Raw genomic sequence first — 57,671 nt, forward strand, 5'->3', positions numbered from 1 at the left:
CTGAAAAAAGACCTCAAAGACGTGTGGAAAAATGACCAGTGGGTGCGCATCCTGCTGCTCACGCTGTGCAACGTCTGCCCGGGCTTTATTCGCATGGCCGCCACCATGTATTACGTCACCTGGGTGATGGGACAAAGCACCCATTTTGCCACCCTGTTTATCAGCCTCGGCGTGGTCGGGATGATGATTGGCAGCATGCTGGCGAAAGTCCTCACCGACCGCTGGTGCAAACTGCAGGTTTTCTTCTGGACCAACATCGTGCTGGCGATTTTCTCCTGCGCCTTCTATTTCTTTAATCCGCACGCCACCACGCTGATTATGGTGCTCTACTTCCTGCTCAACATCCTGCATCAGATCCCCTCTCCGCTGCACTGGTCGCTGATGTCCGACGTTGACGACTATGGCGAGTGGAAAACCGGTAAGCGCATCACCGGCATTAGCTTCTCCGGCAATCTGTTCTTCCTCAAGGTCGGCCTGGCGGTCGCCGGAGCAATGGTAGGTTTCCTGCTGTCATGGTACGGCTACGACGCCGGCGCGAAAGCGCAAAGCGCCTCCGCCCTCAACGGCATCGTGCTCCTATTCTCGGTCATCCCCGGCGTCGGCTATCTGATCACCGCCGGCGTGGTGCGCCTGCTGAAGGTTGACCGCACCCTGATGCGCCAGATTCAAAGCGATTTAGAGAAGCGCCGCAGCAACTACAGCGAGCTGAACGAATACCAGGAACTGAAAACCAGTGAACACGTAAGGAAAGCCTGATGAACAACTGGCCAAACCCCTTTATTGAACAGCGCGCAGACCCCTTTATTCTGCGCCACCTTAATCACTACTACTTTATTGCCTCGGTACCGGAATATGACCGGCTGGAGATCCGGCGCGCGGCCACCCTTGAAGGATTGCGCGATGCTGAGCCGGTAGTGGTCTGGCGCGCGCCGCAAAGCGGGCCGATGAGCCAGCTGATTTGGGCGCCGGAGCTGCATGAAATAGACGGTAAGTGGTATATCTATTTTGCCGCCACCCATACTCACGATCTGGATGCGCTGGGGATGTTCCAGCATCGCATGTTCGTTCTCGAGTGCGCCGACAACGATCCGCTGACCGGTCGCTGGCAGGAAAAAGGCCAGGTGGTCACGCCTTTCGATACCTTCGCCCTCGATGCCACTACTTTTATCCATCAGGGCAAACGCTGGTATCTGTGGGCGCAAAAATCCCCGCATATCGAAGGCAACTCAAACTTATATCTTGCTGAAATGGCCAACCCGTGGACGCTTAAAGGCGAGCCGGTCATGCTGAGCAAGCCGGAGTTCGACTGGGAGTGCCGGGGATTTAAGGTCAACGAAGGTCCTGCGGTGCTGGTGCATGGCGATAAGCTGTTCATCAGCTATTCCGCCAGCGCCACCGATGAAAACTACTGCATGGGGTTACTCTGGATCGATCTGCAGGCCGATCCGCTGCAGCCGACGAACTGGCATAAAGCCCCGCAGCCGGTCTTTCGTACCAGCTATGAAAACCGCCAGTATGGCCCGGGCCATAATAGTTTTACCCAAACGCCGGAAGGGGAAGATGTGCTGGTGTATCACGCGCGGAATTACACCGAGATAGAAGGCGATCCACTGTATGACCCCAATCGCCATACGCGGTTAAAACTCGTCAGCTGGAGGGAGGACGGGATGCCCGACTTCGGCATCCCGCCGGCGGATACGCTGTAGCGGTTCGGAATGAAGCCCGCTGACGCGGTTCTGCAGGCCGGGTCAGGCGAAGCCGCCACCCGGCAACAAGAGTCCCGCAGGTGCATGCATCGTGGCAGGCTGAGCGCGGGCTCAGGCCGTTAAACCAGGGTGCCGTAAATCGTCAGCAGCGCCATGATCACCACCACCACCAGCGAGGTTTTCTTGGCCATCGACACCGCGGCCTTCGGGGTCGCCACTTTATCCACGTGCGGTTCACGAGCCAGGGAATACTGCGCCAGGCGGGTCAATACCTGATACTGCGATGAATGGCGGTCGCCTAACGATGCAAACCACGCCGGGAGCGCTTTCTCTCCATGCCCCACCAGAGCATAGACAACCCCCACCAGACGCACCGGCAGCCAGTCCACGATATGCAAAAGACCATCGATCCCAGACTGCAAACGGTGATGCGGCGTCTGGTAGCGCGCCAGCCACGTCTGCCAGGCGCGCAGTACGCTGTAAGCGATAAGCGTCAGCGGCCCCCACGCGCCCCCCACCACAAACCAGAAAAGCGGCGCCAGGTAATATCGATAGTTAATCCACAGCAGCGCATTTTGCAGCTCACTCAGATATTCACGCTCATCGCAGCCCGGCGGTACGCCGTGGATCAGCGTCAGCTCGCTGGCCATGGCATCGCAGGCGCGACTGTCATTGCGCGACGCCGCTTTCAGATAGGCATGATAATGCAGCCGAACCTTGCCTGCCCCGATGCACAACAGGCCCAGCAAGATCCAGAACACCAGCAGAGGTACGTTAAATAGCTGCCCCTGCAGCAGGCGCTGAATGAGATACACCACCGCGACAGCCACCACCGTCATCAGCAGCGTGCCCAGCAGCGAAAAATGTTTTATCCGGCGGAACACCACCTCCAGCCGATGATCAAGCTGCCAGTGTTCACCCAGCTTAAACAGCCGTTCGGCGATAAGCACCAGCAGCGTCGTAAACAGCGTCATGATGTCTCCTTATCTGACGGCGCACTGAGTAGCGCCCGGAATTTTATCCAGTCAAAGGCCGGTCCTGGATCGGTTTTCCGCACGGGCGCGATATCGCTGTGGCCCGCGATGTTTTCGGCGATAGCCGGGTAAATCGTGATCAGTAGTTCCGTCACCGCCGCCAGCTGCTGGTACTGCGCATCGGTATACGCCAGGGTATCCGTGCCTTCCAGCTCAATGCCAATGGAAAAGTCATTGCAGCGTTCTCGCCCCTGATAGCAGGAGACCCCCGCATGCCACGCACGCTTATCGAAAGGCACATACTGCACGATTTCGCCATCACGGCGAATCAGACAATGTGCCGAAACGCGCAGATGAGCAATCTCGGCAAAGAAAGGATGCGCATGCGGATCCAGGGTGCCAGTGAACAGCGCATCAATCCACGGACCACCAAATTCACCCGGTGGCAGGCTAATGTTATGCACCACCAGTAAGGAAGGGGCTTCTTCATCCGGACGGCAGTCATGGTGCGGCGAGGGAACCCGACGCGCGCCGACCAGCCATCCCTCGTTCAACTGCATGCGGGATCTCCTTTCGCGAACTCATGCTTCCGGGCCACACGCCGGCCCAAAGGATGAAGTGTGTATGGTACTGAAACGTCGTTCAGGTTAGCATGTTTCCCACTTCTGAATCTTATCTATCTGGAGCTTTATCATGTCGCCTCGTCGTTACAACCCCGACCGCCGCCGTGACGTGCTGCTGGAACGTATTAACCTCGATATTACCGATGCTGTCGCACACTCCCTGCGGGAAGATTTGGGCGGCGAAGTCGACGCCAACAACGATATTAGCGCGCAATTATTGCCGCAGGATGCACGCTCCCATGCGGTGGTCATTACCCGCGAAGATGGCGTCTTCTGTGGCAAACGCTGGGTGGAAGAGGTCTTTATTCAGCTCGCCGGTGACGACGTGAATATCACCTGGCACGTGGCCGACGGCGATGCGGTCAAAGCCGACCAGCCGCTGTTCGAGCTGGAAGGCCCGTCGCGTATTCTGCTCACCGGCGAACGCACGGCGCTGAACTTTGTGCAAACTCTCTCCGGCGTCGCCAGCGTCGTCCGTCGCTACGTCGACCTGCTGGCCGGCACCAAAACCCAACTTCTGGATACCCGTAAAACGCTGCCAGGGCTGCGTACCGCGCTGAAATACGCGGTACTCTGCGGCGGCGGCGCCAACCACCGCCTGGGCCTGTTCGACGCTTTCCTGATTAAAGAAAACCATATCATCGCCTCCGGTTCGATCCGTCAGGCGGTGGAAAAGGCGTTCTGGCTACATCCTGATGTGCCGGTGGAAGTGGAAGTGGAAACCCTGGATGAGCTGGAGCAGGCGTTAAAAGCCGGGGCGGACATCATTATGCTCGATAACTTCACCACCGACCTGATGCGCGAGGCGGTGAAAATCACCGCAGGCCAGGCGGCGCTGGAGGTCTCCGGTAACGTCACCTTCGACACCATCCGCGAATTTGCCGACACCGGCGTCGACTATATCTCCGTCGGCGCCCTGACCAAACATGTGCAGGCGCTCGACCTGTCGATGCGTTTTCGCTAAGTAATTGGCCTTCACGCTGCCGGGCGTGAGGGCCTGATTTTGCGAGCCGACTCGCAGCCGTTCATGCCCACCATGTAAGCAAAGTAAAAACCCTGGAATCTGGTTTCCCGGATTGTTTTCGCCTCCTCGCCTGGTATCCCAAATCCCGTCACAGTGCTCCTGTCACAACAAGGAGCGACTTATGGATAAACAACGTGGTTTCACCCTGATTGAACTGATGGTGGTCATTGGGATCATCGCTATTCTCAGTGCCATTGGCATCCCGGCCTACCAGAACTACCTGCGTAAAGCCGCCCTCACCGACCTGCTGCAGACCTTTGTCCCTTACCGGACGGCCATCGAACTTTGCGCGCTCGATCATGGCGGCCTGACGGTATGTGACGGCGGCAGCAACGGCATTCCCTCGCCGACAACCACTCGCTACCTCTCCGCCATGAGCGTGGCCAAAGGGGTCGTCACCCTCACCGGCCAGGAAAGCCTGAACGGACTGGGCGTCACCCTGACGCCGACCTGGGATAACGCCGAGGGCGTCACTGGCTGGCAGCGCGTCTGCACTATCACCGGCAACAGCGCCCTTCAGCAGGCCTGCGAAGACGTCTTCCGGGTGAAGTAAGGGCAAACACATGAAAACAGAACAGCTGATCCCTCTCTGTCGCCGCTATCACGCCATGTTACTGCATAGCGACGAGCAGACAATAGCCATTGCGGTGGTCGATACCCCACCGGCGGAGCTGATGGAGGCGCTGCGCTTCGCGACGCAAAAGCGAATCGATATTGAATGCTGGAGCCAGGAACAGATGGACAAGCGTCTGCAGGCCCAGGAAAAGCAGGCGCAACTGGCGCAAAACGCGGGGCCAGAGAATATCGCCGAACGGGTCAACCAGATCCTCGAACAGGCTCTGCGTCAGCGGGCGTCCGATATTCATATCGAACCCACGGAAACGCATTTACGCATCCGCCTGCGGGTCGATGGCGTCCTCCATGCCCTGCCGTTGCTGGCCCCCGAGCTGGCGGCACCGGTTATCGCGCGACTCAAGGTCATGGCCAGTCTCGATATCGCCGAGCATCGTTTACCACAGGATGGTCAGTTCGCGCTGAACCTCGGCGGACGACCGCTCTCCTTTCGCATCGCCACTCTACCCTGCCGCTATGGCGAAAAAATTGTCCTGCGTCTTCTGCATCAGGTTGACCAGGCCCTGGATCTGGAGGCCCTCGGACTCTCCTCGTCCCAGCTGGCGGCTTTTCGCCAGGCGCTTAATCAGCCGCAGGGTCTACTGCTGGTCACCGGCCCGACCGGAAGCGGTAAAACGGTGACCCTCTACAGCGCCCTGCAGGCCAGAAACCGGGAGCAAGTGAACATCTGTAGCGTCGAGGATCCGCTGGAGATCCCCATCGCCGGGATGAATCAGACGCAAATTAATCCGCGTTCCGGGCTCACCTTTCACAGCGTACTCCGCGCCCTGTTACGCCAGGATCCGGATATTGTCATGGTAGGCGAGATTCGTGACGCCGAGACCGCTGAAATAGCCCTGAAAGCCGCCCAGACCGGCCATCTGGTGCTTTCCACCCTGCACACCAACTCCACCAGCGAAACCCTCACCCGCCTGCAGCAGATGGGCATCGCCCGCTGGATGATATCTTCAGCGCTCTCGCTGGTTATCGCCCAGCGCCTGGTCCGCAAGCTGTGCCCCCACTGTCGGCGCAATGTCGGTAGCGCCGCCGACCTGCCGCACAGCCTGTGGCCACGCCCGCTGCCGCGCTGGCAGGCGGCTGGCTGCGATCACTGTTATCACGGTTATCACGGCAGGCTGGCGCTGTTTGAGGTCATGCCTGTCACCCCCGGGTTACGCCAGGGAATAGTCCAGGAGCTGAATGCCATTGAAATTGAATCTCTGGCGCGAGCCGCGGGGATGATGACGCTTTTTGAAAGCGGTTGTCAGGCTATCGAACAGGGGCTGACCAGCCTTGAAGAGGTGGTGCGGGTGCTGGGGATCCCCCATGGCGACTAAGCGTCTCTGGCGCTGGCGCGGTATCGATGCGCACGGCGCCCCTTGCCAGGGGATGCTATGGCAAGCCAGTCGTCTGGAGGTGCTGCACGACCTTCAGCAGCAGCGCGTCATGCCGCTGGCCGTGCGCCGCTGTGCAGTGAAGCTGAATCTCTGGCACCCACGCTACAGTAGCGAAACGATCCGTCAGCTCGCCACCCTGCTGCAGGCCGGCCTGCCGCTGGCGGACGGTTTAACTCTGCTGGCGCAGCAGCAACCACACCCGCAATGGCAAGCGCTGCTTGAGTCCCTGGGCCGCGAGCTGGCTCAGGGCGTAGCTTTCTCTACCGCGCTGGCGCAGTGGCCGCAAGCCTTTCCGCCACTTTATCTGGCGATGATTAGTACCGGCGAACTGACAGGCAAGCTTGATATCTGCTGCCTGCAGCTGGCCAACCAACAGCAGGAGCAGCAGCGGCTCGCAGGCAAGGTCAAAAAAGCGCTGCGTTACCCGCTGATTGTGCTCGCCCTGGCGCTGCTGGTGGTGCTGGGGATGCTCTATTTTGTCCTGCCCGAGTTCACCGCCATCTACCAGACGTTCAGTACGCCGCTGCCGCTGTTGACGCGGATGGTCGTTGCGGCAGGCGACATGCTAAGTCGCGGCTGGCCTCTACTGCTGGCCCTTTTCCTGAGCCCGCTGCTGCTCAACCAGCTGGTCCGGCGGCGTAGCGACTGGTTGCTGCGTCGCCAGCGATTGCTGAACGCGCTCCCTCTCATCGGCCCCCTGATCGGCGGCCAACAGCTGAGCCTGATCTTTACCATCCTGGCGTTAACCCAAAGCGCCGGTATTAGCTTTCTGCAGGGTTTGCAAAGTGTTGAAGCAACTCTGTCGTGCCCACTCTGGCGCCAGCGCCTGGCGCAAGCCCGTACGCTGATAGCCCAGGGGGAACCGATTTGGCAGGCGTTAAGCCGGTGCGGCGGTTTTACTCCGCTGTGCCTGCAGCTCATCCGTACGGGTGAAAGCGCGGGGGCGCTGGATCAAATGCTGGAAAATCTGGCGCACCATCATCGAGAGCAAACGCATCAGCGAGCCGACAGTCTGGCTGCGCATCTCGAACCCATCATGCTGGTGATAACCGGTTCACTGGTCGGCATTCTGGTGGTGGCGATGTATTTGCCCGTTTTTCATCTGGGCGATGCCATTGGCGGGGCGGGAGGGTGAGAAACGCTGGCGCAGCACAGGCGCCAGCGAAGCCACTTACAGGCTATTGAATATCCGGTTCTCTTGTTCCTGAACGCGGATAAAGGTCGTCCGTTTGGTCAGCTCTTTCAGACGCGACGCGCCAACATAGGTGCAGGCTGAACGCAGGCCGCCAAGGATATCGCGAGCAGTATTATCCACCGGGCCACGCAGCGGTAGCTTAACGGTTTTACCTTCCGCCGCGCGGTATTTCGCGACACCGCCAACATGGCGCGTCATCGCCGACTCGGAGCTCATGCCATAGAACAGCATGAATTTTTCCCCGTTCTCTTCAACGATGGTTCCGCCGCTCTCTTCATGGCCCGCCAGCATGCCGCCGAGCATCACGAAATCGGCGCCGCCGCCGAAAGCTTTCGCCACATCACCCGGCATGGTGCATCCGCCGTCGCTGATGATCTGGCCGCCCAGGCCGTGCGCCGCATCAGCGCACTCGATCACGGCGGAGAGCTGCGGATAGCCGACGCCAGTTTTGACGCGGGTAGTGCAGACGGAACCCGGGCCAATCCCGACTTTCACAATATCGGCGCCGGAGAGGATCAGCTCTTCGCACATTTCACCAGTGACCACGTTTCCGGCGATAATGGTTTTCTGCGGCCAGGCTTCACGAGCTTTCGCCACAAACTGCACGAAGTGCTCAGAGTAGCCGTTAGCCACGTCGATGCACACAAATTTCAGTTGCGGATTCTGAGAGAGGATCTGTTGCGTCTTTTCGAAATCCGCATCGGAAGTGCCGGTGGAAACCATCACATGCTTGAGGACATCTGCGGATGCGCCCTGTACAAACGCCTGCCATTCCTCAACGGTGTAGTGCTTGTGTACCGCGGTCAGAATACCAAAAGTGGCCAGTGCTTGCGCCATACTGAAGGTGCCGACGGTATCCATGTTGGCCGCAATAATTGGCACACCGGACCAGGTCTGGCCTGAATGTTTGAAAGTGAATTCACGTTCCAGCTCAACATCAGAACGGCTTTTGAGAGTAGAGCGTTTCGGGCGGATAAGAACGTCTTTGAAACCAAGCTTCAGATCTTCTTCAATACGCATGTGCGAATTCCTGGGGTTAATTGCATTATTGTGAGAGCACAACTCCAGTGACGTTATCATACGCACGAATCAGGCCTGCGCAAGACTGCGATTTTCACTTTTTTTACGCTACAATCGTATAAATTTACCTGGTGAATGGAGAAAAAAGCGCTTATGCCTTTCCTCGCCAGCGTATTATTTTTAACCATTTGATTTGCTTGATTAAAAGAAACAGAATAGCGGGCGGCGATCCCGGTTGGCACGTGACTATCACGACATGATCACTATCACCTCTCCGACGTGCGGCCAGTCATCGCTGTCTGAATGCAAAAAATACGAGCAATCCGTTTCAGGGTCAGAAGATATGGGGTACACAGTCGCGTTAACAGGTGGGATCGGCAGCGGTAAAAGCACGGTCGCAGACGCCTTCGCGCAGCTCGGGGTTAACGTTGTTGATGCCGATGTTATCGCCCGCCAGGTGGTCGAACCTGGCACCCCAGCGCTCCAGGCCATCGCCGGCCACTTTGGGTCGCAGATGATTGCCCCCGACGGCACGCTGAACCGCCGCCTGCTGCGGGAAAAAATTTTTGCTCACGTGGAGGATAAAGCCTGGCTTAACGCGCTGTTGCATCCGCTGATCCAGCAGGAAACGCGCCGCCAGATGCAGGCTGCTACCTCCCCTTATCTCCTCTGGGTCGTACCTTTGCTGGTCGAAAACCGCCTGTCCGGTCAGGCCGATCGCGTACTGGTCGTCGATGTGCCAAAAGAAACGCAGATCGAACGCACCATGCTGCGTGACAAGGTCAGCCGCGAACATGCTGAACATATTCTTGCCGCTCAGGCCACGCGCGAGCAGCGCCTGGCCGTCGCGGACGATGTTATTGAAAACACTGGCACGCCGGATGCAGTGGCATCGGATGTTGCCCGCCTGCACGAAAAGTATTTAATGCTGGCATCGCAGGCCGCCTCACAGGAAAACTCGTAATGCATACCCCCGTTCTGTTTGAACATCCTCTTAATGAGAAAATGCGTACCTGGCTGCGCATCGAATTTCTGATCCAGCAAATGGCTTTCCATCCGATGATTGCCACTCATGCCGATGCGCTCCATTTTTTCCGTAACGCCGGCGATCTGTTGGATGTGCTGGAGCGTGGCGAGGTGCGTACCGACCTGGTTAAAGAACTGGAGCGCCAGCAGCGCAAGCTCCAGTCCTGGGCAGAAGTACCGGGCGTCGATCAGGAGCGCATTAACGAACTGCGCCAGCAGCTGAAGCAATCCTCCAGCACCCTGATGGCCGCGCCGCGTATTGGCCAGTTTCTGCGTGAAGATCGCCTGATTGCGCTGGTGCGTCAGCGCCTGAGTATTCCAGGCGGCTGCTGCAGCTTCGATTTACCGACCCTGCATATCTGGCTCCATATGCCACAGGCGCATCGGGACGAGCAGGTGGCCAGCTGGCTCGCCAGCCTCGATCCGCTGATCCAGTCCCTGAACCTGATCCTCGACCTGATCCGTAACTCTGCGCTGTTTCGCAAACAGACCAGCCTCAACGGCTTTTACCAGGATAATGGCGAAGATGCCGATCTGCTACGTCTGCGTCTCGATCTGGCTCACCAGCTGTATCCGCAGATCTCCGGCCATAAGAGCCGTTTCGCTATCCGTTTCCTGCCGCTGGACAGTGAGTATGGGATCGTGCCGGAGCGCTTTGATTTTGAACTGGCCTGCTGCTAAGGAGATAACATGTCTGAAGAGACCATCGTCAACTGCCCGACCTGCGGAAAAAACGTGGTGTGGGGCGAGCAGAGTCCCTTTCGTCCATTCTGCAGCAAGCGCTGTCAGCTGATCGATCTGGGAGAATGGGCCGCAGAAGAGAAACGCATCCCCAGTGCGGGCGATCTCTCCGACAGCGATGACTGGAGCGAGCAGCAGCCCTGATTTACCGGCACGCTAACCCGATAATTATCGGGTTAGCGTTGTAGCCTGACGCTCAGCCCAGGCCGATAAGTTTGTTGATAACCGGTTCATTCGCCGGGGGGAACGCCTCTGGATCCAGTGTCTGACCCGCCATCCACCGTCCCGGTTGCCCTTCTTTACCCCATGGCTCGCCTTGCCATCTTTCCACAAGGAAAAACCACAGCGTTATATGGCGGTCAGGGAACTGATACTCCAGCTTATCAAATAGCGTTGCAGACCTTACCGTAATTCCAACCTCTTCCTGCAGCTCGCGAATTAGCGCCTGCTCCGGCGTCTCATCAGATTCAATCTTCCCGCCCGGGAACTCCAGCTTATTCGCCATATGGGCATCAGCGGCGCGCTGGGTAATAAAGATTTCGCCTTGCGGATTGCGAATTATCCCGACGGCGATTTGCAGTTTTTTCATTGAATCAGCTCCATAAAAAAGGCGCAGAACTCTGCGCCTTTGTTTTTTTATCAGGCCTTAGCTCAGACGGCCGTGGCACTGTTTATATTTTTTACCGGAACCGCACGGACAGGGATCGTTACGCCCCACTTTACGCTCGCCGGTTTGTGCCGCCAGATCCTCGGCAGCGGCCTCATCATCGCTCTGATGGCTGAGCTGCTGCATCTGCGCCAGGCGCTCGGCTTCTTCACGACGCTGTTGCTCCATCGCTTCGACTTCTTCCGGCATACGCACCTGGACTTTGCTCAGGGTGCTAATCACTTCATACTTCAGTGACTCCAGCATCGCAGCAAACATAGAGAACGATTCGCGCTTGTACTCCTGCTTCGGATCTTTCTGCGCATAGCCACGCAGATGGATACCCTGACGCAGATAGTCCATCGCTGCCAGGTGCTCTTTCCACAGGGAGTCCAGGGTCTGCAGCATCACACCTTTCTCAAAGTGACGCATCATCTCGGCACCGACCACTTCTTCTTTACGCTGGTAGGTTTCTACCGCGCTCTGCAGAATACGTTCACGCAGGGTCTCTTCATGCAGCTCCGGCTCTTTATCCAGCCACTCTTTGATCGGCAGCTCGAGGTCGAAGTCGTTTTTCAGACGCTCCTGCAGGCCTTCAATATCCCACATCTCTTCCAGCGACTGCGGCGGAATATGCGCATCGATAGTCGCTTTAAAGACGTCTTCGCGGATGCTGTTGATGGTTTCGCTGACATCAGACACGTCCAGCAGTTCGTTACGCTGAGTGTAGATCGCGCGGCGCTGGTCGTTAGCCACATCATCATATTCCAGCAGCTGCTTACGAATATCAAAGTTACGGCTTTCCACTTTACGCTGGGCGTTGGCGATAGCCTTAGTCACCCATGGGTGCTCGATGGCTTCACCCGGTTTCATCCCCAGTTTGCGCATCATGCCGGACACACGATCGGAGGCGAAGATACGCATCAGGGCATCTTCCATCGACAGGTAGAAGCGGGAAGAACCGGCATCACCCTGACGACCCGCACGGCCACGCAGCTGGTTATCGATACGGCGTGATTCATGACGCTCAGTACCGATAATGTGTAGACCGCCTGCGGCCAGAACCGCATCATGGCGCACCTGCCAGTCCGCTTTGATTTTTTCAATCTGTTCCGCCGTCGGATTTTCCAGCGCGGCGACTTCCGCCTGCCAGCTACCGCCGAGCATAATATCGGTACCACGACCCGCCATGTTGGTGGCAATGGTCACCGCTGCCGGATAACCCGCCTGGGCGACGATATCCGCTTCGCTGGCGTGGAACTTGGCGTTCAGTACGTTGTGCTTGATGCCGGCTTTGGTCAGCTCGCGCGAAACTACTTCGGATTTTTCGATCGAGATAGTCCCCACCAGCACCGGCTGGCCGGCAGCGGTGCGGGTTTTAATATCTTCGATAATCGCCTGAATTTTTTCCGCTTCGGTCATATAGACCAGATCCGCCATGTCCTTACGGATCATCGGACGGTTGGTCGGCACGACAACGGTATCCAGCTTATAGATAGAGCTGAATTCGAAGGCTTCGGTATCCGCTGTACCGGTCATCCCCGCCAGTTTCTCGTACAGGCGGAAGTAGTTCTGGAAGGTGATAGAGGCCAGAGTCTGGTTTTCGTTCTGGATCTCCACGCCTTCTTTGGCTTCCACCGCCTGGTGCAGACCATCGGACCAACGGCGGCCTTGCATCGTACGGCCAGTGTGCTCATCGACGATGATAACTTCGCCATCTTTAACGATGTAGTCAACGTCGCGGGTGAACAACGCATGGGCGCGCAGCGCGGCGGTCACATGGTGCATCAGCATGATGTTGGTCGGGGAGTACAGCGACTCACCTTCTTCCATAATGCCTTCCTGCACCAGCAGCTCTTCGATGAGCACCAGACCGCGTTCGGTCAGGTTAACCTGGCGGGCTTTCTCATCAACAGAGAAGTGGCCTTCACCGGTAAAGGTATCCGAATCCTCTTTTTCCTGACGGATCAGGTGCGGGATGATTTTGTTTACCTTACGGTACATTTCAGAGCTGTCTTCCGCCGGACCGGAAATGATCAGCGGGGTACGCGCTTCGTCGATCAGGATGGAGTCCACCTCATCCACCAGCGCATAGTGCAGTTTACGTTGAACGCGCTCTTCCGGGCTGAAGGCCATGTTGTCGCGCAGATAGTCGAAGCCGTATTCGTTGTTGGTGCCGTAGGTAATATCGGCAGCGTAGGCTTCACGCTTCGCCGGCGCCGGCAGACCGGACATATTGATGCCCACGCTCATACCAAGGAATTCGAACAGCGGACGGTTGTTTTCGGCGTCACGCTGCGCCAGATAGTCGTTGACGGTCACCACGTGGACGCCTTTACCGGTCAGCGCGTTGAGGTACGCCGGCAGGGTCGCGGTCAGCGTTTTACCTTCACCAGTACGCATCTCGGCGATGCAGCGATCGTTAAGCACCATACCGCCCAGCAGCTGGACGTCGAAGTGGCGCATGCCGAACACACGCTTACTGGCTTCGCGAACGACGGCAAAGGCTTCCGGGATCAGGTTTTCCAGCACTTCGCCTTTTTCCAGGCGCGCGCGGAATTCAGCAGTTTTCGCTTTCAGCTCGTCATCAGAGAGTTTTTCCATCGCCGGTTCCATACCGTTGATGATATTGACAACTTTGCGCATACGACGCAGCGTACGGTCGTTACGGCTGCCGAAAACCTTAGTTAACATTTTAATAAGCATAATAAAATCTCAAACGCCCCGCGGTGCGGAGTCACAAAAAATAGGATGGTCCGTGGTTATTTTCAGCTGAGACGTTGAGGTCCTGCGCGGATCCCCGCCACCTGGCTAATCCAGGCGCTCACGCGGAAGGCAGAATATGAGGAAGAGATGTAAGCCACCTGGCGGATCACCACCGGCGGCGTGCTGTCCTGGGTCAGCAGCGCGCTGAGCGTATCAAGCAGCGCCAGATGTTGGGCCTGCAGCGGGGAAGTTTCTTCCGCCACCGGCAATGCCTGTGGCGCCATCGCGAAGGAGAGATGACGAATAACGGTGCGAATGGCGTGCTGATGCCAGTAGTCGACGGTAAAGTTCGGCCGACGATTACTCTCCAGCAGCGCCAGCTGAGAGAAGTTAACTTTGCTCGGATTATGGTTGCTGGACGTTGCCTTCGCCGGCGTCGCAGTTTCGTGGCTGTTGCTAAGCGCGGGCAGGCCGAAGCTGGCCGCGACCATCCCCAACAGGAGATGCGGCCAAAAATACCGTCTGCCAAACTGTCGCCAGCGCGTCAGCAATCCACTCACTTTCATTACCTTTCGTTGGTATACCCGTCGTCGTTCAGGCCGCCTCTTAATTAGCGTTTTTTGCAGGACACCCTGACATCCACGGGGTAAAGCAACCCGGAGAAATAATTTTGCGCTCAAATACTAACATTATTACCGCGCTGAGGCAGCATGAATGAAGGCGATTGCCCGGGGAAAACGCTTAATAAAACAGCGAACGCGCGCTAATTATTGCCCGACAATCACTGCGAAAAATAACTGGAAGGGGTTATAAAAGAAAAACGACTGGTTCCCTGGTCGGAGAGAGTACCAGGTTACCAGTCGAATTTACTGAATGGTCAGGCTTACGCCAGAACCATCGACGGTGCGCGGAACGCCATAGGCAGTTTTGCGTCGTCTTCGAAGGTCACATACTCCCAGGCTTCCTGTTTTGCCAGGACCGCCTGCAGCAGTTTGTTATTCAACGCGTGACCCGATTTGTACGCCGTGAATGCGCCGATAATGTTGTGACCACACATAAACAGGTCACCGATCGCATCCAGCATTTTGTGGCGAACAAATTCGTCTTCAAAGCGCAGACCGTCTTCGTTCAGTACGCGATAATCGTCAACAACGATGGCACAATCGAAGCTGCCGCCCAGGCACAGGCCGCGGGACTGCAGATATTCGATATCGCGCATAAAACCGAAGGTACGCGCACGGCTAATCTGACGCATGAACGCATCGGCCGAGAAGTTCAGCGTATAGCGCTGGGTGCTGGCATCAATCGCCGGATGGTTAAAATCGATGGTGAAATCCAGCGAAAAACCATTGTACGGTTTGAATTCAGCCCATTTGTCGCCATCTTCGACGCGAACCGTCTCTTTGATACGAACAAATTTCTTGGCGCAGTTCAGTTCATCGATGCCGGCGTCCAGCAACAGATAAACGAACGGAGCCGCACTGCCGTCCATAATCGGGATTTCCGGCGCATCGACTTCAACAATAATGTTGTCGATACCCAGGCCAGCCAATGCGGCGTTCAGGTGTTCAACCGTAGAAATCCGCACGTCATGCTCATTAACCAGGCAAGTACAGAGCATGGTATCACGCACAGATTTGGCATCAGCCGGAAAATCTACCGGTGGATTCAAGTCGGTGCGACGATAGATGACCCCGGTATTTGCCGGCGCAGGGCGTAACGTCAGTGTGACTTTCTTGCCGGTATGCAAACCGACACCAGTCGCCTGAACGATACGTTTAAGAGTCCTTTGTTTGATCATCGTATAATCTCGCCAATTTACCTATCCAACCGAAGTGTACACCACTATCGGGAGGCCAGTTTAGCACAAAGAGCGCAGATGCCCAACTTCCAGTCGATTCTTAATCGGCTTGCTTACGCAGGAAGGCTGGGATATCCAGATAATCCGGCTCTTTCGCGGTTTGCGGCGTATTGTCGTTCACCACTTTTGCTGCCGGCTTCTGCTCTTGCGTCAGCGGCGACATACCGTGCTGCTGGTAGCGATCCATCACCGGCTGCTGAACCTGTTTGTTGGTCACCAGGGTAATTTCCGGACGCTTGTCCATGCCGATACCAGTCGCCACCACGGTCACGCGCAGCTCGTCGTTCATATCCGGGTCCAGAGAAGTACCGATAACCACGGTCGCGTTATCCGACGCAAAGGCACGGATGGTGTTACCCACGGTTTCGAACTCATCCAGACGCAGGTCGAAGCCCGCAGTGATGTTAACCAGTACGCCGCGCGCGCCGGACAGGTCGATATCTTCCAGCAGCGGAGAAGAGATAGCCATTTCAGCCGCTTCTTCCGCACGGTCTTCACCACTCGCCACGCCGGAGCCCATCATCGCGTAGCCCATTTCTGACATCACGGTACGGACGTCCGCGAAGTCGACGTTCATCAGGCCCGGACGCGTAATCAGTTCGGCGATACCCTGCACCGCGCCTTTCAGTACATCGTTTGCCGCGCCGAACGCGTCGAGCAGAGAAATACCACGGCCGAGTACTTTCAGCAGCTTGTCGTTCGGGATGGTGATCAGTGAGTCAACGTGCTTGGACAGTTCGGTGATCCCCTGCTCAGCAAACGCCATGCGCTTCTTGCCTTCGAAATTAAACGGCTTCGTGACCACCGCAACGGTGAGGATACCCAGATCCTTCGCCACTTCCGCAACCACTGGCGCCGCACCGGTACCGGTACCGCCGCCCATACCTGCCGCGATGAACACCATGTCTGCGCCATCAAGGGCCGCACGCAGCGCTTCGCGGTCTTCGTCCGCCGCATTGCGGCCGACTTCCGGGTTCGCGCCCGCACCCAGACCTTTGGTAATACCGCTACCGATCTGGATAGTCTGGCCAACAGCCGTTTTACGCAGCGCCTGCGCATCGGTGTTCACCGCGAAGAATTCAACACCCTCAATGCGCTCGCGCACCATGTGTTCAACGGCGTTACCGCCGCCGCCACCGACGCCGATGACTTTAATCACCGCGTCGTTGGTCAGTTCCATAGGTTCAAACATAGTTTCTCTCCGTCTTGTGCCTGTCGCCTGAGAACGCTAATTGTCTGCGTTCTCTTAAAAAATTAAAACTCTTTTCGCAGCCAGCTGTTGAGTCGTTTAATCCACGAGCCCACTGACGCCGTCACGCGTTTTTCGACTTCCGCTTCACCACTCAAATGTGACTCTTTGCCGTAGTGCAGCAGCCCAACCGCCGTCGAATAATACGGCTCCTGGGCGTAATCCGTTAAACCAGTAATGTTCAGCGGCGCGCCAATACGCACCTGGGTATGGAATACCCGCTGCGCGCAGGCCGCCAGGCCTTCAATTTGCGCCGCGCCGCCGGTTAACACAATCCCTGCCGCCAGATGATGTTTGACACCCTGCTGGCGGAGCTGTTCCTGCAGCTGCAGGATCTCTTCGTTGACCAGATTAAGCAGCTCGGTATAGCGCGGTTCAATCACCTCTGCCAGCGTCTGACGCTGCAGGCTGCGCGGCGGACGTCCGCCTACGCTCGGGACTTCGACGTTTTCGTCTTTACCGACGATGGAACCTAATGCGCAACCGTGACGAACCTTAATCGCTTCGGCATCGCTCGGCGGCGTACCAAAGGCATAGGCGATATCGCTGGTCACCACGTTCCCGGCGTACGGGATCACTTTGGTGTGACGCAATGCGCCGCCGGTGTAGACGGCGATATCCATTGTACCACCGCCGATGTCCACGACGCAGACGCCCAGCTCACGTTCATCTTCTGTTAATACCGAATAACTGGCCGCTAACCCGGCGAAAATAAGTTGGTCAACTTTCAGACCGCAACGTTCCACCGCTTTAACAATGTTTTTCGCCATATCGTTATGGCAGGTAATCAGATGCACCTTCGCCTGCATACGCACGCCGGACAGCCCTACCGGGTTTTTAATCCCTTCCTGGTAGTCGATGGCATATTCCTGCGGAATCACGTGCAGGACGCGATGTTCATCGCGGACGCGAACCGACTTCGCGGTGTGGACCACGTTCTCAACGTCATCCAGCGTCACTTCTTCTTCCGAAATCGGTACCATCCCGATTTCATTCTGACAGCTTATATGTTTACCCGAAAGTGCCAAATAAACTGATGAAATCTGGCAATCCGCCATCAGTTCGGCCTGGTCGATGGCGCGCTGTACGCATTTCACCACCGACTCGAGGTCGTTCACACCGCCTTTATCCATACCACGTGATGGGCAACTGCCCACGCCGATGATATTAATCATGCCGTCGGGCAGAACTTCCCCTACTAAAGCGGCCACCTTAGCGGTGCCAATCTCCAGTCCAACTACCAGTTTTCTGTCCGTCGCCTTGATCATTGTTGTTCTGCCTGTGCCTGATTCTGTTGTTGATTAGTTTCCTCTACGGGAGCAGGTACCCAGCCCACTGCCGCACCCGAGTCATAACGCAAATCAACGTAGCTAATCCGTTTGCCGTCGGTCTGCGCCTGCTGCTGGAGAACCGGGTAGAGTTCCATAAAGCGCTGAAGCCGTTTCATGGTATCGCCACGGCCAAGGTTGAGCTTAATGTCATTATTAAGCGTCAACTGCCAGGAGCGACGGGCGGTCATCGCCGCCACTTTCAACGTGAATTTATCCTTTGCCAGCACCTGCCCCATGTCACGATACCCTTGCAGCACTTCGTTCTCACTGCCTTCCGGGCCGTATAACATCGGTAAATTCTGTTTGCTGGTGCGATCCGCCGGTACGCTGAAGGCATTTCCTTCTGCATCCACCATATGTTGATCATTCCAGCGCGCAATCGGCACATATTCAACCAGATGAATCTTCAATTCATCGGGCCACTGCTTACGGACGCTCGCCTGCTTAATCCACGGCAAGCGTTCAATTTGACTCTGAATAATGTTCACATCCTGAGTCATGAAAGTACCCGGTGAACCCAACGCCAGAATCGCCTGGCGGATGTCATCATTGCGCGTATAGTGACGCTCGCCGGTCACCACCATCTTCGACAGCGGCAAGCGCTGCGCATCTTCCATCCAGCCAAGAACCATCCACCCGCTGACCAGCACGGTAAACAGCACCGCCAGCAGGAAAACGATCCCTGCCAGCCGCGTTCCATTACTCCGACGCGAAGAAGAAACGTCCTCTTCATGGTTCCGCGTATTCAGCGCAGCCTGCGACATATCACCCCGCCAGGTCCAGAATTCGTACAACAAGCTGGGAGAAGCTCATTCCTGCCTGACGCGCCGCCATCGGTACAAGGCTATGGCTGGTCATGCCCGGGGAAGTATTTGCTTCCAGCAGATAAAACTGGCCATCGCTGTCCAGCATCACGTCAATACGGCCCCAGCCTTTACAACCCAGAACATTCCAGGCTTTAAGCACCAGGCTCTGGATGTCTGACTCACGCGCGGGATCTTCAAATCCAGGGCAGAAATATTGCGTCTCATCAGACAGATACTTCGCCTCATAATCATAGAAGGTTCCCGCGGCCTGGATACGTATTGACGGTAAAATTTCTTCACCGACGATGGCGACGGTAAATTCCGGCCCACTAAGCCATTTTTCGACCAAAACTTCATCATCATGCTGAAAAGCCAGCGCCAATGCACTCGGTAAATCACAGCTTTCGCTGACTTTCGACATCCCGACGCTGGAGCCTTCACGGCTCGGCTTGATGATGACCGGCAGGCCCAGCGCCGCAATCTGTTGTTCAACGGCAGCAGAAAGTCCTGCAGTAAACTGGGCGCGGGTCAGCGCGACCCACGGCGCGACCGGCAATCCCGCCCCCTGCCACAGCCATTTGCTGCGCAGTTTATCCATCGACAGCGCAGAGGCCATCACCCCGCTGCCGGTATAAGGCAACTGGATCAGATCCAGCAGCCCCTGCAATGTGCCATCTTCCCCGCCGCGGCCATGGAGGGCAATAAACGCTTTCTTAAAGCCCAGATTTTTTAACTGGGTAATATCGATGTCGCGCGGGTCGACCGGATGGGCATCCACCCCGCCTTCACGCAGCCCGGCCAGCACCGCGGCGCCTGAATTCAGCGACACTTCACGTTCAGCGGAGGTTCCACCGAAAAGCACCGCGATTTTATCAGCCATGGCGCTCTTCCTCCGTTTTTTGCGGAGCCAGTTTGATTTCAGCCAGGTGACGGGCAATTTTTCCGATATTGCCCGCGCCCTGCACCAGCACTAAATCGTTACCGGTCAGCACCGACGCCAGCATCTCCGCGGCCTGGGCCGGGTCAGAGACCAGGATTGGGTCAACTTTACCGCGACCGCGGATCGTACGGCACAGTGAGCGGCTATCGGCGCCCGGGATCGGCGCTTCGCCCGCCGGATAGACATCCAGCATCAGCAGCGCATCGACCTGGGTCAGCACGTTGGCGAAATCGTCATACAGATCGCGGGTACGGGTATAACGGTGCGGTTGGAACAGCATCACCAGATTTTTATCCGGCCAGCCAGCGCGCGCGGCTTTGATGGTGGCGTCCACTTCCGTCGGGTGGTGGCCGTAGTCATCGATCAGCATCGCGCTGCCCGGCTTGCCGTTGACTTCCGCCAGCGGAAACTCGCCAAGAAAATCAAAGCGGCGTCCGGTTCCCTGGAAACTTTCCAGCGCGCGCAGGATCGCCTGGTCGTCAATTCCCTCTTCCGTCGCCACGGCCACCGCCGCCGCCGCGTTCAGCGCGTTATGGCGACCCGGGGCATTGAGCGTGACCTGCAGGATCTCTTTATCCTGACGCACCAGGCGAAAATGGCCTTGAGCCCCAAGCTGACGGTAGTCCTCGACGCGAACGTCGGCGTCGTCGCTAAAACCGTAGGTGGTGATCTGCCGGCCTACGCGCGGCAGCAGTTCACGAATAACCGGATCATCCACGCACATCACCGCGCGTCCGTAGAACGGCAGGTTGTGCAGGAAGTTAATAAAGGTCTGCTTCAGATTTTCGAAGTCGCCATGGTAGGTATCCATATGGTCGGCTTCGATGTTGGTCACAATCGCGACCATCGGCTGCAGATGCAGGAACGACGCATCGCTCTCATCCGCTTCCGCAATCAAATAACGGCTATGGCCGAGACGGGCATGCACGCCCGCCGCTTTCACCAGCCCGCCGTTGACGAAGGTCGGGTCGAGCCCGGCTTCGGCGTAAATACTGGACACCATCGCGGTGGTAGTGGTTTTGCCGTGAGTTCCGGCAATCGCAATCCCGTGGCGGAAGCGCATCAGCTCCGCCAGCATTTCCGCACGGCGGATCACCGGAATGCGCGCTTCGTGTGCGGCAACGATTTCCGGGTTATCCGCGGAAATCGCGCTGGAAACGACCACAACGCTGGCATCGCGCACGTTTTCCGGGCGATGGTTGAAATAAATAGTGGCGCCAAGCTGCGACAGCTGTTGGGTCACCGGATTCGGCGCCAGGTCGGAGCCGCTGATCTGGTAACCTTCATTAGCCAACACTTCGGCAATACCGCCCATACCGGCACCGCCGATGCCGACAAAGTGAATGTGCCGGACGCGACGCATCTCGGGCACTATGGAACGCAGTTTTGCCAAATCTTGTGTATTCATTCTTTACGCCATCAACTTCTGTCATTCGGGCGGTGAAAATCACCGCAATTAGCGCGCCAAAGCTACGGCGCTGACCTCTTCTGCTACTCGCTCGGTAGCGTCCGGAATCGAAGCGCCACGCGCTCGTTCCGCCATATCCAGCAACGTTTCCCGATCCCAGCTCGCCAGGGTAGAGGCAACCGCCTCTACCGTGAACTCAGGCTGTTCAAGAATTTTCGCCGCGCCGGCTTTCTCCAGCGGCAGCGCATTCCAGTACTGCTGACGATCTTTGTGCTGGAAGGGTACAAACAGCGCCGGTAAACCTGCAGCCGCGATTTCGCTGACCGTCAGCGCGCCGGAACGGCAAACCACGACATCAGCCCAGGCATAGGCAGCGGCCATGTCATCAATAAATTCCGTCACTTTATGCTGCGGCTGCCCCGCAGCGGCATAGGCCTGTTGCACGGTTTGCTGGCCACCTTTGCCGCTCTGATGCCAGATGGTCACCGCATCACCGAGCTTCGCCGCCACCTGCGGCATAGTCTGGTTCAGGACGCGCGCGCCCTGAGAGCCACCGACCACCAGCACGCGAATCGGTCCATGACGCCCCACCAGACGCTGACCCGGCAGCGGCAGCGCCAGTACATCGGTACGCACCGGGTTTCCGACCACGTCCGCATGCGGGAACGCGCCGGGAAACGCCTGCATCACTTTCTTCGCAATCTTCGCCAGCCATTTGTTGGTCAGACCGGCAATACCGTTTTGTTCGTGGAGGACCACCGGGATCCCCAACGACCACGCCGCCAGACCGCCAGGCCCGGAGACATAGCCGCCCATGCCCAGCACCACATCCGGCTGGAAACGCTTCATGATCGCTCGCGCCTGACGCCAGGCGTTGAAGATACGCACCGGCGCCAACAGTTGCGCTTTTATCCCTTTACCACGCAGGCCAGAGATACGGATAAAATCAATCTCGATGCCGTTTTTCGGCACTAAATCCGCTTCCATACGATCGGCGGTACCCAGCCAGCGAACCTGCCAGCCCTGGTCCATTAAATGGTGCGCGACCGCCAGCCCCGGGAACACATGCCCGCCGGTACCGCCCGCCATCACCATCAACCGCTTTTCCTGACCGCTCATCGAACACCCCGTGTAAACGCCTGGGCTTTTTCCAGACGCGTTTCATAATCTATTCGCAACAACAACATGATGGCCGTCGACATAATCAGCAGACTGGAACCACCATAACTGATCAGCGGCAGCGTCAGACCTTTCGTCGGCAGCATCCCCGCCGCCGCCCCGACGTTAACTAACGCCTGGAAGCTAAACCAGATACCAATCGCACAGGCGAGGAAGCCGGAGAAGCGATGATCGATCTCCAGCGCTTTACGGCCAATCGACATGGCGCGGAAAGCGACGAAGAATACCATTAAAAGCGCCAGTACCACACCGATATAACCGAGTTCTTCGCCGATAATGGCGAAGATAAAGTCAGTGTGCGCTTCCGGCAAATACTCCAGTTTTTGCACTGAGTTGCCGAGGCCCTGCCCCCACATCTCGCCGCGGCCAAAGGCCATCAGCGACTGGGTCAGCTGGTAACCACTGCCGAACGGGTCTTCCCATGGGTTCCAGAAGGAGGTCACGCGGCGAATACGGTACGGTTCGGCGAGGATCAGCAGGACCACCGCCGAGATACCCATGCCGATAATGGCGATGAACTGCCACAGCTTCGCGCCGGCAAGGAAGAGCATCGCCAGCGTGGTGACGAACAGCACCACCACGGTACCGAGGTCAGGCTGCGCCAGCAGCAGGATCGCCAGCACGAAAATCACGCCCATCGGTTTTAAGAACCCGCGCAGGTTGTTACGCACTTCATCCGCTTTACGCACCAGATAGTTGGCGATATAGCAGAACAGCGACAGCTTGGTGAACTCCGCCGGCTGGATGCGCAGCGGGCCGAGGGCGATCCAGCGCGATGCGCCGTTTACCGAGCTACCCACCACCAGCACGATCAGCAGCATAACGATCGAAGCGATCAGCATCGCGGTACTGTGGCGCTGCCAGAAATCCATCGGCAGGCGCAGCGTCACCAGCGCGAGGACAAAGGCCAGCACAATGTACAGGCCGTCACGCTTGGCAAAGAGGAAAGGATCGTTCGCCAGGCGCTGCCCCACCGGCATCGACGCCGAGGTCACCATGATAAAGCCGATCGCCGCCAGGCCGAAGGTCAGCCATAGCAGCATCCGGTCATACATCACCAGACTGTCGTTATCTTTCGGGCGCGAGCCCATCACCCAGCCTTTCAGCGCGGCGAACAGCCAGGCGAAGATAAACATCCCCGGCAGTCGCGGCAGTCTCAACCGAGGCAAGCTCAGCTGCGGCATTCTCAGGCGTGGGAGAGAGAAACGCATCAACCTAACTCCTTCGCCAGACGGGCAAACATATCGCCCCGTTGTTCAAAGTTCTTAAACTGATCCAGGCTGGCGCACGCCGGCGACAGGAGCACCATGTCGCCCGCTTTCACCAGGGGCGCTATCTGACGCATCGCCTGTTCCATGGTTTCAGTTTGTACCGCCACGTCAGGACGCAGCTCGGCGAGCTCGGCGCCGTCGCGACCAAAGCAGTACAGACGGATACGATCGCCGCCGAGGTAGCGCTTCAGCGGGGTGAAATCAGCGGACTTGCCGTCGCCGCCCAGCAGAAGATACAGCGTGCCATCCAGCTGCAGGCCGTTCAGCGCCGCCTCGGTGCTGCCGACGTTGGTTGCCTTCGAGTCGTTAATCCAGCGTACGCCGTTGTGATCCAGCACCAGCTGAAAGCGATGGGCCAGACCAGTGAAGGTGGTTAATGCCTTGAGGCTACTGGCCCGCGGCAGGCCCGCGGCATCGGCCAGCGCCAGTGCCGCCAGGGCGTTGCTGTAGTTATGCTGACCGGTGAGAGGCATCTCTTTCACATTGAGGACTTTCTCACCTTTAACGCGCAGCCAGGTTTCGCCCTGCTGACGGTTAAGGTGGTAGTCACCGACATCGACACCAAAGCTGATGCAGCGATCGTCCGCCCCGCGTACCGGCATCGTGAGCGCATCGTCCGCGTTCACCACGCAGGTTTTTGCATTCTCGTAAATCCGCAGCTTCGCCGCGCGATACTGCTGCAGCCCAAGCGGGTAGCGGTCCATATGGTCCTCAGTCACGTTGAGGATGGTTGCCGCCACCGCCTGCAGGCTGGAGGTCGTTTCCAGCTGGAAGCTGGAGAGCTCCAGCACATATAGCTCACGATCGGTGTCCAGCAGCATCAGCGCCGGCAGGCCGATATTACCGCCCACGCCGACGTTAACCCCGGCCGCTTTCGCCATCTCGCCCACCAGGGTGGTGACGGTGCTTTTGCCGTTCGAGCCGGTAATGGCGATGATCGGGGCCTGCGCCTCGCGGCAGAACAGTTCGATATCACCAACGATTTCTACGCCAGCATCGGCCGCCGCGCTCAGCGAAGGATGGGCCAGCGCGATGCCGGGACTGGCGACAATCAGATCCGCCGCCAGCAGCCAGGTATCATTGAGTCCGCCGACATGGCATTCGACCGATTCGGGTAATTTATCCAGCCCCGGAGGCGCGACGCGGGTGTCCATTACACGCGGCGTCACGCCGCGCGCCATGAAAAAGTCCACGCATGACAGGCCGGTCATACCCAGCCCAATAATGACGACTTTTTTACCCTGATAATCTGCCATGATTAACGTACCTTCAGCGTCGCCAGGCCAATCAGCACCAGCATCAGCGAAATAATCCAGAAGCGCACGATAACGCGCGGCTCCGGCCAGCCCTTCAGTTCATAGTGATGGTGAATCGGCGCCATACGGAAGATGCGCTGACCGCGCAGCTTAAAGGAGCCAACCTGCAGGATCACCGACAGAGTCTCCACGACGAAAACGCCGCCCATAATCACCAGCAGGAATTCCTGACGCAGCAGCACGGCGATAATGCCCAGCGCGCCGCCAAGCGCCAGCGAACCGACGTCGCCCATAAAGACCTGCGCCGGATAGGTGTTAAACCACAGGAAGCCCAGACCCGCGCCGACAATCGCCGTACAGACGATCACCAGCTCGCCAGCATGGCGCAGATAGGGAATGTGCAGGTAGTTGGCGAAGTTCATGTTGCCGGTAGCCCATGCCACCAGCGCAAAGCCGGCAGCGACGAAGACGGTCGGCATAATCGCCAGGCCGTCGAGGCCATCGGTCAGGTTGACGGCGTTGCCGGTACCGACGATAACGAAGTAAGCCAGCAGGATATAGAGCAGGCCCAGCTGCGGCATCACGTCTTTAAAGAATGGCACCACCAGCTCGGTCGCCGGGGTGTCTTTCCCGGCCAGATACAGGGCAAAGGCTACCCCAAGGGCAATCACCGACATCCAGAAGTATTTCCAGCGGGCGATCAGGCCTTTGGTGTCTTTGCGCACCACTTTACGGTAGTCATCAACGAAGCCGATGATGCCGTAGCCGATTAATACCGTCAGTACGCACCAGACGTACGGGTTGGAGGGGTAAGCCCACAGCAGCACCGACACGGTGATCGCGGTGAGGATCATGATCCCCCCCATGGTCGGCGTGCCGCGTTTGCTGAAGTGGGACTCCGGACCGTCGTTACGTACGACCTGGCCGAAGGAGAGTTTTTGCAGACGGGCGATCATGCGCGGGCCCATCCACAACGAGATGAACAGCGCGGTCAGCAGGCTGACGATGGCGCGAAACGTCAGATAAGAAAAGACGTTAAAGCCGGAATAATATTTGACCAAATGTTCGGCCAGCCATACTAACATGTCCCAGTCTCCTGTAATGCGCGTACTACCTCTTCCATGGCGGCACTACGTGAACCCTTCACTAAAATGGTCATTATCTTGTGCTCCGCCAGCAGCTCGCGCAGGCGAGCCACTACTGCGGCTTTATCATTAAAATGTTCGCCCACGCCGCTGGCGCGGCTGATATCCGCGCTCAAGGTGCCGACGCTGAGGACGCAATCCAGCCCCGCCGCTTTCGCTGCCTCGCCGACTTCGCGATGGCAGGCCGCGCTTTCCGCGCCAAGCTCCGCCATATCGCCGACCACCATCGCCCGGAAGCCGGGCATCTCTGACAGTACCTGCACTGCCGCGGTCATCGAACCAACGTTGGCGTTGTAGGAGTCATCCAGCAGCAGCTGGCTCTCCGTCAGCCGGATCGGGAACAGACGCCCCGGAACGGCCTTCAGCTGCGCCAGACCGGCTTTTACCGCCGCCAGATCGGCGCCTACCGCCATCGCCAGCGAGGTCGCCGCCAGCGCGTTAGCGATGTTATGGCGTCCCGGCAGCGGCAGCAGGACGTCAACGTTGCCGGTTGGGGTCTGCAGCGTAAATTCGGTACCGTGGCTGGTGATCTGCACGTTGGTCGCCGTGAAGTCGCTGTTGGCCGCATTCGGTGAGAAGCGCCACACTTTGCGATCGCCAATCACCGCCTGCCAGTTCAGCCAGTCGTTGTTATCAGCATTGAGAATGGCGATGCCGTTTTCCGGCAGACCGGTATAGATTTCGCCCTTCGCCTTCGCCACGCCCGCCAGCGAGCCGAAACCTTCGAGGTGCGCCGCAGCAAGGTTGTTGACCAGCGCGGCTTCCGGACGCGTCAGGCTGACGGTCCAGGCGATTTCGCCCTGGTGGTTGGCGCCGAGTTCGATCACCGCGTACTGATGCTCTTTAGTCAGTCGCAGCAGCGTCATCGGTACACCGATATCGTTGTTCAGGTTGCCAGCGGTATACAGTGTGTTGCCGCACTGGCTAAGGATCGCCGCGGTCATCTCTTTGACCGAGGTTTTACCGGACGAGCCGGTCAGGGCGACGACGCGGGTCGATACCTGCTGACGCACCCAGGCGGCTAACTCGCCGAAAGCCTGGCGGGTATCTTTCACGATCACCTGCGGGAGATCGCAGGCCAGCGGACGGCTCACCAGCAGCGCGCCGGCGCCAGCTGCTTTCGCCTGTTCGGCAAAATCATGAGCATCGAAACGCTCGCCTTTCAGCGCCACAAACAGGCAGCCCGCCGTCACTTTACGGGTATCGGAGGTCACCTCGTCGATAGCGATGTCGCTACCCTGCCGTTCGCCATGGGCGATCGCGGCGAGCTGGCTTAACGTAAAGCGAATCATGCTACCGCTCCCAGCAGACGCGCGACGGTGACGCGGTCGGAATAATCCAGACGGCGATTGCCGACGATCTGGTAATCTTCATGGCCTTTACCCGCCACCAGCACCACGTCGTTCTCTTTCGCCTGCATCACGGCGTTGGTGACCGCTTCCGCGCGGCCTTCCATCACCTTCGCATGACCCGCATCGAGCATGCCGGCCAGAATATCGTTGATAATCGCCCGCGGCTCTTCGGTGCGCGGGTTGTCATCAGTGACCACCACGATGTCGGCAAATTCTTCAGCGATAGCGCCCATCAGCGGACGCTTGCCTTTGTCACGGTCGCCGCCGCAGCCGAAAACGCACCACAGCTTGCCGCTGCAGTGCAGGCGCGCGGCCTGCAGCGCTTTTTCCAGCGCGTCAGGCGTATGGGCGTAATCCACCACCACGGCCGGTTTACCGGGCGCGCTGAACACTTCCATACGGCCGCATACCGGCTGTAAACGCGCTGCGGTTTTCAGCAGATCGGCCAGCGGATAGCCCAGCGCCAGCAGCGTCGCCAGCGCCAGCAGCAGGTTGCTGACGTTAAAGGCGCCCATCAGGCGGCTTTCGATTTCACCGTTGCCCCAGCTGGAGTCAAACTGAATGGTCGCGCCGCTGTCGTGATAGTTGACCGCGGTGGCCTTCAGCCAGCGGCCGTGGCAGTTCGGATTGATATGATCTTCCATCGACACCGCCACCGCATCCGGCAGCTTCGCCAGCCAGCGACGCCCCACTTCATCGTCAGCGTTGACGATGGCCTGGCCGCAATGGTGGGTCGAGTACAGCAGCCATTTCGCCGCTTCGTAGTGCTCCATGTCGCCATGGTAGTCGAGGTGGTCGCGGCTCAGATTGGTAAACACCGAGGCGGCAAACTGCAGCGCCGCCACGCGGTGTTGCACCAGACCGTGGGAAGAGACTTCCATCGCGCCGAAGGTTGCCCCCTGCCCGACCAGACTGGAGAGCACATGCTGAACGTCTACCGCAGAACCGGTGGTATTTTCGGTCGGCACGACTTTATCCAGCAGGCCGTTGCCAACGGTCCCCATCACTGCGCTGGTTTCGCCGAGCAGCTTCGCCCACTGCGCCAGCAGTTGAGTGGTGGTCGTTTTACCGTTAGTACCGGTGACGCCCACCAGACGCAGCTGCTGCGACGGCTGATGATAAAAACGCCCGGCCAGCGCCGATAAGCGTTCGTTAAGCTGGCTCAGGTAAATAACCGGCACGCCGTGCATTTCACGGATCTCACCGTCTTCAGCCTCGCCCTGCGCTTCAGCAATAATGGCAGCCACACCTTGCGCTATCGCCTGCGGGATATAACGACGCCCGTCCGCCTGATGACCCTGTACCGCGATAAAGAGATCGCCGGAAGCAGCCACCCGGCTGTCCAGCGTCATCTCTCGCAGAATGCGCTCCGGTGCGTTTGGCACCCACGGAGCGAGTAGGTCGCGCAAATTACGATCTGCCACCTGTTCCCTCGCCTTGATTAATTACAAATTCACTTTTTTCGCCCGTTGCCAGCGCATCCGGCTCGATGTTCATGGTGCGCAATACGCCGCCCATGATGGCACCGAAGACCGGCGCGGAAACGGCGCCACCGTAGTATTTACCTGCCTGCGGGTCGTTGATCACCACCACCAGCGCGAAGCGCGGATGGCTGGCGGGCGCAACGCCTGCGGTGTAAGCAATATATTTGTTGATATAGCGGCCATCCGGCCCCACTTTTTTCGCCGTACCGGTTTTAATCGCGATGCGATAGCCTTTGATCGCCGCTTTCACGCCGCCGCCGCCGGGCAGCGCCACGCTTTCCATCATATGAACGACGGTACGAACGAGTGATTCCGGGAAGACGCGCTCGCCCGGAACCGGTGGATCAACCTTGGTAATTGACAGCGGGCGATAGATGCCATAGCTGCCAATCGTTGCGTAGACTCGCGCTAACTGTAACGGGGTTACCATTAGCCCGTAGCCGAAAGAAAAGGTGGCCCTCTCTATGTCAGACCACCGTTGTTTTTGAGGATATAAGCCACTGCGTTCTCCGACCAACCCCAAATTGGTCGCCTTTCCAAGCCCAAAACGTGAGTAAGTATCTACTAACGCTGAGGACGGCATCGCTAACGCCAGCTTAGAAACACCGACGTTACTCGACTTCTGTAGCACCCCGGTCAGGGTCAATTCGCTATAACGCGCCACGTCTTTGATTTCGTGGCCGTTAATTCGATAGGGAATGGTATTCAGCACGGTATTTTCGTTGACGATGCCGCGCTGCAGCGCCGTCATCACCACCATCGGTTTCACCGTCGAACCCGGTTCGAATACGTCGGTGATGGCGCGGTTACGCATGGTGTCTTTCGCCGTACCGGCGAAGTTGTTCGGGTTATAGGAGGGGCTGTTGGCCATCGCCAGCACTTCCCCGGTGTTAACGTCCACTAACACGGCGCTGCCCGACTCGGCTTTGTTAAAGGCCACGGCGTTGTTCAGCTCGCGATAGACCAGCGCCTGCAGACGTTCGTCGATGCTCAGCGCCAGGTTGTGCGCCGCCTGGCTGTCGGTAGAAGAGATATCTTCAATGACCCGGCCATAGCGGTCTTTACGCACGATACGCTCGCCAGGCTGGCCGGTAAGCCATTTATCAAAGCTTTTTTCGACCCCTTCAATCCCCTGGCTGTCGACGTTGGTAAAGCCAATGAGGTGAGCAGTCACTTCTCCGGAAGGGTAATAACGACGGGACTCTTCACGCAGATGAATGCCCGGCAGCTTTAGCTTTTTGATGTAGTCGGCCATGTCAGGGTTTACCTGACGCGCCAGATAGATAAAACGCATCCGCGGATTGGTATTGATGCGCGTTGCCAGCTGATCCAGCGGCATATTGAGGGCGTCCGCCAGCGCCTTCCAGCGCGTATCCAGGGTGACCCCGCCAGCATCATGCAGCTCCTTCGGATCGGCCCAGATAGCCTTCACCGGTACGCTGACCGCCAGCGGCCGCCCGGAGCGGTCGGTAATCATCCCGCGCGCGGTAGACACTTCCTGGACGCGCAGCGAGCGCATATCGCCCTGACGCACCAGCATGTCGGGGCTGACCACCTGGAGCCAGGCGACACGACCCAGCAGGAAAGTCAGCGCCAGCAGAATACAGCCGCACAGCAACGCAAAACGCCAACTGATAAAGTTGGCCTGTTCTTCCTGACGCTTTGCTTTTGGCGTTTTTGGCGCTGCTTTCATCCGTCGCAATAATCCTTATTTCTGTACAACGATATTTTCTTGTGATGGATCGACGTGTTGCATCTGCAACTTCTCGGTCGCGATCCGCTCAACCCGACTGTGATCGCCGAGCGCGTTCTCTTCGAGGATCAGGTTGCGCCACTCGATATCCAGGGCGTCGCGTTCCAGAACCAGTTGTTCACGCTGCGCGGTCAGCAGGCGCGTATGGTGCGCGGTGGTGACCACGGTAATCGCCGTAATAATGATGCAAATGAACAGGCAGAGTGGCAGTTTCCCAAACCGCAGAAGGTCGTCCCCGATCACGCCAGGCAAAGCATGGCGCTCGTTGCTTCCAATCGACCCTTTAACCTTGCTTAAGGCCTCTGTCACTCTGCCGATCATGCGTTCGTCCTCTCTGCAATACGCAGCACTGAACTACGGGCACGTGGATTCTCTGCCACCTCTTCTTCGCCCGGCATCAACTTGCCTAGTGCTCGTAACTCACGGCCGCCCAGTTTTTTGAGCTGCGCTTCGGTCATCGGTATTCCCGCCGGAACCTGCGGACCGCGGCTTTGTTCACGCATAAAGCGCTTCACAATGCGATCTTCCAGCGAATGAAAACTAATGATCGATAGCCGCCCACCTGGGGCCAGCACGCTGAGCGAGCTTTTTAGCGCCTGCTCTATCTCCTCCAGTTCACTGTTTACCCATATGCGCACCGCCTGGAAGGTACGGGTCGCGGGATGTTTATGCTTATCTTTTACCGGCATCGCCGCAGCAATGACCTCCGCCAGCTCTTTGGTGCGGGTCATCGGTTCAATACGGTTACGTTCGACGATCGCGCGGGCGATACGTTTACCGAAACGCTCTTCGCCGAAGGTTTTAATCACCCAGGCGATATCGGCTTCTTCTGCCGTCTGCAGCCACTCGGCCGCGGACTGACCGCGCGTCGGATCCATGCGCATGTCCAGCGGCCCGTCGCGCATAAAGGAAAAGCCGCGTTCCGCATCGTCAAGCTGCGGGGAAGAGACGCCGAGATCGAGCAGAATACCGTCGATCTTACCGGTAAGATTACGCTCGTCGACGTAGTCAGCGAGCTGTGAAAAAGGACCATGTACGATGGAAAAGCGGGGATCATCGATGGTTTTCGCGACGGCAATCGCCTGTGGATCGCGATCGATTGCCAGCAAGCGTCCTTCCGCTCCCAGCCGGGAGAGGATCAGGCGCGAGTGACCACCGCGGCCAAAAGTACCATCAATATAGATACCGTCTGGACGAATATTGAGGCCGTTGACGGCTTCATCCAGAAGTACCGTAGTATGTTTATAATTTTCCATCATTTTTATAAGGACAAATCCTGCAGGCGCTCCGACAGTTCACCGGTCGCGGACTGCTCAGCGTCGATATCTTCCTTGACCCGTTGATACCAGGTCGTTTCATCCCACAGTTCAAACTTATTAAACTGCCCGACCAGCATCACTTCTTTTGTCAGCCCGGCATGCTGCCGTAACACCGGCGCGATGAGCAATCGTCCGGCATTATCCATCTGACATTCGCTGGCATGACCCAGAAGCAAACGCTGTACGCGCCGCTCAACGGGATTCATGCTCGATAAACGCGACAATTTCTGCTCGATGATTTCCCATTCAGGCAATGGATAAAGCAGCAGGCACGGGTGATGAATGTCAATGGTGCATACCAATTGACCGGCAGCGTCCTCGATCAGCCCATCGCGATAGCGCGTTGGCACGGCCAGGCGGCCTTTGCTGTCGAGATTGACCAACGTTGCTCCACGGAACATGCCAGCCTCACCCCTTTTCGCCACTTTATCCCACAAATTCCCACCAGAAGGAGTTTACGGAGCGGAGGAAAAGCTTGTCAAGCCAGCACGGATGCCAACAGAGCTCAAAAACCCATTATTTACAGCCGACATTAGCCCTGATGAAAAAATCATCAACAGGCGAGGCAAATTAACGTTATGAATACGTGTAAGAAAATAACCAACAAACTCGTAACAGTTATAAACAACAAAATATCTTCGGCGGGAAAATATAAAGTGTCAGTTTGCGACGCGAGCGGCATTTTAGGCCATTATGCCGGTCGTTAACAGTACCTGTTGCTGGCTGAGGGGCGGACCAGACGCGGGATAGGGCAGAAGAGAAAGGCTGGGGCGTACAAAATGAGTGTTAATTCAGCAATTAACCTGGTGAATGTAACAAAATAATACAATTAAAGCCTGCGCAATCATTTTTTGTGTCCCGTTTTGAGTAACAAAACGATTGCCAGCGAATTAAACAAAATAACACGTAAAGAAGTTTAGGGATTTGTCTGAAATATATTCAGTTTTGCATTTTGGACGTCAATTGCCTGATTAATCGCCAAAGGCCTGCTTTCCGGCAGGCCCGCCAGGAATATTCCTGGGCTCTGGCGATATTGCGCGCTTAGCGGCGATTCAGGCTACCGCGACGATAGAGATTACGGCGAATACGGCTCAGGCCCGGCTTTGGCTTGCGCGGTTCATCGAGGCTGGCGAGGACGATCTCCAGCACCCGCTCAGCGACATCGCGATGGCGCTGAGCCACCGCCAGCACCGGGCACTGCAGAAAATCGAGCAGCTCATTATCGCCGAAGGTGGCGATCGCCAGCTCGGAGGGCAGTTTGCCCTCACGGCGCAGCGTCACATCCATCACGCCCTGCAGCAACGGGAAAGAGGTAGTAAACAGCGCCTGAGGCATCGGATGGGTTTCAAGCCATTTCTCAAACAGCTGAGCCGCCGCTTCGCGCTCATAGCTGTTGGCATAGAGATAATGCACCTCGCGCGGATCGTCCTGCCAGGCTTTGCGGAAGCCCTGCTCGCGCAGGAAGCTCACCGACAGTTCCGGCAGCGCGCCGAGATAAAGTACCGTTTCGCCAGGGAAGGTCCGCAGCTCGGCAGCGAGCATTTCAGCGTCATCCTGATCAGCGCCGACCACACTGGTGAAATGCTCGCGGTCAAGGGCGCGGTCAAGCGCGACAATCGGAAACGGATCGTTAGCCCAGCGTTGATAGAAAGGGTGCTCCGGCGGCAGCGAGGTAGAGACAATGATAGCGTCCACCTGGCGCTGCAGCAGATGCTCAATGCAGCGCATCTCGTTATCGGGTTGATCCTCAGAACAGGCAATCAGCAGCTGATAGCCACGCTGACGCGCCTGACGTTCGAGATAATTTGCAATGCGGGTATAGCTGGTATTTTCGAGATCCGGGATCACCAGACCGATAGATCGTGTGCGTCCTGCACGCAGGCCAGCGGCGACCGCATTCGGATGATAGTTATGCTCCCGCACCACAGCCATCACCTTTTCGACCGTTTTATCGCTTACGCGGTACTGCTTCGCTTTGCCATTAATCACATAGCTCGCGGTGGTTCTTGAAACACCGGCCAGCCGGGCGATTTCATCCAGTTTCACAATTGCCCCTTGGGTAAGAAGTGCCAAACATAACCATTATTCAGGTATGGAACCCTTTTTATAACATCTAAGCGCAGAATAGTTAGCGCAGCAACCGCTTTCGCTTACAGTTCCTACTGATTTCGCAAAAAAAAAGCCCGACAGTCGCTGCCGGGCTATTTTTGCATCAGTTCCCGATCCTCAGCGCATGATTTTATCACCGCGAGACAGGCCGACCACACCGGAGCGAGCCACTTCTACGATCCGAGCGACATCGCGCAGCGAAGCCAGGAAAGCATCAAGCTTATCACTGGTTCCGGCGAGCTGAACGGTATAGATAGAAGGCGTCACATCGATAATCTGTCCGCGAAAGATTTCGGTGTTGCGTTTCACTTCTTCACGGCCATAGCCGCTGGCCTGAACCTTCACCAGCATGATTTCGCGTTCGACATGGGCCCCCTGCCCCAATTCGCTGACTCGCAGCACATCCACCAGCTTGTGCAGCTGCTTTTCAATCTGCTCGATCGCTTTTTCATCGCCCACGGTCTGGATGGTCATTCTGGAGAGCGTAGGGTCGTCCGTCGGCGCCACAGTCAGGCTTTCTATATTATAGCCGCGCTGGGAAAAGAGGCCGATAACGCGGGACAATGCGCCCGATTCGTTTTCCAGTAATACCGATAATATCCGGCGCATAATCAGGTCCTCTCCGTTTTGCTCAACCACATCTCATCCATGCCGCCGCCGCGGATCTGCATGGGGTACACATGCTCACTGCCGTCGACGGTGACATCGACAAACACCAGCCGGCGCTGACGCACCTGCTCCAGCGCTTCAGCAAGCTTTGACTCCAGCTCCTGCGGCTCGCTGATGCGGATCCCGACGTGACCATAGGCTTCCGCCAGACGCACAAAGTCCGGCAGCGATTCCATATAGGACTGGGAGTGGCGCCCGGAATAGAGCATATCCTGCCACTGCTTCACCATCCCGAGATAGCGGTTGTTGAGGTTAAGCACCAGGACCGGTAACTCATACTGCAGCGCAGTAGAGAGTTCCTGAATGTTCATCTGGATACTGCCGTCACCGGTCACGCAGACCACCATTTCGTCCGGCAGAGCCATTTTGACCCCCAGCGCAGCCGGTAGGCCAAAGCCCATGGTGCCGAGACCACCGGAGTTAATCCAGCGCCGTGGTTTGTCGAAGGGGTAATAAAGGGCGGCGAACATCTGGTGCTGGCCCACATCGGAAGTGACGTAGGCATCGCCCTGGGTCAACCGCCAGATAGTTTCAATCACCGCCTGCGGTTTGATTTTATCGCTCTGGTCGTCGTAGCGCAGACAATGGCGGGCACGCCACTGCTCGATCTGTTGCCACCAGTCGCGAATGTCGTCCAGCGGCTGCTGCGTCTCTTCCTGGTCCAGTAGCTCCAGCATCTGCTCCAGTACCAGCCGGGCATCGCCGACGATCGGCACATCTGCCGGCACGGTTTTCGAGATCGAGGTCGGATCGATATCAATATGCAGCACCGTCGCGTTCGGACAGTACTTGGCCAGATTGTTGGTGGTCCGATCGTCAAAGCGGACGCCGACGGCGAAAATGACGTCCGAATGGTGCATGGTCATGTTGGCTTCATAGGTGCCGTGCATACCTAGCATCCCCAGCGCCTGCGGGTGCGTCGCCGGGAAAGCGCCAAGCCCCATCAGAGAGGAAGCAACCGGCAGCTTCAGCTTTTCCACCAGTTCACGCAGCTGGGGTTCGCAATGCGCATTGATCGCCCCGCCGCCGACGTAAACGACCGGCTTACTCGCCGCCACCAGGGTCTGCAGGGCGCGTTTAATCTGTCCCTTATGACCGCTGGTGGTCGGGTTATACGAACGCATACTCACCGCCTCCGGCCAGGCGTACGGCAGCTTTTTCGCCGGATTGAGAATATCTTTCGGTAGATCGACCACCACCGGTCCGGGGCGACCGCTGGCCGCCAGCCAGAAGGCTTTCTTCAGGACACCGGGAATATCTTCGGTCTGCTTCACCAGGAAACTGTGCTTCACCACCGGACGGGAAATCCCCACCATGTCGCACTCCTGGAAGGCATCGTAGCCGATCAGCGATGTCGCCACCTGCCCGGAGAGGATCACCAGCGGAATGGAATCCATATAGGCCGTCGCGATACCGGTGATGGCGTTCGTCGCCCCTGGTCCAGAGGTGACCAGCACGACGCCAACCTCGCCGGTCGCCCGCGCCAGGCCATCCGCCATATGCACTGCCGCCTGCTCGTGGCGAACCAGCACATGATCGATACCGCCAAGGGTATGTAACGCATCATAGATATCGAGGACTGCGCCTCCGGGATAGCCGAATACTTGCTTGACGCCCTGATCGACAAGCGATTGGACGACCATCTCGGCTCCTGACAACATCTCCATGGTTTGCCTCCAGGCTTATTGTTTTACGACAGCGGAACTCAATTTCCGCGCGCTCGCACGATGCGGAGGAGAGACCCTCCGCACTGAGGTGAATGGACTGCATGCCACTACCATAACTGCTCGCCAGCAGGCAGGCAATTCGCCGCAGGGGATGTGTTATCCCCGTAATAAGAAGAAAAGAAAGCGGAGAAGTGAAAATATGGTGGATTGCTTCAGAGATAAGAAAAGGGAATGGTAAATACTCGGAGAAAAGGCGTGATAGCAGGAATTGATCCATTTTTCACGAACCAAACGAATGCCTCGAACAGGTCAAACAGAACAAAATTCTGCATTATCGAATTTACATCATATAAAAAAAGGAGCCGAAGCTCCTTTTACCCTCGTTGCCATCGGCTCAGCGCTTGCAAATATCCACCAGCAGCTCTTCCATCCACTGATGGCCTTTATCGCGGCCAGCCGCTTCATGCCACGAGAGATAGCAGGTCCGGCTGTTAACCTTCAACGGCAAAGGTAATATTTGCAGGGCTAATTTATCGGCAAACTCATTGGCCAGCCAGCGCGGGGCAATCGCCACCATCTGAGTTTGCGATACCACGTTTAATACGCTGACCATCGCATTACCCTGATAGGCGATACGCGCCTGTTTATCGGCCGTGTCATACCACGGTAAACTGAATGAGGCATACCGATCGAGAGCCACCGTAGCATGCTCCTCACGATAAATATCCGCCTCCATCACCGGCCCGGAAATACGGGGGTGGTTGCGACTGGCCACCAAAACCATTTCGTCTTTGAATAACGGGACGCAGGCAAACTCAGGGCGACGGAACTCTTCATAACCGATCACAAATTCCGTTTCCTGATAACGTAACTGATGTTCCGTATTTTGATTCAGCGCGGATTTAAAAACCAAATGAATATTGGGTGCGATCTCCGCAACTTTATTAAAAATAACCGACGTCAGGATGTTATCCAGCGGGCTGCAGACGCACAGATGGAAAACGCGCTCACTGCTTAGCGGTTCAAAACCGGAGCCCGGCAATTCGTTTTGGACCAGCTGCAGCGCCTGGCGCACAGAACCAAAAAGCTGATAGGCCCGCGCCGTCGGCTGAATACCGCGGCCATAGCGCACAAACAGCTCATCATTAAACATCACTTTCAGACGTGAAACCGCGTTACTCACCGCGGGTTGAGACATGCCGAGCGTATGGGCGGCACGGGTGATATTCTGCTCTTGCATAACCGCATCAAAAACGGTGAGCAGATTGAGATCAACCATCCGTAGTTGAGGTTTAACGACTTCCTGTCCGGGGGCTGATTTATATTCTGGAGTGTCAATTAACATATCTAATTCCGCCGTCACGATGAATTCCCTTTACTAAACCGCTATAATTAGCGTCGAAAATATCATTTATCATGCAAATGACATTTGCAAAATAGCAAAGGAGATTTTTAGGAATATATCAAGGCTATGAGTGGCAGTGAAAAAGCGGGACTACCAGGAAAATGAACCGCTCAAACCATACCGGTTACTTAATGATGGTGAGTGTAACCATAATCCGTAAAAATAAAAACAACACCACTAGTTAACTGTAACTTAAGCAATAATAAAGTATTTTATTTTTAACCTCATAAAATTAACAACTGCTTATCATTGAAAAATAATCCGCTAATGAGCAAATACATTCATAAGGAAAATAAATATAATATTTTCATTCAGATAGCTTTTTTTGCCGCCTCGTTCACGGTTCATCGTGGCCGATGCGTTGAATGCAAAGCACTTTTTCAAATGAAACAATTGAGGACGCGCCTCCCTTTGTCCAAAATAGGATCTTCGGCAAAACAGGGCTTACATCAGCACAATTTGCTAATTCACATCGTGAGCCAATAACGCTTTTTCCGTGCCAGGGGTTGACTTTAAAACGGCTATCCAGTAACTCTAAAAGCATAACGATTTCATCTGGAGTTTGACGCAATGATTCGCACCGCTCGTATCACCAGCCTACTACTACTAAACGCATGCCATTTGCGCGGTAGGCTGTTGGGCGACGTTCAGCGTTAAGTCATCTTCCAGCAAGACTATAAAACCCGCGCCTTGGCGCGGGTTTTTTTATGCTCGTCAACAAGGCGCCAGGACACAGACTAAGGATCCAAACCATGAGCCAGCAAGTCATTATTTTCGATACGACCTTACGTGATGGCGAACAAGCGTTACAGGCAAGCCTGAGTGTCAAAGAGAAGCTGCAGATCGCTCTGGCCCTTGAGCGTATGGGGGTCGACGTAATGGAAGTCGGTTTCCCGGTCTCTTCCCCGGGCGATTTTGAATCGGTGCAAAGCATCGCACGCACCATCAAAAACAGCCGTGTTTGCGCTCTGGCGCGCTGCGTTGAGAAAGATATCGATGTGGCAGCAGAATCCTTAAAGGTGGCTGAAGCTTTCCGCATCCATACCTTTATTGCGACCTCGCCGATGCATATCGCCACCAAACTGCGCAGCACGCTGGATGAAGTGATTGAGCGCGCGATCTATATGGTGAAGCGGGCGCGCAACTACACTGACGATGTCGAATTCTCCTGTGAAGACGCCGGCCGCACGCCGATTGCCGATCTGGCTCGCGTCGTGGAAGCGGCGATCAACGCTGGCGCCACCACCATTAATATCCCGGACACCGTCGGCTACACCATGCCGTTCGAATACGCCAACATTATCAGCGGCCTGTATGATCGCGTGCCGAATATCGACAAAGCGATTATTTCCGTCCACACCCATGATGACCTGGGCATCGCCGTCGGTAACGCCCTCGCCGCGGTCCACGCCGGTGCGCGCCAGGTAGAAGGCGCGATGAACGGTATCGGCGAACGCGCTGGCAACTGCGCGCTGGAAGAAGTGATCATGGCGATCAAAGTGCGCAAAGACATCATGAACGTGCACACCAACATTAATCATCATGAAATCTGGCGCACCAGCCAGACCGTCAGCCAGATCTGCAATATGCCTATCCCGGCCAACAAAGCCATCGTCGGCACCGGTGCCTTCGCCCACTCCTCCGGCATCCACCAGGACGGCGTACTGAAGAACCGCGAAAACTACGAAATCATGACTCCGGAATCCATCGGCCTGAACCAGGTACAGCTGAACCTGACTTCCCGCTCCGGTCGCGCGGCGGTGAAACACCGGATGGAAGAGATGGGTTACCAGGAGAGCGATTACAACCTGGATCATCTGTACGACGCGTTCCTGAAGCTGGCGGACAAAAAAGGCCAGGTCTTCGATTACGATCTGGAAGCGCTGGCGTTTATCAACAAGCAGCAGGAAGAGCCGGAGCATTTCCGCCTGGACTACTTCAGCGTCCAGTCTGGCTCCAGCGATATCGCCACTGCTTCAATCAAGCTGGTCTGCGGGGATGAAATCAAAACCGAAGCCGCTAATGGCAACGGTCCGGTCGACGCCATCTACCAGGCTATTAACCGCGTGACAAACTACAACATTGATTTAGTGAAGTATGGCTTAAGTGCGAAAGGCCACGGCAAAGACGCCCTGGGCCAGGTGGATATCGTCGTTGACTACAACGGCCGCCGTTTCCACGGTGTTGGTCTGGCCACAGATATCGTTGAGTCGTCAGCAAAAGCCATGGTTCACGTGCTGAACAACATCTGGCGCGCCGCCGAAGTCGAAAAAGAATTGCAACGCAAAGCTCAGAATAAAGAGAACAATAAGGAAACCGTGTAATGTCGAAGAATTACCATATTGCCGTTTTGCCGGGTGATGGCATTGGCCCGGAAGTGATGAACCAGGCGATGAAAGTACTGGAAGCCGTGCGCCAACGTTTTGCCATGCACATTACCACCAGCCAGTATGACGTCGGTGGGGCGGCTATTGACCGTCAGGGGACTCCCCTGCCGCAGGCGACCGTCGCCGGATGCGAACAGGCGGATGCGATCCTGTTCGGCTCCGTCGGTGGTCCGAAATGGGAACACCTGCCGCCCGCCGAGCAGCCAGAGCGCGGTGCGCTGCTGCCGCTGCGTAAACACTTCAAACTGTTCAGCAATCTGCGTCCGGCCAAACTGTACCAGGGGCTGGAGGAGTTCTGCCCGCTGCGCGCCGACATCGCTGCCAACGGCTTCGACATTCTCTGCGTTCGCGAACTGACCGGCGGCATCTACTTCGGCCAGCCAAAAGGCCGCGAAGGCAGCGGTCAGCATGAGAAAGCCTTTGATACCGAGGTGTATCACCGCTTTGAAATCGAACGTATCGCGCGCATCGCTTTTGAATCCGCTCGTAAGCGTCGTCACAAAGTGACCTCCATCGATAAGGCCAACGTCCTGCAGTCGTCCATTCTGTGGCGCGAAATCGTCACCGAGATCGGCAAGGAGTATCCGGACGTTGAGCTGGCGCATATGTATATCGATAACGCCACCATGCAACTGATTAAAGATCCGTCCCAGTTCGACGTGCTGCTGTGCTCCAACCTGTTTGGCGACATCCTCTCCGACGAGTGCGCGATGATCACCGGCTCTATGGGCATGTTGCCGTCCGCCAGCCTCAACGAGCAAGGTTTTGGCCTGTATGAACCAGCGGGCGGCTCGGCGCCGGACATCGCGGGCAAAAATATCGCTAACCCGATCGCGCAGATCCTCTCTCTGGCCCTGCTGCTGCGCTACAGCCTCGACGCTGACGAAGCGGCGACCGCCATTGAAAGCGCCATCAACCGTGCTTTAGAGGAAGGGGTTCGTACCGGCGACCTGGCGCGCGGAACGGCGGCGGTCAGTACTGATGAAATGGGCGATATCATTGCCCGCTATGTCGCAGAAGGGGTGTAATCATGGCGAAGACGTTATACGAAAAATTATTTGATGCGCACGTAGTGTATGAGGCGCAGAACGAAACCCCGCTGCTGTACATCGACCGCCATCTGGTGCACGAAGTGACCTCCCCGCAGGCGTTTGACGGCCTGCGCGCGCATGGCCGCCAGGTGCGCCAGCCGGGTAAAACCTTCGCGACCATGGATCACAACGTCTCGACGCAGACCAAAGATATCAACGCGTCCGGCGAGATGGCCCGCATCCAGATGCAGGAGCTGATTAAGAACTGTAAAGAGTTTGGCGTTGAGCTGTATGACTTAAATCACCCATACCAGGGTATCGTCCACGTCATGGGCCCGGAGCAGGGCGTCACCCTGCCGGGGATGACCATTGTTTGCGGTGACTCCCATACCGCCACCCACGGCGCGTTCGGGGCGCTGGCGTTCGGTATCGGCACCTCCGAAGTGGAGCATGTGCTGGCGACCCAGACCCTGAAACAGGGCCGCGCGAAGACCATGAAAATCGACGTGCAAGGCAAAGCGGCGCCGGGTATTACCGCTAAAGATATCGTGCTGGCCATCATTGGTAAAACCGGTAGCGCCGGCGGCACCGGCCATGTGGTTGAGTTCTGCGGCGAAGCGATCCGCGATCTGAGCATGGAAGGGCGTATGACCCTGTGCAACATGGCGATCGAGATGGGCGCCAAAGCGGGCCTGGTCGCGCCGGACGAAACCACCTTCAATTACGTACGCGGCCGTCTGCATGCGCCGAAAGGCAAAGATTTTGACGATGCCGTCGCGTACTGGAAAACCCTGAAAACCGACGATGGCGCGACGTTTGATACCGTGGTGACGCTGCAGGCGGCGGAGATTGCCCCGCAGGTGACCTGGGGCACCAACCCGGGCCAGGTGATCTCAGTGACGGATAATATCCCCGATCCGGCGTCATTCAGCGATCCAGTGGAACGCGCCAGCGCCGAAAAAGCGCTGGCCTACATGGGCCTGAAATCCGGGATCCCGCTGACGGATGTGGCTATCGATAAAGTGTTTATCGGCTCCTGCACCAACTCGCGAATCGAAGATTTACGCGCCGCGGCGGAAATCGCTAAAGGGCGTAAAGTGGCGCCGGGTGTCCAGGCGCTGGTGGTGCCGGGTTCCGGTCCGGTGAAAGCGCAGGCGGAAGCGGAAGGCCTGGATAAGATCTTCATCGAAGCCGGCTTTGAGTGGCGCTTACCGGGTTGCTCGATGTGTCTGGCAATGAACAATGACCGCCTGAATCCGGGCGAGCGCTGTGCCTCCACCAGCAACCGTAATTTTGAAGGCCGTCAGGGCCGCGGCGGACGCACGCACCTGGTGAGCCCGGCAATGGCCGCAGCGGCAGCTGTTACCGGTCATTTCGCCGATATCCGTAATCTGAAGTAAGGAGACCATCATGGCAGAGAAATTTACCCAACATACCGGCCTGGTGGTTCCGCTGGATGCTGCAAACGTCGATACCGACGCGATTATTCCCAAGCAGTTTTTGCAGAAAGTGACTCGCACCGGCTTCGGCGCCCACCTGTTTAACGACTGGCGCTTTCTCGACGATAAAGGCCAGCAGCCGAACCCGGATTTTGTGCTGAATTTCCCGCAATACAAAGGGGCGTCAATCCTGCTGGCACGTGAAAACTTCGGCTGCGGCTCCTCGCGCGAGCACGCGCCGTGGGCATTGACCGATTACGGCTTTAAGGTCGTGATTGCGCCAAGCTTTGCCGATATCTTTTACGGCAACAGCTTCAATAACCAGCTGCTGCCGGTGACCCTGAGCGACGAGCAGGTCGACGAGCTGTTCAAGCTGGTGCAGGCCAACCCGGGCATGACGTTTGAAGTGGATCTGGAAGCGCAGGTGGTTAAAGCCGGGGATAAAACCTACAGCTTTAAGATCGACGACTTCCGCCGCCACTGCATGCTCAACGGCCTGGATAGCATCGGCCTGACGCTGCAGCACGGAGAGGCGATTTCCGACTATGAACGCAAGCTGCCGGCGTTTATGAATTAACCTTCGGGCCCGGTCATTTGACCGGGCTTTTTAATTTTATCGCGGCGGAAATTGCGATCTCACGCACAAAAAAAAATATTGATTCGCTGATTGTCAGGCCTTGACCCCGCCCTGCCCCACACCATAAAGAAGAATCATTCCGCTTTCCTTCTCTTCCTCTTCGTTGTTTATGTATTATCCCTTCACTGCAAGTAAAAATAAGGCACGAGTGTTTAATATAAAAATATAAGAATGTGAAAGAAGCGTTAATCTCATAGAGAACCCCTATAGCTCAGAACAAAAAAAAACATTATTTTTCGATTTTTCCCCTCGCTATCTTTGCCCACAGAGAAATATTAACTAAGGACACGCCCGGGCCCCCGCATATCGGCCTCCCGGCCTCCTGTGGAGAGAAGAGATGAGCCACTATCCGCACCTTTTCAGTCCGTTGACCATCAACGGCATGACGCTAAAAAACCGCATTATCATGCCCCCTATGGGCACCAATATGGCCACGCTCAACGGCGAGGTCTCGCAGGAACAGCTGGAATACTATGAACTGCGGGCCAAAGGCGGCACCGGACTTATCACCATCGAAAACATCTGTATTGATTTTCCCTTTGCTTCCAACGGCACCACGCAGTTACGCATCGATAACGATCAATATATTCCGCGACTGTTTAAATTAACCGAGACCCTGCATAAACATGGCGCCTGCGTATCCATTCAGTTAAATCATGCCGGCGCTTCGGCGTACGCCTACCGCCTTGACGGTCAGACGCCACTCTCTTCCTCCACGACGCCCTCGAAAAAGCACGGAAATATTCCACGCCCAATGACGCATGAGGAAATTTATCATGCCGTTGAAAAGTTTGGTGATGCCGCGGAGCGCGTTCGTCGTGCGGGTTTTGACAGCGTCGAAATTCATGCCGGTCATTCCTATTTAATTAGCCAGTTTTTATCGCCGTTATTTAACAAACGCACCGATGAATTTGGCGGCACCGTCGAAAATCGCACCCGGATATTAAGTCTGATTATCGATAAAGTGCGCGCCTGCGTGGGGCCGCGTTTTCCGGTCAGCCTGCGCATCAGCGCCGACGACTTCCTCAAGGGGGGCAATACCCTCGAAGATTCCCTGCGCATCCTTGAACTCTGCCAGGATAAGGTCGATATCATCAACGTCTCTGCGGCGCAGAATGACAACCTGAATCTGCAAATCGACCAGATGTCGCTGGAGGATGGCTGGAAGCGCTACCTCTCCCGCGCGGTGCGCGATAAATTCCATAAGCCCACGGTCATCGCCGGCAATATTCGCTCACCACAGGTGGCCGAGGATATTCTCGCCAGCGGCGATGCCGACCTTATTGCCATTGGCCGCGGCCTGATTGCCGAGCCGGAGTGGGTGCAGAAGGTGCAAGGCGGTAAAGAGCGCCTGATGCGCAAATGCATCTCCTGCAATATCGGTTGCGCTGACCATCGTATCGCCCGCTCGCGCCCGCTGCGCTGTTCGATTAACCCGGACATCATCCACGGCGATGCCTACAAAATGCGCCGCGTCAGTCGCGAAACGAACGTGGTGGTCATCGGCGCTGGCACCGCCGGGATGGAAGCCGCCTGCACGGCGGCGGAAGTCGGTTGCCATACCTGGCTGCTGGAGGCGAAAAACCACGTCGGCGGCCTCGCCAGCGAAATCTCCCGCCTGCCGGAGAAAAAACGCATCGCTGATTTCCCGCAGTTTATGAAAAATCGCATCGCCTCGCTGGACAACCTGATGCTGCAGGTCGGCAAATGTGCCGACGTGGCCTCAGTTTCCGCCCTGCATCCGCATCTGATTGTCAACGCCACCGGCTCAACGCCGCTGCTGCCGCCCATTGAGGGCTTGCGGGAAAACATTGATACCGCGGACGGCAAAGTCTTTTCCATTACCGGCATGATCGACAACCTGGCGAAATTTACCGATATCGAGGGTAAACGTATCGCCGTCGTCGGCGCAGGCGCCGTTGGCCTCGACGTTATCGAATACTTTACGGCGCGCGGCGCGCAGGCGGTATTAATCGAAATGCAGGACGCCGCCGGTCGCGACCTCGACATCATTACCAAAAATGCCATGTTGACCATGCTCGACGAGCACCAGGTCGAACAGCACATGAATACCCAACTGATGGCAGTCGCTGCCGACCATTTCCGGGTGAAAAATACACAGCAAACCTTCGATATCCCCTTTGACTACGGCTTTGTCTGCCTGGGGATGCGCGCCAACCGGACGGGTCTCGACGAGATCGAGCGCTGGGCCAATGCCAATAACGTCAAAATCATGAATATCGGCGACAGCCTGATGGCGCGGCGCATTATCGACGGCATCCGCGAAGGCCGCAACGTGCTGGATACCCTGGAAGACATGGGTGCGCTGGGCAGTCGCGAAGCACAACGAATTCCCTTTCTAACTTATTGAGGATTTTTGTCATGGCAGAACGTATTACTGGACACACTGAGCTGATTGGCCTGATCGCCACCCCGATTCGCCACAGCATGTCACCCACCATGCATAACGAGGCTTTCGCCCATCTCGGGCTGGACTATGTTTATCTGGCTTTTGAAGTCGGTAATCAGGAGCTGAAGGACGTTGTGCAGGGCTTTCGGGCAATGAAGCTGCGCGGCTTTAATGTCTCTATGCCGAACAAAACCGAAATTTGCCAGTATCTCGATAAGCTGTCGCCGGCGGCGCAGCTGGTCGGGGCGGTCAACACCGTGGTCAACGACGATGGCGTACTGACCGGACATATCACCGACGGCACCGGCTATATGCGCGCCCTTAGCGAAGCGGGTATCGATATCATCGGCAAGAAGATGACCGTCCTCGGCGCCGGCGGCGCGGCGACCGCGCTCTGCGTCCAGGCGGCGCTGGATGGCGTGAAGGCAATCTCCATCTTTAACCGCCGCGATAAATTCTTCGCCAACGCCGAAGAAACGGTTGCTAAGATCCGCAACAACACCAACTGCGAGATCCATCTGTTCGATCTCGACGATCATGACAAGCTGCGCGCCGAAATCGACAGCAGCGTGATCCTGACCAATGCCACCGGCGTTGGCATGAAGCCGTTCGAAGGCCAAATGTTGCTGCCGAACGACAGCTTCCTGCGCCCGGATCTGATCGTCTCTGACGTCGTCTACAACCCGCGTAAAACCCACCTGCTGGAAGTGGCGGAGAAAAAAGGCTGCCGCACCCTGAACGGTCTGGGGATGATGCTGTGGCAAGGCGCGCGCGCGTTCGAAATCTGGACGGGTAAACAGATGCCGGTTGATTACATCAAGAGCATTCTGTTCTAAGAGGCGAATGATGAAAAATAAATACATCCCTACTGCGGCAGGGCTGTATCTCAACTACCTGATTCACGGCATGGGGGTGCTCTTAATCACCCTCAACATGGCCCATCTTCAGGAACAGTGGGGAACAGACGCTGCTGGCGTATCCATCGTTATCTCCTCGTTAGGTATCGGCAAGCTGGCGACCATTGTGACCGGCTTTTTGTCGGATCGCTTTGGCCGTAAGCCTTTTATTTATCTGGGGATCCTCAGCTATCTGATCTTCTTCGTCGGCATCCTGCTGACTAAAAATATCTATCTGGCCTACGTCTTCGGCATTATGGCGGGCCTGGCGAATAGCTTCCTCGACTCCGGAACCTATCCGGCGCTAATGGAGTCTTTCCCGCACTCCGCCAGCCGGGCCAACGTGCTGATCAAAGCCTTCGTTTCCGCCGGACAGTTCCTGCTGCCATTCATTATCAGCTTCCTGATCTGGGCGAATCTGTGGTTCGGCTGGTCGTTCGTCATTGCGGCGGGACTGTTTGTCCTGAGCGGCATCTACCTGCTCAAAATGCCATTCCCGGATAGCCAGTCGGCGAAAAAAGAGGAGGCCCCTACGGCGCAGGCGGAAGCAACTGCCCGGCCGCAGGCTAATAAGCTGGATATGGTGATCTTCACTCTGTACGGCTACATTGGCATGGCAACCTTCTATCTGGTCAGCCAGTGGCTGGCGCAGTACGGTCAATTCGTGGTCGGCCTGCCCTACGCCTCGGCGATTAAACTGCTTAGCATCTATACCGTCGGTTCGCTGGTCTGCGTCTTCGTGACCGCCGCCTTCGTCAAAGAGGTGTTCAGCTCAGCCATCGCCATGATCATCTATACTGGCCTGTCGATGATTTCGCTGCTGCTGGTGTGCCTGTTCCCGACGCCGATGATGGTCACCGGCTTCGCCTTTATCATCGGCTTTGCCGCCGCCGGCGGGGTACTGCAGTTGGGAGCAACAATCATGGCGATGAGTTTCCCGAACGGAAAAGGTAAAGCAACCGGGATCTTCTACACCGCCGGCAGTATCGCCAGCTTCACGATCCCCCTGATCACCGCAAAGCTTTCGCAGATCAGTATTGCCAGCATTATGTGGTTTGATTTTGCAATCGCCGTGATCGGCTTTGTGATCGCCCTGTACATCGGCTATCGTCAACTGCAGGCTCGGGCGGCGCAAAAAGTGTCCCGCACCGCAGTCACCGCCTGAGGTTCAACGCGAACAATAATGGATACCTACATGACAAATGCAGTAACCGTAAAGAACATCACCTTTCAGGAAGGGGAAACCCTCATTTGTGTACCGCTGATCGGCAAAACCCTCGATGAGATACTGGGTAACGCCCATGGTCTGGTCGATGCCGGCGCCGATATTATCGAATGGCGCGTTGACCACTTTACCCAGGTCAGAGACATGACCCAGGTGATGGACGCGCTGGCGGAAATCCGTGGCGCGCTGAAAGCGCTCCCGCTGCTGTTCACCTTCCGCAGCAAGAAAGAAGGTGGCGAAACCGAGATCAGCGACGAAGCGTACTTCGCGCTCAATCGCGAAGCCGCGCGCAGCGGACTGGTTGATGTTATCGATATCGAGCTATTCAATGATGAAGCGCAGATCCGCGCGCTGGTTGACGATGCGCATGCCGCGGGCGTCAAGGTGATCATGAGTAACCATGATTTCCACAAGACTCCCGCTCAGGAAGATATTATCTATCGCCTGCGCCGCATGCAGGATCTGGGCGCCGACCTGCCGAAGATCGCGGTGATGCCGCAGTCGCCGCAGGACGTTCTGACCTTGCTTGCCGCTACGCTGACCATGAAAGAAAAATATGCCACTCGCCCGCTGATTACCATGTCGATGGGCAAATCCGGTGGCGTTAGCCGGGTTACCGGGCGCTTATTCGGCTCGGCGATGACCTTCGGTACCGTAGGACAGGCTTCTGCGCCAGGACAGATCGCCATCGCAAAACTACGTGAAGTGATGGATATTCTCTCCTGATGCCCGAATGGCCCGGAGGCGATCTCCGGGCCATCCACTAACAGAGATTCTGGCTGTCGTGGATAACCACATTTTTAAATGACTGTAGCGCCGGGGAAAGTAACCGATCTTTCATTGTCGCCAGATAGATATAGCGTGGGGGGATGGTGTTTTTAATCTTCAGGATGTGAACGTTGTAATAGGAGAGCGCGGAGATCCGCGGCATAATCGCGATCCCATAGTCAATACTGACCAGCCCGGCCATCGCGGTATCCTCATCCACGTAGCAGGCGATCTCCGGCACCAGCTTTTGCTGCATAAACACATTATCGATAAACGGACGTAAACCGCTATTCTCTGAAAAATAGATATAGGGATAATGAATCGTCTCTACCAGATCGACCTCATGTTCATACAGGCGAGCCAACGGATGATCCTTCGCCGTGACCACCACCAGCTCCTGCTGAATAACAGGAATAAAATCGATATCCGGCTCATCCGCAATATAAGAGCAAATCGCCAGATCGACTTTGCCAGCTTTCAGCTCCTGCAATAGGGTCAGCGATGTCCCCTGAGTAAAAGAAAAAGTAACGTTGTGACATTCAGGTGAAAGAGAATATTGATTAATTAACTGCGGAACAACATATTCGCCCATCGTGTAAATAAAGGCGATGCGAATATTCTCTTTATTCTCGGCGCCATTTTTTTGTAATGTCATCCGGCCATTCTCCAGCGAGGCCAGCGCATCTTCGACATACGGCAAAAAACGCTTGCCGTTTTGCGTAATTTTAACGTTCCGTCCCTGTCTGGCGAACAGCGCGACCCCTAACTCCTTCTCCAGCTCCGATATCGCATGGCTTAGCGAGGGCTGGGTGATGCACAGACTGGAGGCGGCTTCGGTGTAATGTTCGGTTTCAGACAGACGTTTAAAATAATAAAGTTGCTTTAGGTTCATTATTTTTGCCCGTATAATATAAGAATAAATGCACTGACGCTAATATACCATGCAAGCCACCAATAATGTGCGGGAGCGGGTAAATATCGGCGTTACATCAAATATTCTTTTGTGAAGCGTATGAATGTGCAACAAAGCGTTGCCATTCATAGATACTATCTATAGTTCCTGGAGATGTTTTTGCATGTGCGAATATATGCAAAAATATTTTAAACTTTAAAGGAACTCGCTATGAGTATGTCAAACTCTCAGGAAGTCCTCACTTCCTCATCGGGGACGAAAAAAAGAAGCCGCGTTCGGATAGTTATTTTACTGCTGTTGTCCGTCGGAACGATGATCAATTATCTCGATCGCACCATCCTGGGTATTGTCGCCCCACAATTAACCCAGGAAATTCATATCGATCCAGCGATGATGGGCATCATTTTCTCCGCCTTTGCCTGGACCTATGCGCTGGCGCAGATCCCTGGCGGGGTATTTTTAGACCGTTTTGGTAACAAGCTCACCTATGCCCTGTCTATTTTCTTCTGGTCGCTGTTTACTCTGCTGCAAAGTTTTACCCTCGGGCTGAAAACCCTGCTCCTCCTGCGCCTGGGGCTTGGCGTCAGCGAAGCGCCCTGCTTTCCGGCCAACAGCCGCATCGTCAGCACCTGGTTTCCCCAGCATGAGCGCGCGCGGGCGACGGCAACATATACAGTTGGCGAATATATAGGGCTGGCCGCTTTCTCGCCGCTGTTATTTTTAATCCTCGAACACCATGGCTGGAGAACGCTGTTTTTTCTCACCGGCGGATTAGGTATTTTATTTACGTTGGTGTGGTGGCGTTTTTATCACGAACCGCATGAATCACGCACGGCTAATAAAGCAGAGTTGGATTACATCGGCGCAAACAACATTAACAATAAAATCCAGAACGTTCCATTTAACTGGCGTGACGCCAGGCGTCTGCTGGGCTGTCGTCAGATCGTAGGCGCCAGTCTGGGCCAGTTCGCCGGGAACACCACGCTGGTGTTTTTCCTGACGTGGTTTCCCAGCTATCTTGCCAACGAGCGCCATCTTCCCTGGCTTCACGTCGGATTTTTCGCCACCTGGCCCTTCCTCGCCGCCGCGATCGGCATCCTCTTCGGCGGCTGGATCTCGGACCGGTTGCTGAAGCGAACCGGCTCCGTCAACATCAGTCGAAAGTTACCAATAATTTCCGGTTTACTACTGTCCAGCTGTATTATTGCGGCGAACTGGGTAAGCGCTAACAGCACCGTTATCATTATTATGTCGGTGGCATTTTTTGGCCAGGGGATGGTCGGTCTGGGCTGGACCTTAATTTCTGATATTGCCCCGGAAAATATGGCAGGCCTCACCGGCGGCATATTTAACTTTTGCGCCAATATGGCATCTATTATTGCGCCACTGATAATTGGCGTGATTATCTCCGCAACGGGTAATTTCTTTTACGCGCTGATCTATGTCGGCCTGACGGCGCTGATCGGCGTGATTGCCTACATTTTTATCATCGGCGATATCAAGCGTATCGTCCTGGAGTAGTCAGCTTGCCCCGGCGACGCGGCTCGCCGGGGCAAGGCAGATTGTCAGATATCCTTCACCCTGCTGGTCAAAAACAGTGTCACCAGCGAAATCGCGGCGATTGTCCAGTAGACGCTGGCGTGGCCATAACTTTGCGACAGCGCCCCCTGCATCACGCCGGCGAGGATCACGCCGGTGGAAATACTGTTGGTGAACAGGGTGGTCGCCGCCCCCGCCCGACCCGGCATTAAGTCCTGGAACCACAGCATACCGATCCCGGCGATAATACCGATAAAGACCGCGTTAAATAGCTGCAGGGCCAGCAGCGCCGTACGGCCATGAAACAGAATCAACCCGGCATAAAACAGCACACCGGCCGCGACCGCCGCCACCATCATTTTACGTTTACCAAAGCGCTTCACGTAGTAACCGGCGAGGATCATCGCCGGTATTTCCAGTCCGGCGGCGGTGCCCATCAGGATCCCGGCAAGGCTGTCGGGAAGACCGAGATCGTTACTGATCCACAGCGGCATATCAATGATATACATCGTGTTGCAGGTCCACATCAGCGTGGAGGCGATAAACAGCATGCGCACGTTCTTATCCTGCCAGCCGCCGGCCTGCACCAGCGCCGCCGCCTCTTCCGAAGGCTGTTCCACCCGCGGGACCGAGGGCAGTTTAATGGCAATCAGCGCCAGACTAATCACAAAGATGCCCGCCGCAATGGAAAACATGGTGGTAAAGCCATAATTGAGGGCCAGCATAAAGGCCAGCGGCGGGCCAATCACCCACGCCAGCGACAGCTGGGCGCGCATGATCGAGCTGAACATCACCACTTCCCGCGCCGAGCTGTCGGCATACTCCCGGGCCAGGGCGAAGAGCTGCGGCATGGCGGCATTGGCGATGGACGCCAGCATCACCCCGCAGGTAATTAACGTCAGGTAGTGACGGTTGAAGGCAAACAGCAGCGCATTGCCCACCGCCATCAGGCAGCAGAGCATAATTAACCGCCGCCGATCGCCGCGGCTATCAGAGCGCTTAGCCAACGCCAGACTCACCAGGATCCCGGCAATGGCATTTACCGTGTAGAACAGGCCCACCCAGAACGGCTGCGCCCCTACTTCGCGGCTGAGAAACAAACTCAACGTCGGCGCCTGCAACGCGCCCGCCACGCCCATCATAAAAGCAACCAGCATAAAGGCGGCATACACGCCGTTTAGCCGTCGTCCCATCGTCATCAACCACAGCATGGAATGTCCTTAACACACGCGAAGTAAACGAAAAAAGCCAGCAGAGGATTTCTGCTGGCGGGTGATTCTATACTCTATGGGTTTCATGTTGCAGGACAAAACGGTTAACCGTTTTGCACAGCGCTTGTGCTGGCCCTGAAAGGGTGAGCGTGGCCAGAACGTCAGACCCTGAGCGCATCGACAGCGAAACGAGCGGTCGCGGCCAACGCCCCTGCAGCGTGAAAAACGACGAGTATAACACCAATACTCAGTCACACATGATGTCTGCAAGTCAATGATCAGAGGCCTTTGACGTCACTCCCCACTGCATCAGTTCTCCCAGGATTTCCTGTTGTCGTCCTGCCATCAGGCGGGCCAGCCAGGACGCATCCTGCGTCGCAGAAAAATAGCGCTGGTAGAACGATTTTGCGGTAGACCTCATCATATTCACCTCCTCGCTTCATCGGGATTCATTATTGGCTTAATATGGGGAGTAATAAATTGCTGAGTTTTGCGCAGGAGTTCCCCTTTTATGTCTTCCAGCCGTCTGCAACAACAGTTCATCCGCTTATGGCAGTGCTGCGACGGCAAGTCGCAGGAGACCACCCTCAACGAGCTGGCGGAAATGCTGAGCTGCTCACGTCGCCATATGCGCACCCTGCTCAATATGATGGAGTCCCGCGGCTGGCTGGCCTGGGAGGCGGAGGCAGGCCGCGGCAAGCGTTCGCGGCTAACCTTTCTCTATACCGGCCTCGCCCTGCAGCAGCAGCGTGCCGAAGATCTCCTCGAGCAGGATCGCATCGATCAGCTGGTGCAGCTGGTCGGCGATAAGGCCGCCGTCCGCCAGATGCTGATCTCTCATCTTGGCCGCAGCTTTCGCCAGGGACGCCATATCCTGCGCGTGCTCTACTATCGTCCGATGAAGAATTTACTGCCCGGCAGTGCGCTGCGGCGTTCGGAAACGCATATTGCCCGGCAAATTTTCAGCGCCCTGACGCGGGTAAATGAGGAAAATGGGGAACTGGAAGCCGATATTGCCCACCATTGGCAGCAGCTGACCCCCACCCACTGGCGCTTTTTCCTCCGCCCGGGCATCCATTTTCACCACGGCCGTGAGCTGGAGATGGCGGATGTGATCGCCTCTCTGCAGCGCAGCAATGCCCTGCCGCTCTATTCACATATCGAACGCATCGAATCGCCCACCGCCTGGACCCTGGATATTCATCTGCGCCAGCCCGACCGCTGGCTGCCCTGGCTGCTGGGCCAGGTGCCGGCGATGGTGCTGCCGCAGGAGTGGCAGACCATGAACCACTTTTCCTCCATGCCGGTCGGCACCGGCCCTTATGCTGTGGTGCGTAACAATCAGAACCAGCTCAAGATCCATGCCTTTGAAGACTATTTTGGCTACCGGGCGCTGATCGATGAGGTGAACGTCTGGGTGCTGCCGGAAATTAGTGAAGAGCCCAATGGCGGCCTGACGCTGCAGGGCAATACCGAAAGCGAAAAAGCGGTGGAGAGTCGCCTGGAAGAGGGCTGCTATTACCTGCTGTTCGACTCGCGAAGCCCGCTGGGGGCCAACGACGCGGTGCGTCGCTGGTTAAGCTATCTGTTTCAGCCCGCCAACCTGCTCTACCATGCGGGCGAACACTACCAGGGCAACTGGTTTCCCGCCTACGGCCTGCTGCCGCGCTGGCATCACGCCAGCAACCACGCCTGCGAGAAGCCGGCGGGGCTGGAGACCGTCACCCTCACCTATTACCGCGATCACGTCGAACATCGGGTGATCGGCGGGATTATGCGCGACCTGCTGGCAGCGCATCAGGTAAAACTGGAGATCCAGGAGCTGGAGTATGATGCCTGGCATCGCGGCGAGGTGGTCAGCGATATCTGGCTTAACAGCGTTAACTTCACCTTACCGATCGAATTCTCACTCTTCGCCTATCTGTACGAAGTCCCGCTCATTCAGCGCTGCATCCCCATTGACTGGCAGGCAGACGCCTGCCGCTGGCGCGCGGGAGAGTTTAATCCGGCCACCTGGAGCCAGCGGCTGCTGGCCGGGCAACATATCGTGCCGCTGATCCACCACTGGCTGATGATTCAGGGGCAGCGCAGTATGCGCGGCGTACGGATGAACACCCTCGGCTGGTTCGACTTTAAATCCGCGTGGTTTGCGCCGCCGGAGCCGTAAGCGCTTTCCGTCATCTGACAAAATCATTACACTAAGGCCGTTCTCAACGGGGTGCTAATAAACATACGCAATATCATTCACGTTGCATCACGGCAGCAAGCGGGTGAATCCCCTGGAGCATAGATAACTATGTGACTGGGGTGAACGCGCGAAGCTAACGCAGATGCGGCTTGAAGGATGAAGCGTATGGGCTGAGAAAATACCCGTCGAACCTGATCCGGATAACGCCGGCGAAGGGATTTGAGGCTCACTCAAAATCCTTTGCCACCCCTTTTTTCTGAGGTGCAAAGTGTTGAAAAAATTACTCCCGCTGCTGGCGCTGGTCGCCATGCCCGCTCTGGCTAAGCCTGTCCTCACCGTCTATACCTATGACTCCTTCTCTGCCGACTGGGGCCCCGGCCCGGCGGTCAAAAAAGCCTTTGAAGCGGACTGCGGCTGCGAACTGAAGTTCGTCGCCCTGGAAGATGGCGTTTCGCTACTGAATCGCCTGCGCATGGAAGGCAAGAACAGCAAGGCCGACATCGTGCTTGGCCTGGATAACAACCTGCTGGAAGCCGCGGCGCAGAGTAAACTGTTCGCCAAAAGCCACGTTCCTGCCAGCGCGGTCAGCGTGCCGGGCGGCTGGGATAATGACACCTTTGTCCCCTACGATTACGGCTATTTCGCCTTCGTCTATGACAAAAACAAACTGGCTAACCCGCCGAAAAGCCTGAAAGAGCTGGTTGAGAGCCCGCAGAAATGGCGCGTCATCTACGAAGATCCCCGCACCAGTACCCCGGGGCTGGGCCTGCTGCTGTGGATGCAAAAGGTCTATGGCGATAAAGCACCCGAGGCCTGGCAGAAGCTGGCGGCGAAAACGGTCACCGTCACCAAGGGCTGGAGTGAAGCCTACGGTCTGTTCCTGAAAGGGGAAAGCGACCTGGTCTTAAGCTACACCACCTCGCCGGCTTACCACATTATTGAAGAGAAGAAAGACAACTATGCGGCGGCGAGCTTCGCTGAAGGCCATTATCTGCAGGTCGAAGTTGCCGCGCGTACCGCCGCCAGCAAGCAGCCGGAACTGGCGGAGAAGTTCCTCAAATTTATGGTCTCGCCTGGCTTCCAGAACGCCATCCCCACCGGGAACTGGATGTATCCGGTGACTCAGGTCGCGCTGCCGGCCGGGTTTGATACCCTGGTGAAGCCGCAGACCACCCTGTCGTTTACCCCGCAGCAGGTCGCCAGCGAGCGTCAGACCTGGATTAGCGCATGGCAACGCGCCGTCAGCCGCTAAACCTTCGCGGGCTATTGCCGGGCCTTTTTGCCGCCACCCTGCTCTGCGCCGTCGCGCTGGCGGCGTTTCTGGCGCTGTGGTTTAGCGCCCCCGGCGCGGGCTGGCAATCGGTCTTCAGCGATAGCTACCTGTGGCACGTGGTGCGCTTCTCCTTCTGGCAGGCGTCGCTGTCAGCGCTGTTCTCGGTGGTGCCGGCCATCTTTCTCGCCCGCGCCCTTTACCGGCGTCGCTTCCCGGGCCGCACACTGCTGCTGCGCCTGTGCGCGATGACCCTGATCCTGCCGGTGCTGGTGGCGGTGTTCGGCATCCTCAGCGTCTATGGCCGCCAGGGCTGGCTGGCCTCGCTGTTTCACGCGCTCGGCTGGCAGTGGGATTTCTCGCCCTACGGTCTGCAGGGCATCCTGCTGGCGCACGTCTTTTTCAATATGCCGATGGCCACCCGCCTGCTGCTGCAGGCGCTGGAGAGTATCCCTGGTGAACAGCGGCAAATTGCCGCCCAGCTTGGCATGCGCGGCTATGCCTTCTTCCGTCTCGTCGAATGGCCGTGGATGCGCCGGCACATTCCCGCCGTCGCTGCGCTGATTTTTATGCTCTGCTTCGCCAGCTTCGCCACCGTGCTGTCGCTGGGCGGCGGCCCGAAGGCCACCACGATTGAGCTGGCTATCTACCAGGCGCTGAGCTTTGACTACGATCCGGCGCGAGCGGCAATGCTGGCGCTGATCCAGATGCTTTGCTGCCTCGCGCTGGTGCTGCTCAGCCAGCGCCTCAGTAAAGCGGTGGCTATCGGCGTCAGCCATGTCCGCGGCTGGCGCGACCCTGACGATCGTCTGCACAGCCGCCTGAGCGACGGACTCTTGATCGGCGCCGCCCTGCTGCTGCTGCTCCCGCCTCTGCTGGCGGTCATCGTCGACGGGATCAACCGCAACATGCTGAACGTGCTGGCGCAGCCGGCGCTCTGGCAGGCATTGAGTACCTCTCTGCGCATCGCCATCGCCGCCGGGCTGTTGAGCGTAACCCTGACGATGATGCTGCTGTGGAGCAGCCGGGAGCTGCGCGCCCGCCAGCGGCCGCTGGCCGGGCAGGCGATGGAGCTGAGCGGCATGTTAATCCTTGCCATGCCGGGGATTGTGCTGGCCACTGGCTTTTTTCTGCTGCTCAGTAACAGCGTCGGACTGCCGGAGTCCGCCGACGGCATCGTCATCTTCACCAATGCCCTGATGGCGATCCCCTACGCGCTCAAAGTGCTGGAAAACCCGATGCGCGACGTGACCGCTCGCTACAGTATGCTGTGCCAGTCGTTGGGGATTGAAGGCTTCACGCGGCTGCGGGTGGTTGAGCTTCGCGCCCTCCGGCGCCCGCTGGCCCAGGCGCTCGCCTTTGCCTGCGTGCTGTCGATTGGTGACTTCGGCGTGGTGGCCCTGTTCGGCAACGAGGCGTTCCGCACCCTGCCTTTCTATCTCTACCAGCAGATAGGCGCCTACCGCAGCCAGGACGGCGCCGTCACCGCCCTGCTCCTGCTGCTGCTCTGTTTCTTATTATTTACGCTGATTGAAAAACTTCCGGGGCGTGATGCTAAAACTCAATGATGTGACCTGGCTGTACCAGCATCTGCCGATGCGCTTTACCCTCGACGTCGCGCGCGGCGAGCGCATCGCGGTGCTCGGCCCCAGCGGCGCCGGAAAGAGCACCCTGCTGAATCTGATCGCCGGTTTTCTACCGCCCGCCAGCGGCAGCCTGCGGATCAATGGCGAGGCGCATAACGCGACGCCGCCGGCGCAGCGTCCGGTCTCGATGCTGTTCCAGGAGAATAACCTGTTTAACCATCTCACGGTTCGGCAGAATATCAGCCTCGGGATCCACCCGGGCCTGAAACTGAGCCGCGAGGAGCAGGCGCAGGTGGC

General features: G+C 56.9%; 52 protein-coding genes and 1 riboswitch (2 of these 53 cut by a window edge). Of the genes, 23 read left to right on the top strand and 29 right to left on the bottom strand.

The genetic code is table 11. The features are described 5' to 3' along the window. Together HMPREF3096_RS13875 and HMPREF3096_RS13880 are read left to right on the top strand one after the other, a co-directional pair. Positions 1-756 carry the 3' portion of a glycoside-pentoside-hexuronide (GPH):cation symporter gene (locus HMPREF3096_RS13875; RefSeq protein ID WP_008807414.1) on the top strand. 651 nt of this gene lie to the left of the window's left edge, so the window shows 756 of its 1,407 coding nt (coding positions 652-1,407); the start codon falls outside the window, past its left edge; it ends in the stop codon at positions 754-756. Next, positions 756-1,706 carry a glycoside hydrolase family 43 protein gene (locus tag HMPREF3096_RS13880; RefSeq protein ID WP_022066122.1) on the top strand — a complete coding sequence of 317 codons (951 nt, stop codon included), beginning with the start codon at positions 756-758 and terminating at the stop codon, positions 1,704-1,706. Before HMPREF3096_RS13875 ends, HMPREF3096_RS13880 begins: the two co-directional genes overlap by 1 nt. Positions 1,707-1,825: 119 nt before the next feature. Here HMPREF3096_RS13880 and ampE read toward each other — a convergent pair whose 3' ends face one another. Continuing rightward, positions 1,826-2,680 carry a beta-lactamase regulator AmpE gene (gene ampE, locus HMPREF3096_RS13885; RefSeq protein ID WP_012542846.1) on the bottom strand — a complete coding sequence of 285 codons (855 nt, stop codon included), beginning with the start codon at positions 2,678-2,680 and terminating at the stop codon, positions 1,826-1,828. Beyond that, positions 2,677-3,240 (bottom strand): 1,6-anhydro-N-acetylmuramyl-L-alanine amidase AmpD, encoded by a 564-nt coding sequence (ampD, locus tag HMPREF3096_RS13890; protein ID WP_008807417.1) that lies wholly within the window; start codon positions 3,238-3,240, stop codon positions 2,677-2,679. Before ampD ends, ampE begins: the two co-directional genes overlap by 4 nt. A 133-nt stretch (positions 3,241-3,373) precedes the next feature. On the opposite strand from ampD, the gene nadC reads away from it, so the two are divergent. The 4 genes from nadC (at position 3,374) to hofC (ending at position 7,471) form a co-directional block, all read left to right on the top strand. Next, positions 3,374-4,267 (top strand): carboxylating nicotinate-nucleotide diphosphorylase, encoded by an 894-nt coding sequence (gene nadC, locus HMPREF3096_RS13895; RefSeq protein ID WP_002888684.1) that lies wholly within the window; start codon positions 3,374-3,376, stop codon positions 4,265-4,267. 181 nt (positions 4,268-4,448) lie between these two features. Further along, entirely contained in the window at positions 4,449-4,880 is a 432-nt protein-coding gene (gene ppdD / locus HMPREF3096_RS13900) for a prepilin peptidase-dependent pilin (protein WP_008807418.1), read from the top strand. Positions 4,881-4,890: 10 nt separating this feature from the next. Further along, positions 4,891-6,276: a type II secretion system protein GspE gene (gene gspE, locus HMPREF3096_RS13905; RefSeq protein ID WP_032731617.1), complete on the top strand. Its 1,386-nt coding sequence runs from the start codon at positions 4,891-4,893 to the stop codon at positions 6,274-6,276. Continuing rightward, a complete protein-coding gene (hofC, locus tag HMPREF3096_RS13910) occupies positions 6,266-7,471 on the top strand; it encodes a protein transport protein HofC (protein WP_032731616.1) in 1,206 nt (401 codons plus the stop codon). Before gspE ends, hofC begins: the two co-directional genes overlap by 11 nt. 36 nt (positions 7,472-7,507) lie before the next feature. Here the strand turns inward: hofC and HMPREF3096_RS13915 are convergent, their stop codons facing one another. Further along, the gene (locus tag HMPREF3096_RS13915; RefSeq protein WP_022066125.1) at positions 7,508-8,551 is read right to left on the bottom strand and encodes a GMP reductase; all 1,044 of its coding nucleotides are present in this window, start codon (positions 8,549-8,551) and stop codon (positions 7,508-7,510) included. A 343-nt stretch (positions 8,552-8,894) separates the two neighbouring features. On the opposite strand from HMPREF3096_RS13915, the gene coaE reads away from it, so the two are divergent. From coaE to yacG, 3 genes are read left to right on the top strand one after another with little or no spacing between them, the layout of a single operon-like run. Next, positions 8,895-9,515, top strand: coding sequence for a dephospho-CoA kinase (gene coaE / locus HMPREF3096_RS13920; RefSeq protein ID WP_008807423.1), 621 nt, complete (start codon positions 8,895-8,897; stop codon positions 9,513-9,515). Continuing rightward, complete coding sequence (gene zapD, locus HMPREF3096_RS13925) at positions 9,515-10,258, top strand: cell division protein ZapD (protein WP_008807424.1); 744 nt, start codon at positions 9,515-9,517, stop codon at positions 10,256-10,258. Before coaE ends, zapD begins: the two co-directional genes overlap by 1 nt. A gap of 9 nt (positions 10,259-10,267) precedes the next feature. Beyond that, positions 10,268-10,462, top strand: coding sequence for a DNA gyrase inhibitor YacG (gene yacG / locus HMPREF3096_RS13930; protein WP_008807425.1), 195 nt, complete (start codon positions 10,268-10,270; stop codon positions 10,460-10,462). Positions 10,463-10,514: 52 nt separating this feature from the next. Here yacG and mutT read toward each other — a convergent pair whose 3' ends face one another. From mutT to leuO, 23 genes are all read right to left on the bottom strand, one after another. Beyond that, a complete protein-coding gene (gene mutT / locus HMPREF3096_RS13935) occupies positions 10,515-10,907 on the bottom strand; it encodes an 8-oxo-dGTP diphosphatase MutT (RefSeq protein WP_008807426.1) in 393 nt (130 codons plus the stop codon). A gap of 57 nt (positions 10,908-10,964) precedes the next feature. Further along, positions 10,965-13,670 carry a preprotein translocase subunit SecA gene (gene secA, locus HMPREF3096_RS13940; RefSeq protein ID WP_012542851.1) on the bottom strand — a complete coding sequence of 902 codons (2,706 nt, stop codon included), beginning with the start codon at positions 13,668-13,670 and terminating at the stop codon, positions 10,965-10,967. 62 nt (positions 13,671-13,732) lie between these two features. After that, the gene (gene secM / locus HMPREF3096_RS13945; RefSeq protein ID WP_049245540.1) at positions 13,733-14,230 is read right to left on the bottom strand and encodes a secA translation cis-regulator SecM; all 498 of its coding nucleotides are present in this window, start codon (positions 14,228-14,230) and stop codon (positions 13,733-13,735) included. A gap of 323 nt (positions 14,231-14,553) precedes the next feature. Next, the gene (gene lpxC, locus HMPREF3096_RS13950) at positions 14,554-15,471 is read right to left on the bottom strand and encodes a UDP-3-O-acyl-N-acetylglucosamine deacetylase (protein ID WP_002888632.1); all 918 of its coding nucleotides are present in this window, start codon (positions 15,469-15,471) and stop codon (positions 14,554-14,556) included. Between the two features lie 100 nt (positions 15,472-15,571). Further along, the gene (ftsZ, locus tag HMPREF3096_RS13955; RefSeq protein WP_002888628.1) at positions 15,572-16,723 is read right to left on the bottom strand and encodes a cell division protein FtsZ; all 1,152 of its coding nucleotides are present in this window, start codon (positions 16,721-16,723) and stop codon (positions 15,572-15,574) included. A gap of 62 nt (positions 16,724-16,785) precedes the next feature. Beyond that, positions 16,786-18,048, bottom strand: coding sequence for a cell division protein FtsA (gene ftsA / locus HMPREF3096_RS13960; RefSeq protein WP_004204343.1), 1,263 nt, complete (start codon positions 18,046-18,048; stop codon positions 16,786-16,788). Continuing rightward, complete coding sequence (gene ftsQ, locus HMPREF3096_RS13965) at positions 18,045-18,875, bottom strand: cell division protein FtsQ (RefSeq protein ID WP_008807429.1); 831 nt, start codon at positions 18,873-18,875, stop codon at positions 18,045-18,047. The genes ftsA and ftsQ overlap by 4 nt, the downstream gene beginning before the upstream one ends. Before the next feature lies 1 nt (position 18,876). Then, positions 18,877-19,797, bottom strand: a complete 921-nt coding sequence (locus HMPREF3096_RS13970; protein ID WP_008807430.1) for a D-alanine--D-alanine ligase — start codon at positions 19,795-19,797, stop codon at positions 18,877-18,879. Beyond that, positions 19,790-21,265 carry a UDP-N-acetylmuramate--L-alanine ligase gene (gene murC / locus HMPREF3096_RS13975; RefSeq protein ID WP_008807431.1) on the bottom strand — a complete coding sequence of 492 codons (1,476 nt, stop codon included), beginning with the start codon at positions 21,263-21,265 and terminating at the stop codon, positions 19,790-19,792. The genes HMPREF3096_RS13970 and murC overlap by 8 nt, the downstream gene beginning before the upstream one ends. A 48-nt stretch (positions 21,266-21,313) precedes the next feature. Continuing rightward, positions 21,314-22,384 carry an undecaprenyldiphospho-muramoylpentapeptide beta-N-acetylglucosaminyltransferase gene (gene murG / locus HMPREF3096_RS13980; protein WP_008807432.1) on the bottom strand — a complete coding sequence of 357 codons (1,071 nt, stop codon included), beginning with the start codon at positions 22,382-22,384 and terminating at the stop codon, positions 21,314-21,316. Continuing rightward, positions 22,381-23,655 carry a cell division protein FtsW gene (ftsW, locus tag HMPREF3096_RS13985; RefSeq protein WP_004204337.1) on the bottom strand — a complete coding sequence of 425 codons (1,275 nt, stop codon included), beginning with the start codon at positions 23,653-23,655 and terminating at the stop codon, positions 22,381-22,383. Before ftsW ends, murG begins: the two co-directional genes overlap by 4 nt. Continuing rightward, the gene (gene murD / locus HMPREF3096_RS13990) at positions 23,655-24,971 is read right to left on the bottom strand and encodes a UDP-N-acetylmuramoyl-L-alanine--D-glutamate ligase (protein WP_008807433.1); all 1,317 of its coding nucleotides are present in this window, start codon (positions 24,969-24,971) and stop codon (positions 23,655-23,657) included. The genes ftsW and murD overlap by 1 nt, the downstream gene beginning before the upstream one ends. Positions 24,972-24,973: 2 nt before the next feature. Continuing rightward, a complete protein-coding gene (mraY, locus tag HMPREF3096_RS13995; protein WP_008807434.1) occupies positions 24,974-26,056 on the bottom strand; it encodes a phospho-N-acetylmuramoyl-pentapeptide-transferase in 1,083 nt (360 codons plus the stop codon). Then, the gene (gene murF / locus HMPREF3096_RS14000) at positions 26,050-27,408 is read right to left on the bottom strand and encodes a UDP-N-acetylmuramoyl-tripeptide--D-alanyl-D-alanine ligase (protein WP_032731615.1); all 1,359 of its coding nucleotides are present in this window, start codon (positions 27,406-27,408) and stop codon (positions 26,050-26,052) included. The genes mraY and murF overlap by 7 nt, the downstream gene beginning before the upstream one ends. Further along, positions 27,405-28,892, bottom strand: coding sequence for a UDP-N-acetylmuramoyl-L-alanyl-D-glutamate--2,6-diaminopimelate ligase (gene murE / locus HMPREF3096_RS14005; RefSeq protein WP_008807436.1), 1,488 nt, complete (start codon positions 28,890-28,892; stop codon positions 27,405-27,407). The genes murF and murE overlap by 4 nt, the downstream gene beginning before the upstream one ends. Next, complete coding sequence (locus tag HMPREF3096_RS14010; RefSeq protein WP_008807437.1) at positions 28,879-30,645, bottom strand: peptidoglycan glycosyltransferase FtsI; 1,767 nt, start codon at positions 30,643-30,645, stop codon at positions 28,879-28,881. Before HMPREF3096_RS14010 ends, murE begins: the two co-directional genes overlap by 14 nt. Positions 30,646-30,660: 15 nt before the next feature. Further along, the gene (ftsL, locus tag HMPREF3096_RS14015) at positions 30,661-31,026 is read right to left on the bottom strand and encodes a cell division protein FtsL (RefSeq protein ID WP_002888550.1); all 366 of its coding nucleotides are present in this window, start codon (positions 31,024-31,026) and stop codon (positions 30,661-30,663) included. Continuing rightward, positions 31,023-31,964 carry a 16S rRNA (cytosine(1402)-N(4))-methyltransferase RsmH gene (gene rsmH, locus HMPREF3096_RS14020; protein ID WP_008807438.1) on the bottom strand — a complete coding sequence of 314 codons (942 nt, stop codon included), beginning with the start codon at positions 31,962-31,964 and terminating at the stop codon, positions 31,023-31,025. The genes ftsL and rsmH overlap by 4 nt, the downstream gene beginning before the upstream one ends. 2 nt (positions 31,965-31,966) lie before the next feature. Further along, positions 31,967-32,425 carry a division/cell wall cluster transcriptional repressor MraZ gene (gene mraZ / locus HMPREF3096_RS14025; RefSeq protein WP_012542858.1) on the bottom strand — a complete coding sequence of 153 codons (459 nt, stop codon included), beginning with the start codon at positions 32,423-32,425 and terminating at the stop codon, positions 31,967-31,969. A 640-nt stretch (positions 32,426-33,065) separates the two neighbouring features. Continuing rightward, positions 33,066-34,070 carry a catabolite repressor/activator gene (gene cra / locus HMPREF3096_RS14030; RefSeq protein ID WP_004145952.1) on the bottom strand — a complete coding sequence of 335 codons (1,005 nt, stop codon included), beginning with the start codon at positions 34,068-34,070 and terminating at the stop codon, positions 33,066-33,068. A 180-nt stretch (positions 34,071-34,250) separates the two neighbouring features. Continuing rightward, positions 34,251-34,742 carry an acetolactate synthase small subunit gene (gene ilvN / locus HMPREF3096_RS14035; RefSeq protein ID WP_002888536.1) on the bottom strand — a complete coding sequence of 164 codons (492 nt, stop codon included), beginning with the start codon at positions 34,740-34,742 and terminating at the stop codon, positions 34,251-34,253. A gap of 2 nt (positions 34,743-34,744) precedes the next feature. Further along, entirely contained in the window at positions 34,745-36,469 is a 1,725-nt protein-coding gene (gene ilvI, locus HMPREF3096_RS14040; RefSeq protein ID WP_008807441.1) for an acetolactate synthase 3 large subunit, read from the bottom strand. A 394-nt stretch (positions 36,470-36,863) separates the two neighbouring features. Continuing rightward, positions 36,864-37,832 carry a transcriptional regulator LeuO gene (leuO, locus tag HMPREF3096_RS14045; protein WP_072121929.1) on the bottom strand — a complete coding sequence of 323 codons (969 nt, stop codon included), beginning with the start codon at positions 37,830-37,832 and terminating at the stop codon, positions 36,864-36,866. A 612-nt stretch (positions 37,833-38,444) separates the two neighbouring features. On the opposite strand from leuO, the gene leuL reads away from it, so the two are divergent. From leuL to aroD, 9 genes are all read left to right on the top strand, one after another. Continuing rightward, positions 38,445-38,531, top strand: coding sequence for a leu operon leader peptide (gene leuL, locus HMPREF3096_RS29310; protein ID WP_004222662.1), 87 nt, complete (start codon positions 38,445-38,447; stop codon positions 38,529-38,531). Positions 38,532-38,626: 95 nt separating this feature from the next. After that, positions 38,627-40,198, top strand: coding sequence for a 2-isopropylmalate synthase (gene leuA, locus HMPREF3096_RS14050; protein WP_008807443.1), 1,572 nt, complete (start codon positions 38,627-38,629; stop codon positions 40,196-40,198). Next, entirely contained in the window at positions 40,198-41,289 is a 1,092-nt protein-coding gene (gene leuB, locus HMPREF3096_RS14055) for a 3-isopropylmalate dehydrogenase (protein ID WP_008807444.1), read from the top strand. The genes leuA and leuB overlap by 1 nt, the downstream gene beginning before the upstream one ends. A 2-nt stretch (positions 41,290-41,291) precedes the next feature. Beyond that, positions 41,292-42,692 carry a 3-isopropylmalate dehydratase large subunit gene (gene leuC, locus HMPREF3096_RS14060; protein ID WP_008807445.1) on the top strand — a complete coding sequence of 467 codons (1,401 nt, stop codon included), beginning with the start codon at positions 41,292-41,294 and terminating at the stop codon, positions 42,690-42,692. A 10-nt stretch (positions 42,693-42,702) separates the two neighbouring features. Then, a complete protein-coding gene (gene leuD, locus HMPREF3096_RS14065; RefSeq protein ID WP_008807446.1) occupies positions 42,703-43,308 on the top strand; it encodes a 3-isopropylmalate dehydratase small subunit in 606 nt (201 codons plus the stop codon). A gap of 397 nt (positions 43,309-43,705) precedes the next feature. After that, the gene (locus HMPREF3096_RS14070; RefSeq protein WP_022066129.1) at positions 43,706-45,739 is read left to right on the top strand and encodes an oxidoreductase; all 2,034 of its coding nucleotides are present in this window, start codon (positions 43,706-43,708) and stop codon (positions 45,737-45,739) included. Positions 45,740-45,750: 11 nt separating this feature from the next. Next, positions 45,751-46,614 carry a shikimate dehydrogenase gene (locus tag HMPREF3096_RS14075; protein WP_008807448.1) on the top strand — a complete coding sequence of 288 codons (864 nt, stop codon included), beginning with the start codon at positions 45,751-45,753 and terminating at the stop codon, positions 46,612-46,614. Between the two features lie 10 nt (positions 46,615-46,624). Next, the gene (locus HMPREF3096_RS14080; RefSeq protein ID WP_012542861.1) at positions 46,625-47,839 is read left to right on the top strand and encodes an MFS transporter; all 1,215 of its coding nucleotides are present in this window, start codon (positions 46,625-46,627) and stop codon (positions 47,837-47,839) included. A 30-nt stretch (positions 47,840-47,869) separates the two neighbouring features. Next, a complete protein-coding gene (gene aroD / locus HMPREF3096_RS14085; protein WP_032731614.1) occupies positions 47,870-48,625 on the top strand; it encodes a type I 3-dehydroquinate dehydratase in 756 nt (251 codons plus the stop codon). A gap of 37 nt (positions 48,626-48,662) precedes the next feature. Here aroD and HMPREF3096_RS14090 read toward each other — a convergent pair whose 3' ends face one another. Further along, positions 48,663-49,559 (bottom strand): LysR family transcriptional regulator, encoded by an 897-nt coding sequence (locus HMPREF3096_RS14090; RefSeq protein WP_012542863.1) that lies wholly within the window; start codon positions 49,557-49,559, stop codon positions 48,663-48,665. A gap of 231 nt (positions 49,560-49,790) precedes the next feature. Between HMPREF3096_RS14090 and HMPREF3096_RS14095 the strand changes: the two genes are divergently transcribed. Continuing rightward, positions 49,791-51,101, top strand: coding sequence for an MFS transporter (locus tag HMPREF3096_RS14095; protein WP_012542864.1), 1,311 nt, complete (start codon positions 49,791-49,793; stop codon positions 51,099-51,101). A 44-nt stretch (positions 51,102-51,145) separates the two neighbouring features. Here the strand turns inward: HMPREF3096_RS14095 and HMPREF3096_RS14100 are convergent, their stop codons facing one another. Beyond that, complete coding sequence (locus HMPREF3096_RS14100; protein ID WP_008807453.1) at positions 51,146-52,330, bottom strand: sugar efflux transporter; 1,185 nt, start codon at positions 52,328-52,330, stop codon at positions 51,146-51,148. 271 nt (positions 52,331-52,601) lie between these two features. After that, positions 52,602-52,754 carry a glucose uptake inhibitor SgrT gene (gene sgrT, locus HMPREF3096_RS29320; RefSeq protein WP_012542866.1) on the bottom strand — a complete coding sequence of 51 codons (153 nt, stop codon included), beginning with the start codon at positions 52,752-52,754 and terminating at the stop codon, positions 52,602-52,604. A gap of 87 nt (positions 52,755-52,841) precedes the next feature. Here sgrT and sgrR point away from each other — a divergent pair, with 87 nt between their 5' ends. From sgrR to thiQ, 4 genes are all read left to right on the top strand, one after another. Continuing rightward, the gene (gene sgrR, locus HMPREF3096_RS14105; protein ID WP_008807454.1) at positions 52,842-54,497 is read left to right on the top strand and encodes an HTH-type transcriptional regulator SgrR; all 1,656 of its coding nucleotides are present in this window, start codon (positions 52,842-52,844) and stop codon (positions 54,495-54,497) included. A gap of 37 nt (positions 54,498-54,534) precedes the next feature. Further along, positions 54,535-54,754, top strand: a riboswitch (TPP riboswitch). A gap of 32 nt (positions 54,755-54,786) precedes the next feature. Continuing rightward, positions 54,787-55,770, top strand: a complete 984-nt coding sequence (gene thiB / locus HMPREF3096_RS14110) for a thiamine ABC transporter substrate binding subunit (protein ID WP_032731612.1) — start codon at positions 54,787-54,789, stop codon at positions 55,768-55,770. After that, positions 55,746-57,356, top strand: coding sequence for a thiamine/thiamine pyrophosphate ABC transporter permease ThiP (gene thiP / locus HMPREF3096_RS14115; protein ID WP_012968945.1), 1,611 nt, complete (start codon positions 55,746-55,748; stop codon positions 57,354-57,356). The genes thiB and thiP overlap by 25 nt, the downstream gene beginning before the upstream one ends. Then, positions 57,340-57,671, top strand: partial view of a thiamine ABC transporter ATP-binding protein ThiQ gene (thiQ, locus tag HMPREF3096_RS14120; RefSeq protein ID WP_032731611.1) — the start only. Its footprint extends 370 nt past the window's final position; the window shows 332 of its 702 coding nt (coding positions 1-332); the start codon lies at positions 57,340-57,342; the stop codon falls past the right edge of the window. The genes thiP and thiQ overlap by 17 nt, the downstream gene beginning before the upstream one ends.

The organism is Klebsiella sp. HMSC25G12 (assembly GCF_001807705.1).
Lineage (GTDB): Bacteria > Pseudomonadota > Gammaproteobacteria > Enterobacterales > Enterobacteriaceae > Klebsiella > Klebsiella variicola.

Coding starts and splice junctions, on each gene's coding strand:
- HMPREF3096_RS13880 (WP_022066122.1), top strand. CDS start 756: ATGAACAACTGGCCAAACCCCTTTATTGAACAGCGCGCAGACCCCTTT.
- ampE (WP_012542846.1), bottom strand. CDS start 2,680: ATGACGCTGTTTACGACGCTGCTGGTGCTTATCGCCGAACGGCTGTTT.
- ampD (WP_008807417.1), bottom strand. CDS start 3,240: ATGCAGTTGAACGAGGGATGGCTGGTCGGCGCGCGTCGGGTTCCCTCG.
- nadC (WP_002888684.1), top strand. CDS start 3,374: ATGTCGCCTCGTCGTTACAACCCCGACCGCCGCCGTGACGTGCTGCTG.
- ppdD (WP_008807418.1), top strand. CDS start 4,449: ATGGATAAACAACGTGGTTTCACCCTGATTGAACTGATGGTGGTCATT.
- gspE (WP_032731617.1), top strand. CDS start 4,891: ATGAAAACAGAACAGCTGATCCCTCTCTGTCGCCGCTATCACGCCATG.
- hofC (WP_032731616.1), top strand. CDS start 6,266: ATGGCGACTAAGCGTCTCTGGCGCTGGCGCGGTATCGATGCGCACGGC.
- HMPREF3096_RS13915 (WP_022066125.1), bottom strand. CDS start 8,551: ATGCGTATTGAAGAAGATCTGAAGCTTGGTTTCAAAGACGTTCTTATC.
- coaE (WP_008807423.1), top strand. CDS start 8,895: ATGGGGTACACAGTCGCGTTAACAGGTGGGATCGGCAGCGGTAAAAGC.
- zapD (WP_008807424.1), top strand. CDS start 9,515: ATGCATACCCCCGTTCTGTTTGAACATCCTCTTAATGAGAAAATGCGT.
- yacG (WP_008807425.1), top strand. CDS start 10,268: ATGTCTGAAGAGACCATCGTCAACTGCCCGACCTGCGGAAAAAACGTG.
- mutT (WP_008807426.1), bottom strand. CDS start 10,907: ATGAAAAAACTGCAAATCGCCGTCGGGATAATTCGCAATCCGCAAGGC.
- secA (WP_012542851.1), bottom strand. CDS start 13,670: ATGCTTATTAAAATGTTAACTAAGGTTTTCGGCAGCCGTAACGACCGT.
- lpxC (WP_002888632.1), bottom strand. CDS start 15,471: ATGATCAAACAAAGGACTCTTAAACGTATCGTTCAGGCGACTGGTGTC.
- ftsZ (WP_002888628.1), bottom strand. CDS start 16,723: ATGTTTGAACCTATGGAACTGACCAACGACGCGGTGATTAAAGTCATC.
- ftsA (WP_004204343.1), bottom strand. CDS start 18,048: ATGATCAAGGCGACGGACAGAAAACTGGTAGTTGGACTGGAGATTGGC.
- ftsQ (WP_008807429.1), bottom strand. CDS start 18,875: ATGTCGCAGGCTGCGCTGAATACGCGGAACCATGAAGAGGACGTTTCT.
- HMPREF3096_RS13970 (WP_008807430.1), bottom strand. CDS start 19,797: ATGGCTGATAAAATCGCGGTGCTTTTCGGTGGAACCTCCGCTGAACGT.
- murC (WP_008807431.1), bottom strand. CDS start 21,265: ATGAATACACAAGATTTGGCAAAACTGCGTTCCATAGTGCCCGAGATG.
- murG (WP_008807432.1), bottom strand. CDS start 22,384: ATGAGCGGTCAGGAAAAGCGGTTGATGGTGATGGCGGGCGGTACCGGC.
- ftsW (WP_004204337.1), bottom strand. CDS start 23,655: ATGCGTTTCTCTCTCCCACGCCTGAGAATGCCGCAGCTGAGCTTGCCT.
- murD (WP_008807433.1), bottom strand. CDS start 24,971: ATGGCAGATTATCAGGGTAAAAAAGTCGTCATTATTGGGCTGGGTATG.
- mraY (WP_008807434.1), bottom strand. CDS start 26,056: ATGTTAGTATGGCTGGCCGAACATTTGGTCAAATATTATTCCGGCTTT.
- murF (WP_032731615.1), bottom strand. CDS start 27,408: ATGATTCGCTTTACGTTAAGCCAGCTCGCCGCGATCGCCCATGGCGAA.
- HMPREF3096_RS14010 (WP_008807437.1), bottom strand. CDS start 30,645: ATGAAAGCAGCGCCAAAAACGCCAAAAGCAAAGCGTCAGGAAGAACAG.
- ftsL (WP_002888550.1), bottom strand. CDS start 31,026: ATGATCGGCAGAGTGACAGAGGCCTTAAGCAAGGTTAAAGGGTCGATT.
- rsmH (WP_008807438.1), bottom strand. CDS start 31,964: ATGATGGAAAATTATAAACATACTACGGTACTTCTGGATGAAGCCGTC.
- mraZ (WP_012542858.1), bottom strand. CDS start 32,425: ATGTTCCGTGGAGCAACGTTGGTCAATCTCGACAGCAAAGGCCGCCTG.
- ilvN (WP_002888536.1), bottom strand. CDS start 34,742: ATGCGCCGGATATTATCGGTATTACTGGAAAACGAATCGGGCGCATTG.
- ilvI (WP_008807441.1), bottom strand. CDS start 36,469: ATGGAGATGTTGTCAGGAGCCGAGATGGTCGTCCAATCGCTTGTCGAT.
- leuL (WP_004222662.1), top strand. CDS start 38,445: ATGATTCGCACCGCTCGTATCACCAGCCTACTACTACTAAACGCATGC.
- leuA (WP_008807443.1), top strand. CDS start 38,627: ATGAGCCAGCAAGTCATTATTTTCGATACGACCTTACGTGATGGCGAA.
- leuB (WP_008807444.1), top strand. CDS start 40,198: ATGTCGAAGAATTACCATATTGCCGTTTTGCCGGGTGATGGCATTGGC.
- leuC (WP_008807445.1), top strand. CDS start 41,292: ATGGCGAAGACGTTATACGAAAAATTATTTGATGCGCACGTAGTGTAT.
- leuD (WP_008807446.1), top strand. CDS start 42,703: ATGGCAGAGAAATTTACCCAACATACCGGCCTGGTGGTTCCGCTGGAT.
- HMPREF3096_RS14070 (WP_022066129.1), top strand. CDS start 43,706: ATGAGCCACTATCCGCACCTTTTCAGTCCGTTGACCATCAACGGCATG.
- HMPREF3096_RS14075 (WP_008807448.1), top strand. CDS start 45,751: ATGGCAGAACGTATTACTGGACACACTGAGCTGATTGGCCTGATCGCC.
- HMPREF3096_RS14080 (WP_012542861.1), top strand. CDS start 46,625: ATGAAAAATAAATACATCCCTACTGCGGCAGGGCTGTATCTCAACTAC.
- aroD (WP_032731614.1), top strand. CDS start 47,870: ATGACAAATGCAGTAACCGTAAAGAACATCACCTTTCAGGAAGGGGAA.
- HMPREF3096_RS14090 (WP_012542863.1), bottom strand. CDS start 49,559: ATGAACCTAAAGCAACTTTATTATTTTAAACGTCTGTCTGAAACCGAA.
- HMPREF3096_RS14095 (WP_012542864.1), top strand. CDS start 49,791: ATGAGTATGTCAAACTCTCAGGAAGTCCTCACTTCCTCATCGGGGACG.
- HMPREF3096_RS14100 (WP_008807453.1), bottom strand. CDS start 52,330: ATGCTGTGGTTGATGACGATGGGACGACGGCTAAACGGCGTGTATGCC.
- sgrT (WP_012542866.1), bottom strand. CDS start 52,754: ATGATGAGGTCTACCGCAAAATCGTTCTACCAGCGCTATTTTTCTGCG.
- sgrR (WP_008807454.1), top strand. CDS start 52,842: ATGTCTTCCAGCCGTCTGCAACAACAGTTCATCCGCTTATGGCAGTGC.
- thiP (WP_012968945.1), top strand. CDS start 55,746: ATGGCAACGCGCCGTCAGCCGCTAAACCTTCGCGGGCTATTGCCGGGC.